This is a genomic window from Paenisporosarcina sp. HGH0030 (genome assembly GCF_000411295.1).
Classification (GTDB): Bacteria; Bacillota; Bacilli; order Bacillales_A; family Planococcaceae; genus Paenisporosarcina.
Genome location: NZ_KE150421.1, coordinates 122,607 through 180,277, shown reverse-complemented (window position 1 = coordinate 180,277; position 57,671 = coordinate 122,607). Strand labels below are relative to the sequence as shown.

At 36.5% G+C, this 57,671-nt stretch carries 55 protein-coding genes (2 of these 55 cut by a window edge); 6 read left to right on the top strand and 49 right to left on the bottom strand.

Translation table 11 applies throughout. The features are described 5' to 3' along the window. The 16 genes from dnaI to citZ form a co-directional block, all read right to left on the bottom strand. Positions 1–553: the 5' portion of a primosomal protein DnaI gene (gene dnaI / locus HMPREF1210_RS00905; protein ID WP_016426703.1), read on the bottom strand. Its footprint begins 389 nt before the window's first position; only the first 553 of its 942 coding nucleotides appear in the window; it begins with the start codon at positions 551–553; its stop codon lies beyond the left edge, outside the window. Further along, complete coding sequence (locus tag HMPREF1210_RS00900; protein WP_016426702.1) at positions 540–1,934, bottom strand: replication initiation and membrane attachment family protein; 1,395 nt, start codon at positions 1,932–1,934, stop codon at positions 540–542. Before HMPREF1210_RS00900 ends, dnaI begins: the two co-directional genes overlap by 14 nt. A gap of 21 nt (positions 1,935–1,955) precedes the next feature. Beyond that, positions 1,956–2,426, bottom strand: coding sequence for a transcriptional regulator NrdR (gene nrdR, locus HMPREF1210_RS00895; RefSeq protein ID WP_016426701.1), 471 nt, complete (start codon positions 2,424–2,426; stop codon positions 1,956–1,958). Positions 2,427–2,538: 112 nt separating this feature from the next. Then, positions 2,539–2,922 carry an adenosylmethionine decarboxylase gene (gene speD, locus HMPREF1210_RS00890; RefSeq protein WP_016426700.1) on the bottom strand — a complete coding sequence of 128 codons (384 nt, stop codon included), beginning with the start codon at positions 2,920–2,922 and terminating at the stop codon, positions 2,539–2,541. Between the two features lie 223 nt (positions 2,923–3,145). Beyond that, entirely contained in the window at positions 3,146–4,168 is a 1,023-nt protein-coding gene (locus HMPREF1210_RS00885; protein ID WP_016426699.1) for a glyceraldehyde-3-phosphate dehydrogenase, read from the bottom strand. Between the two features lie 126 nt (positions 4,169–4,294). Continuing rightward, complete coding sequence (coaE, locus tag HMPREF1210_RS00880; RefSeq protein ID WP_016426698.1) at positions 4,295–4,885, bottom strand: dephospho-CoA kinase; 591 nt, start codon at positions 4,883–4,885, stop codon at positions 4,295–4,297. 15 nt (positions 4,886–4,900) lie between these two features. Beyond that, entirely contained in the window at positions 4,901–5,773 is an 873-nt protein-coding gene (gene mutM / locus HMPREF1210_RS00875; RefSeq protein WP_016426697.1) for a bifunctional DNA-formamidopyrimidine glycosylase/DNA-(apurinic or apyrimidinic site) lyase, read from the bottom strand. Between the two features lie 15 nt (positions 5,774–5,788). Beyond that, entirely contained in the window at positions 5,789–8,416 is a 2,628-nt protein-coding gene (polA, locus tag HMPREF1210_RS00870; protein WP_016426696.1) for a DNA polymerase I, read from the bottom strand. A gap of 143 nt (positions 8,417–8,559) precedes the next feature. Next, positions 8,560–9,543: a protease modulator HflC gene (gene hflC / locus HMPREF1210_RS00865; RefSeq protein ID WP_016426695.1), complete on the bottom strand. Its 984-nt coding sequence runs from the start codon at positions 9,541–9,543 to the stop codon at positions 8,560–8,562. After that, the gene (hflK, locus tag HMPREF1210_RS00860) at positions 9,543–10,502 is read right to left on the bottom strand and encodes an FtsH protease activity modulator HflK (protein ID WP_016426694.1); all 960 of its coding nucleotides are present in this window, start codon (positions 10,500–10,502) and stop codon (positions 9,543–9,545) included. Before hflK ends, hflC begins: the two co-directional genes overlap by 1 nt. 260 nt (positions 10,503–10,762) lie before the next feature. Further along, positions 10,763–12,301: a two-component system histidine kinase PnpS gene (gene pnpS / locus HMPREF1210_RS00855; protein ID WP_016426693.1), complete on the bottom strand. Its 1,539-nt coding sequence runs from the start codon at positions 12,299–12,301 to the stop codon at positions 10,763–10,765. After that, a complete protein-coding gene (locus HMPREF1210_RS00850) occupies positions 12,298–13,011 on the bottom strand; it encodes a response regulator transcription factor (RefSeq protein WP_016426692.1) in 714 nt (237 codons plus the stop codon). The genes pnpS and HMPREF1210_RS00850 overlap by 4 nt, the downstream gene beginning before the upstream one ends. A 54-nt stretch (positions 13,012–13,065) precedes the next feature. After that, on the bottom strand, positions 13,066–13,542 hold the full coding sequence (locus tag HMPREF1210_RS00845; protein ID WP_016426691.1) for a MaoC/PaaZ C-terminal domain-containing protein: 477 nt from the start codon (positions 13,540–13,542) through the stop codon (positions 13,066–13,068). Between the two features lie 110 nt (positions 13,543–13,652). Further along, entirely contained in the window at positions 13,653–14,591 is a 939-nt protein-coding gene (mdh, locus tag HMPREF1210_RS00840; protein WP_016426690.1) for a malate dehydrogenase, read from the bottom strand. A 219-nt stretch (positions 14,592–14,810) separates the two neighbouring features. Beyond that, a complete protein-coding gene (gene icd / locus HMPREF1210_RS00835) occupies positions 14,811–16,079 on the bottom strand; it encodes an NADP-dependent isocitrate dehydrogenase (protein ID WP_016426689.1) in 1,269 nt (422 codons plus the stop codon). Positions 16,080–16,213: 134 nt separating this feature from the next. Further along, the gene (citZ, locus tag HMPREF1210_RS00830; RefSeq protein WP_016426688.1) at positions 16,214–17,329 is read right to left on the bottom strand and encodes a citrate synthase; all 1,116 of its coding nucleotides are present in this window, start codon (positions 17,327–17,329) and stop codon (positions 16,214–16,216) included. 262 nt (positions 17,330–17,591) lie between these two features. Between citZ and HMPREF1210_RS00825 the strand changes: the two genes are divergently transcribed. Continuing rightward, positions 17,592–18,551, top strand: a complete 960-nt coding sequence (locus HMPREF1210_RS00825; RefSeq protein WP_016426687.1) for an AI-2E family transporter — start codon at positions 17,592–17,594, stop codon at positions 18,549–18,551. Here the strand turns inward: HMPREF1210_RS00825 and HMPREF1210_RS00820 are convergent. The 8 genes from HMPREF1210_RS00820 to HMPREF1210_RS00785 all read right to left on the bottom strand — a co-directional run bounded on the left by HMPREF1210_RS00820 (position 18,538) and on the right by HMPREF1210_RS00785 (position 28,648). Continuing rightward, positions 18,538–18,921, bottom strand: coding sequence for an FxsA family protein (locus HMPREF1210_RS00820; RefSeq protein WP_016426686.1), 384 nt, complete (start codon positions 18,919–18,921; stop codon positions 18,538–18,540). The genes HMPREF1210_RS00825 and HMPREF1210_RS00820 overlap by 14 nt on opposite strands. A 194-nt stretch (positions 18,922–19,115) precedes the next feature. Continuing rightward, positions 19,116–20,879, bottom strand: a complete 1,764-nt coding sequence (pyk, locus tag HMPREF1210_RS00815) for a pyruvate kinase (RefSeq protein WP_016426685.1) — start codon at positions 20,877–20,879, stop codon at positions 19,116–19,118. Positions 20,880–20,900: 21 nt separating this feature from the next. Further along, positions 20,901–21,860, bottom strand: coding sequence for a 6-phosphofructokinase (pfkA, locus tag HMPREF1210_RS00810; protein ID WP_016426684.1), 960 nt, complete (start codon positions 21,858–21,860; stop codon positions 20,901–20,903). A 95-nt stretch (positions 21,861–21,955) separates the two neighbouring features. Next, entirely contained in the window at positions 21,956–22,909 is a 954-nt protein-coding gene (accA, locus tag HMPREF1210_RS00805; protein WP_016426683.1) for an acetyl-CoA carboxylase carboxyl transferase subunit alpha, read from the bottom strand. Between the two features lies 1 nt (position 22,910). Next, entirely contained in the window at positions 22,911–23,771 is an 861-nt protein-coding gene (gene accD, locus HMPREF1210_RS00800; RefSeq protein WP_016426682.1) for an acetyl-CoA carboxylase, carboxyltransferase subunit beta, read from the bottom strand. After that, positions 23,768–24,415: a FadR/GntR family transcriptional regulator gene (locus tag HMPREF1210_RS00795; protein WP_016426681.1), complete on the bottom strand. Its 648-nt coding sequence runs from the start codon at positions 24,413–24,415 to the stop codon at positions 23,768–23,770. The genes accD and HMPREF1210_RS00795 overlap by 4 nt, the downstream gene beginning before the upstream one ends. A 196-nt stretch (positions 24,416–24,611) precedes the next feature. Further along, complete coding sequence (gene dnaE, locus HMPREF1210_RS00790; RefSeq protein WP_016426680.1) at positions 24,612–27,692, bottom strand: DNA polymerase III subunit alpha; 3,081 nt, start codon at positions 27,690–27,692, stop codon at positions 24,612–24,614. A gap of 20 nt (positions 27,693–27,712) precedes the next feature. After that, positions 27,713–28,648, bottom strand: a complete 936-nt coding sequence (locus tag HMPREF1210_RS00785; protein WP_016426679.1) for a bifunctional oligoribonuclease/PAP phosphatase NrnA — start codon at positions 28,646–28,648, stop codon at positions 27,713–27,715. A gap of 94 nt (positions 28,649–28,742) precedes the next feature. Between HMPREF1210_RS00785 and HMPREF1210_RS00780 the strand changes: the two genes are divergently transcribed. Next, a complete protein-coding gene (locus HMPREF1210_RS00780) occupies positions 28,743–29,051 on the top strand; it encodes a YtpI family protein (RefSeq protein WP_016426678.1) in 309 nt (102 codons plus the stop codon). Between the two features lie 45 nt (positions 29,052–29,096). Here HMPREF1210_RS00780 and HMPREF1210_RS00775 read toward each other — a convergent pair whose 3' ends face one another. Both HMPREF1210_RS00775 and HMPREF1210_RS00770 read right to left on the bottom strand, forming a co-directional pair. After that, positions 29,097–30,404 (bottom strand): DRTGG domain-containing protein, encoded by a 1,308-nt coding sequence (locus tag HMPREF1210_RS00775; protein WP_016426677.1) that lies wholly within the window; start codon positions 30,402–30,404, stop codon positions 29,097–29,099. Between the two features lie 106 nt (positions 30,405–30,510). Continuing rightward, the gene (locus tag HMPREF1210_RS00770) at positions 30,511–31,191 is read right to left on the bottom strand and encodes a metal-dependent hydrolase (RefSeq protein ID WP_016426676.1); all 681 of its coding nucleotides are present in this window, start codon (positions 31,189–31,191) and stop codon (positions 30,511–30,513) included. 107 nt (positions 31,192–31,298) lie between these two features. Here HMPREF1210_RS00770 and HMPREF1210_RS00765 point away from each other — a divergent pair, with 107 nt between their 5' ends. After that, positions 31,299–32,399 (top strand): Xaa-Pro peptidase family protein, encoded by a 1,101-nt coding sequence (locus tag HMPREF1210_RS00765; RefSeq protein WP_016426675.1) that lies wholly within the window; start codon positions 31,299–31,301, stop codon positions 32,397–32,399. 365 nt (positions 32,400–32,764) lie between these two features. Here HMPREF1210_RS00765 and ald read toward each other — a convergent pair whose 3' ends face one another. Then, positions 32,765–33,883: an alanine dehydrogenase gene (ald, locus tag HMPREF1210_RS00760; protein WP_016426674.1), complete on the bottom strand. Its 1,119-nt coding sequence runs from the start codon at positions 33,881–33,883 to the stop codon at positions 32,765–32,767. Positions 33,884–34,065: 182 nt separating this feature from the next. Between ald and HMPREF1210_RS18465 the strand changes: the two genes are divergently transcribed. Further along, positions 34,066–34,194: a hypothetical protein gene (locus HMPREF1210_RS18465; RefSeq protein ID WP_255349279.1), complete on the top strand. Its 129-nt coding sequence runs from the start codon at positions 34,066–34,068 to the stop codon at positions 34,192–34,194. 249 nt (positions 34,195–34,443) lie between these two features. Further along, positions 34,444–34,893, top strand: a complete 450-nt coding sequence (locus tag HMPREF1210_RS00755) for a universal stress protein (RefSeq protein ID WP_016426673.1) — start codon at positions 34,444–34,446, stop codon at positions 34,891–34,893. A gap of 869 nt (positions 34,894–35,762) precedes the next feature. On the opposite strand, the gene HMPREF1210_RS00750 is transcribed toward HMPREF1210_RS00755, so the two are convergent. From HMPREF1210_RS00750 to HMPREF1210_RS00700, 11 genes are all read right to left on the bottom strand, one after another. Next, entirely contained in the window at positions 35,763–36,845 is a 1,083-nt protein-coding gene (locus HMPREF1210_RS00750; RefSeq protein ID WP_196930487.1) for a hypothetical protein, read from the bottom strand. Next, the gene (locus tag HMPREF1210_RS00745) at positions 36,838–37,461 is read right to left on the bottom strand and encodes a hypothetical protein (RefSeq protein WP_016426670.1); all 624 of its coding nucleotides are present in this window, start codon (positions 37,459–37,461) and stop codon (positions 36,838–36,840) included. Before HMPREF1210_RS00745 ends, HMPREF1210_RS00750 begins: the two co-directional genes overlap by 8 nt. Positions 37,462–37,491: 30 nt before the next feature. Further along, positions 37,492–38,553, bottom strand: a complete 1,062-nt coding sequence (locus HMPREF1210_RS00740) for a hypothetical protein (protein ID WP_016426669.1) — start codon at positions 38,551–38,553, stop codon at positions 37,492–37,494. 220 nt (positions 38,554–38,773) lie between these two features. After that, positions 38,774–39,856, bottom strand: coding sequence for an HNH endonuclease (locus HMPREF1210_RS17215; protein WP_016426668.1), 1,083 nt, complete (start codon positions 39,854–39,856; stop codon positions 38,774–38,776). A 445-nt stretch (positions 39,857–40,301) separates the two neighbouring features. After that, positions 40,302–40,880: a hypothetical protein gene (locus tag HMPREF1210_RS00730; protein ID WP_016426667.1), complete on the bottom strand. Its 579-nt coding sequence runs from the start codon at positions 40,878–40,880 to the stop codon at positions 40,302–40,304. Between the two features lie 215 nt (positions 40,881–41,095). Then, entirely contained in the window at positions 41,096–41,890 is a 795-nt protein-coding gene (locus tag HMPREF1210_RS00725; protein WP_016426666.1) for a hypothetical protein, read from the bottom strand. Between the two features lie 136 nt (positions 41,891–42,026). Further along, positions 42,027–42,992: a hypothetical protein gene (locus HMPREF1210_RS00720; protein WP_016426665.1), complete on the bottom strand. Its 966-nt coding sequence runs from the start codon at positions 42,990–42,992 to the stop codon at positions 42,027–42,029. Between the two features lie 46 nt (positions 42,993–43,038). After that, positions 43,039–44,511, bottom strand: a complete 1,473-nt coding sequence (locus tag HMPREF1210_RS00715; RefSeq protein ID WP_016426664.1) for a hypothetical protein — start codon at positions 44,509–44,511, stop codon at positions 43,039–43,041. Between the two features lie 344 nt (positions 44,512–44,855). Next, positions 44,856–45,482, bottom strand: coding sequence for a recombinase family protein (locus HMPREF1210_RS00710; protein WP_016426663.1), 627 nt, complete (start codon positions 45,480–45,482; stop codon positions 44,856–44,858). A gap of 308 nt (positions 45,483–45,790) precedes the next feature. Next, positions 45,791–46,231 carry a hypothetical protein gene (locus tag HMPREF1210_RS00705; protein ID WP_016426662.1) on the bottom strand — a complete coding sequence of 147 codons (441 nt, stop codon included), beginning with the start codon at positions 46,229–46,231 and terminating at the stop codon, positions 45,791–45,793. 62 nt (positions 46,232–46,293) lie between these two features. Then, the gene (locus HMPREF1210_RS00700; RefSeq protein ID WP_016426661.1) at positions 46,294–46,623 is read right to left on the bottom strand and encodes a nucleoside triphosphate pyrophosphohydrolase; all 330 of its coding nucleotides are present in this window, start codon (positions 46,621–46,623) and stop codon (positions 46,294–46,296) included. 141 nt (positions 46,624–46,764) lie between these two features. Between HMPREF1210_RS00700 and HMPREF1210_RS00695 the strand changes: the two genes are divergently transcribed. After that, a complete protein-coding gene (locus tag HMPREF1210_RS00695; RefSeq protein ID WP_016426660.1) occupies positions 46,765–47,790 on the top strand; it encodes an HNH endonuclease domain-containing protein in 1,026 nt (341 codons plus the stop codon). 221 nt (positions 47,791–48,011) lie between these two features. Here the strand turns inward: HMPREF1210_RS00695 and HMPREF1210_RS00690 are convergent, their stop codons facing one another. The 11 genes from HMPREF1210_RS00690 to HMPREF1210_RS00640 all read right to left on the bottom strand — a co-directional run. Then, a complete protein-coding gene (locus tag HMPREF1210_RS00690) occupies positions 48,012–49,757 on the bottom strand; it encodes a DUF262 domain-containing protein (protein WP_016426659.1) in 1,746 nt (581 codons plus the stop codon). Between the two features lie 182 nt (positions 49,758–49,939). Continuing rightward, positions 49,940–50,173 (bottom strand): hypothetical protein, encoded by a 234-nt coding sequence (locus HMPREF1210_RS00685; protein WP_016426658.1) that lies wholly within the window; start codon positions 50,171–50,173, stop codon positions 49,940–49,942. Positions 50,174–50,793: 620 nt separating this feature from the next. Then, a complete protein-coding gene (locus tag HMPREF1210_RS00680) occupies positions 50,794–51,768 on the bottom strand; it encodes a hypothetical protein (RefSeq protein ID WP_016426657.1) in 975 nt (324 codons plus the stop codon). A 275-nt stretch (positions 51,769–52,043) separates the two neighbouring features. After that, complete coding sequence (locus HMPREF1210_RS17210; protein ID WP_016426656.1) at positions 52,044–52,664, bottom strand: GIY-YIG nuclease family protein; 621 nt, start codon at positions 52,662–52,664, stop codon at positions 52,044–52,046. Between the two features lie 600 nt (positions 52,665–53,264). After that, a complete protein-coding gene (locus HMPREF1210_RS00670; RefSeq protein ID WP_147640273.1) occupies positions 53,265–53,549 on the bottom strand; it encodes a hypothetical protein in 285 nt (94 codons plus the stop codon). After that, entirely contained in the window at positions 53,528–53,713 is a 186-nt protein-coding gene (locus HMPREF1210_RS00665) for a hypothetical protein (RefSeq protein WP_016426653.1), read from the bottom strand. The genes HMPREF1210_RS00670 and HMPREF1210_RS00665 overlap by 22 nt, the downstream gene beginning before the upstream one ends. Positions 53,714–53,777: 64 nt before the next feature. Beyond that, entirely contained in the window at positions 53,778–54,155 is a 378-nt protein-coding gene (locus tag HMPREF1210_RS00660) for a PH domain-containing protein (protein WP_016426652.1), read from the bottom strand. A 69-nt stretch (positions 54,156–54,224) separates the two neighbouring features. Beyond that, positions 54,225–54,473: a hypothetical protein gene (locus HMPREF1210_RS00655; protein WP_016426651.1), complete on the bottom strand. Its 249-nt coding sequence runs from the start codon at positions 54,471–54,473 to the stop codon at positions 54,225–54,227. 103 nt (positions 54,474–54,576) lie between these two features. Then, positions 54,577–55,224, bottom strand: coding sequence for a hypothetical protein (locus HMPREF1210_RS00650; protein WP_016426650.1), 648 nt, complete (start codon positions 55,222–55,224; stop codon positions 54,577–54,579). 297 nt (positions 55,225–55,521) lie between these two features. After that, positions 55,522–56,535, bottom strand: a complete 1,014-nt coding sequence (locus HMPREF1210_RS00645; protein ID WP_016426649.1) for a tyrosine-type recombinase/integrase — start codon at positions 56,533–56,535, stop codon at positions 55,522–55,524. Between the two features lie 126 nt (positions 56,536–56,661). Continuing rightward, positions 56,662–57,671, bottom strand: partial view of an acetate/propionate family kinase gene (locus HMPREF1210_RS00640; protein ID WP_016426648.1) — the 3' portion only. The gene runs 190 nt beyond the window's last position; 1,010 of the gene's 1,200 nt are visible here — the last part of the coding sequence; the start codon falls outside the window, past its right edge — the gene reads right to left on this strand; the stop codon is at positions 56,662–56,664.

Here is a 57,671-nt window from a genome sequence, read left to right as displayed (position 1 = left end):
TTGCCATGGCGCCTAATACATAGGATTTACCAACGCCAAATTCGCCAAAGATATAAAAGCCTTTTGAAGGTAAATTCCCTGTCGTTTTGACTTCTTCCATAAATGCATTTGCTGCCGTACCAAGATTCACACGGGTATTATGATCGTATGTAACGGTCGCAAGTGTTGCCTGCAACACATCCTTTGGCATATGCATGCTCGAAATCATTGCAGACACTTGACGACGTTCATCTTCAATCGTTTTTTGTCTGCATCTTGCATAATCAAGGTCTATAGATCCGCGGACTATTGTCAATTTCGGCACGTAGCCTTTCATGACATTCTGGCAGCTGGCCACATTTTCACAGGTTTCACAGTCATGATTTTGAGAAGTATATTCATATAGTTTCCCGAGTCCACGATCAACCATATCTTTGTTGACAAGCTCTGCATTCTCCGATAAAAACGCTTGAACTCCACGATCTTCAAGAATTTCATTTTTCATTTTTTCATAACGCTTCGAAAATTCAGGTGCATTCACGACGCGTTTTAACGTTTCACTAATTGGTTCCATTCGTTTTCGCCTGCCCCTCTGTTACACCGAGTTTTTCAAGCAATTGCTGTTTTTTTGCTTCCCAATCTTCTGTCACTTCATTTTCAACCGTTTTTTTCGTTGAACGATTTTCTTTCGCTTTATAGAACCATTCCGGCACTTTTTCATCGCGCACATTTTTTCGCTTATATGAAGTTGTCTTTGATGAATTTTGCCAATCCATATACTGGTCATGTTCTTTTCGTGAAATTTCAATTGCCTGTTCGCATGTCGAAATGTTTTCACGTTGCCAGTGCGCTGCAATTTTGTGCACATAATTTTTGTTCAGTTTCATTTTCGCTCGGATTAGAACGAATTGTAATAAGACATTGACGACTGCGGGTGGAAAACCATATTTAAATATAAGTTCATTGGCTAAATCAACTTCTACAGGCAAAGGCTCCTTACCGTTCGATAAATCTCTTAACACTTCCAGTGGTGGCGTTTCTTCGAGATATTTAATAAGTGATTGATCTTTGGAAAGTTTCACTTCCTGAGAAACCACTTCACGCTGCACACCAGCCTTAGGCATCAACCTTGGAGGTTTAGAAGAAATAGAGAGCTTGTAATAATCAGCTGCTGTTTTTTTCAAACGTTCTTCCGTAATGCGATTTTGATCATCAATAGCCATCATCAACACTTTTTGCATATCGATTGCATTTAACGAGTATAGAAAAGCTACTTTTGCAATCAGTTCCTTTACAGATAAAGTTAATACACTGGAAGGAATCATGACTTCAGATAACCCTGATTTCAATAAATCAAAATCAAAATCCATCGAATAGAATGGAATCTTCTTCGGCCGTTCGGAAGTTTGCTCTATTTGCCCTGGTTCAAATATATGCCCCAGTTTATTGTAATCATGGTTGCTTTTAAAAACGTCCTGCAGGTCACGCGATACATTCTCATACCCGTTTAAGTTTGGTTGCTTTTTAACGAAGCGCTCTCTTATACGTATATACGCTTTTTCGTGTATGACGCTATATAAAGATGTGGCCAAAATCGGTTCACTGAAGAACGAAGCTGCATCCAGGGGTGCTACTACCTCATAAATGAACAGACGTTTATCGTCAGCATCTTTTTTCCACGTTTTCATCAGTCCAATGGCTTCGAGTGACACACGGGCATCAAATATTTTCTTTAACGACATATTCAACACATCCATTAAATAATAGTGTGTCAATTGTTCAGTTGTTTCGCACTCTGATTCTGCCCATAATGTACAATACAAACTCATCGCATCTGAACCAATGATAGGTTTATACAACATCGTCACAAGCTGGCGATCCTTGTCCGTCAGTATATTGGGCATTTGGATGATGAAGCTATCTACCGGCTGAAGTTCTTTAAATAATAGTTGCACGCAACATCGTCCTCCTGTCCCTTATTTTTTGTCTTCTGGACTTTTCTTCAACAAGTCTTTTAATTCATCTATAAACACATTAATGTCTTTAAATTGTCGATATACGGACGCAAAGCGCACGTATGCTACTTCATCGATGGTTGCCAGACGATCCATGACCATTTCGCCAACATCCTCTGACTTCACTTCGGAATTGCCGATTCGACGTAAATCTTTCTCAATTGAGAATACGACATTTTCAAGAGATTCTAGCGTTACAGGGCGTTTTTCACATGCGCGAATCAGGCCTCTCAATACTTTTTCGTGGCTGAATTCTTCGCGTGACCCACCTTTTTTCACTACGATCAACGGCATTTCTTCTACTTTTTCGAAAGTAGTAAAACGAAAACCACAATCTTCACATTCTCTTCTTCTGCGGATCGCTTTATTATCGTCTACCGGTCGTGAATCCACGACCCGCGTTCCATTAAATTGGCAAGCTGGACATCTCATAGTTTTATCTCCTGAATTTCGTCATTCGTTTAGTGTTCCTATTATATCAAAAAAAGTCCATTAAAATCGAAAAAGCAGAGGAATTTCTCCCTCTGCCTACTCAGTTTAGTTGTTATGCATGTGCTGTTACGCGCGCTTTACCCGCAATAACAGGACCCATTCCACGTGGAATTTCTGTCATTTCACGAGTCTGAGATCCAAGTGCATCAGCAATATATTTAGCAGCAATTGTTGGATCTAAATCGCCGCATGTATATACATCAATACTTGCGTAACCGTGTTCTGGGAAGCTGTGAATAGTTAAGTGTGATTCAGAAATGATCACGACTCCACTTACACCTTGTGGTGCAAATTTGTGGAATGCTACTTCACGTACTTCTGCTCCTGATTTAAGTGCTGCCTCTACAAACGTACGCTCGATGTATGTTTCATCGTTCAATTTGTCAAATTCGCACTCCCATAGTTCTGCGATAACATGACGCCCCATTGTTTCCATGGTTCGTTTCCCCCTTTGATAAGTTTTTTATAGTTTGTTGAATCATCAAAGTCGACTACCACGGGGGAAAGTTAGTCCAGAGAGGTCCTAACCCTTTAAGCAGTCAGTTGGTACAATAAAAGTACACGATTCACATTATATGTTGTAATCTCACACAATGCAAGTGTTCGAGAAAAAAATAATTCCTCCCTACTTTTGAAAGCATGTAGGGAGGAATATTTTATTAGGCAATTACTGTGTCTTTCAGTGCTGCGCCTACTTTTTTCGTCAAATCTACTACACGTGCTGAGTAGCCCCATTCATTATCATACCAAGCGAGAACTTTTACCTTACGTGTTCCCATTACCATTGTCGTTAAACCGTCAATGATCGCTGAATGTGGGTTTGAATTGAAGTCAATCGACACAAGTGGTTCTACAGTTAATCCAAGTACCCCTTTCATTGAACCTTTTGAAGCTTCAATAAAGGCTGCATTTACTTCTTCTGCCGTCACATCAGTTTGTAAATCTACAACAAGATCCACTAATGACACATTTGGAGTTGGTACGCGAAGAGACAAACCATGAAGTTTTCCTTTCAATTCAGGTAAAACCAATGCCAATGCTTTCGCTGCTCCTGTAGATGTCGGGATGATGGACTGAGCACATGCACGGGCACGACGTAAATCTTTATGTGGATTATCTAAGTTCTTTTGATCATTTGTATACGCATGGATAGTCGTCATAAGACCGTTTTCGATACCAAACGTGTCATTTAGTACTTTCGCAACTGGCGCTAGACAGTTTGTTGTACAGCTGGCATTTGAAATGATGTCATGTTTTTCAATATTCAATTGATTATCATTTACACCCATAACGATTGTTATGTCTTCATTTTTACCAGGAGCAGTCAAAATTACTTTCTTAGCTCCAGCTTGTAAATGCAATGCCGCTTTTTCGCGGTCATTAAATTTTCCAGTTGCCTCGATAACGATATCAATGTTCATTTCTTTCCATGGTAACTTCAATGGGTCACGGTCACTTACAAGTTGAACTCGCTTACCATTTACAATTAAAGCGCTTTCTTCTATGACAATGTCACCAGAAAACGTTCCATGATTTGTGTCATACTTAATCAAATGTGCTAACGTTTCAGCAGGATAACTTGCATTAATTGCCACCACGTTTAAATCATCTTGAAGAATTGCCTGGCGAAATACCATACGACCAATACGGCCAAATCCATTAATAGCGATAGAAGCTGACATAAAAAATCCTCCTACAAGTATGTTATACTGTTAATCTTTTACCTGAAATTAGTATAACACATTTTGAACTAAGTTAAACACTTTGTTGGCAATGTAGAAATGTTCTATTTTTCAGAAAGTGGGACATTATACGTCCCACTCAGCTAGTATACGCTCTAATTGTACTTTTGATTGTTCGATTGACCCATTATTATAAATGACCGCATCGGCACCTTTTTCTTTTTCGGAAAGTGGTAATTGGGACTGAATTCTTGCCTTAGCTTCTTCCTCAGACAACGAATTACGCTGCATCAATCTCTGTAGCTGTATCTCTTCCTTTACGGAGACAACCAGTATTTTATCAACAAAATGTTGGAGTCGACTTTCAAAAAGAAGCGGGATATCCATAATCAACGTTTCTTCCCCACTCTCAAAAAGTTCATCTCTTTGGCGCAGCATTTCTGCACGAATGGCTGGATGCATCAAATCGTTGAGCTGTTTCCTTTTTGCTGGATCATGAAAAATGAGCTGCCCCAGTGCTTCTCGGTTTAATGTGCCATCCTCATTCATTACCTCTTTGCCAAATATGCATTCAATGTCTGACAATGTTACGGTACCAGGTTCTACGACTACTCGGGCTACAAGATCCGCATCAATAATGGGATAGCCTTTTTCTTTCAACATTGCTGAAATTGTACTTTTTCCGCTCGCAATACTTCCTGTTAATCCAATAATCATCTATTGTCCATCCTTCTATCGTTGACACGAAGGACAATACCAAGAGTTTCGTCCTCCGAGTACAACTTGTTTTGTAGAAATCAAGCAATCAGGGCATTGTTTCTTACCATACATGGACAAGCGATTTTGCATGCCCCCTGCTTCCCCATTGATATTCCGATAATCTGAAATGGAGCTTCCACCTGCAGATATGCTTTCGTTCAACACATCGACAATCGTTTGAAAAAGGAGAATAAGTCTTTTTTGACTAATACGCTTCACTTTTCTGCCCGGATGTATATGCATTCGAAATAAAGCTTCAGTGGCATAGATGTTTCCACATCCAGAAATAACTTGTCCATCCATGATTGTTTCTTTTATGGACTTATTTTGATACTTAGAGAGCGAGGACATATCAATAAAATGATTTAATGCGGACTCCGCAAATGGTTCGGGTGCCATTAACAATAATGGAGGAAATTGATCTTCTGAATCCAATAAACGCATTTCGCCGAATCTCCGAATGTCTGCATATACCAAAAGCATGCCGTCATCTAATGTTAATACGACATGAATATGTTTTCTGAACTTATCTTCTGTGATGTCTGCAGTTTCCTGGACATAAAACCATGCACCGGTCATTCCCAAATGATTCACTAACAGTAAATCTTGTTGATCTTTAAGTAAGTGAAAATAAATATATTTAGACCTTCTTACGATCTGAGTGATTTGAGCATTTTCGAGTGCTTGCTTGAAGTGTTTAAGCTCTGAGCCTTTAACAATTGCTTGTTTTCCAGCCTGTCTTGAAACCTCTAGAACGTCTGATAATTTTACAGATTCAATGGTCTTCCCAGTAGCTACCGGTTTGAGGGAGTTGACGACTCCCTCTACTTCAGGTAATTCAGGCATGATGATTTTGCCCCCTTACTTCGTATCGTACCAAGTCGGACCATATGCATAATCCACTTTAAGTGGCACTTTTAATTCAATAGCGTGTTCCATTACTTCAGGTACGATTTTTTCTAAAATCGCAATTTCTTCTTGAGGTGCTTCAAAAATCAATTCATCGTGCACTTGAAGAAGCATTTTCGCTTGCAAGTTTTCTTTCTCTAAACGATCAGCCATATCAATCATTGCTTTTTTGATTATATCCGCAGCACTTCCCTGGATCGGCGTATTCATCGCCGTACGCTCAGCAAAGCCACGTAAGTTAAAGTTTGAGCTAGTAATATCCGGTAAGTACCTTCTTCTATTTAAAATGGTCGTGACAAATCCCTTTTGCTTCGCTTCCCGTACAATTTCATCCATGTAAGTTTTCACACCTGGGAAACTTTCCAGGTAACGCTCGATAAACTCAGCCGCTTCTTTACGGGAAATCGATAAGCTTTGAGAAAGTCCGTAGTCACTTATTCCGTAAACAATACCGAAGTTTACTGCTTTAGCTGCGCGACGCATATCTGACGTCACGGCATCTGCTTCAACATGGAAAATATCCATTGCGGTTTTAGTATGAATGTCCAGGTCATTTCGGAAAGCTTCAATCAGCTCTTCGTCATCAGACATATGTGCTAATACGCGTAACTCAATTTGAGAGTAATCAGCCGCAAATAAAATCCAATCTGGTTGGGATGGGACAAATGCCTTTCTGATTTTCCGGCCTTCTTCCAATCGCACCGGAATGTTCTGTAAGTTTGGATTCGTAGAACTCAAACGACCTGTTTGCGTCAATGCTTGCTGGTATCTCGTATGAATTTTGCCGTCGTCCTTGTGAATTTCTTTCAACAATCCTTCAATATACGTCGACTGCAATTTGCCCAACTGACGATACAAAAGGATATGGGAAATGACTTCATGCTTCCCTTCCAATTTCTCTAAAACGTCTGCGGCCGTTGAGTATCCTGTCTTCGTTTTTTTAAGAGGTGGAAGCCCAAGTTTTTCAAACAAGATTACACCTAGTTGTTTCGGTGAATTAATATTGAAGTTTTCACCTGCTGCATGATAAATGGTTTGTTCAATCTCCGTCAACTTCCCGGCTAAATCCTCACCAATATCCACCAGTGTTTGACGATTGACATTCACACCATCTGACTCCATCTTCCCGAGGATTGTAGCTAATGGTAACTCCAAATCATGATAAAGTTCATATTGCTCGTTTTCTTTCAGCTTATCATCCATTACTTTACGCAGTTTCCATACAGCCATTGCTTTTCTGACTACATGTTCTCCTAGTTCGGCGTCGCTAGGAACTGATTTCTTAGCACCTTTGCCATACACTTGTTCATTCGTTAATACTTCACTGTAGCCAAACTCCCGTGATAACACAGCTACATCATCAGATGTAATACCTGGATTCACAATATAGGCAGCAAGGACAAAGTCGAATTCAACACCATCGAGCAGTACCCCATTGCGATGGAAAGCTGCAAGTGCCGCTTTGGAATCTACCAATTGTTTCTTTTTCGACTCATCAGCCAGCCACGTACGGAATGATTCACATGCAAACGCGTCCTCAACTTTCATAAAAAACGCATTTTTGTCATCAACAAGTGCGACACCTAACATATCAGCTGTATGATACTGCTCGTCATACAATTCCAGATGAACAGCCATTTCTTCTGAAAGTTGCTCTGTCGTAATTTCTGATAAGTGCATGAAGGAAATATCTGCTTTCGTTTCTTCCACTTGTGAATAAGTTGTTTTTTCTAACAGAGATTTGAAGGCCAGCTCCTGCCAAATTTTAATGACCTCATCCATATCGGGACCATTATAGGACAAATCTTCTAAAGAAATAGTGATTGGAGCTTGTGTTTCAATGGTTGCCAACACTTTACTCATTTTTGCCTGCTCTTCATTGGCCACTAGTTTTTCTTTTAATTTTGCTCCTTTGACACTCTCAAGACCTTCGTACACACCATCAACCGAGTGATGTTCAAGTAATAGTTTGATTGCTGTCTTTTCACCGACACCAGGAACTCCTGGAATATTATCTGATGCGTCCCCCATTAATCCTTTCATATCAATAATTTGATTAGGGGTTAAGCCATATTTTTCTAGTATGTGCTCAGGTGTATACTTCTCGATATCTGTCATGCCTTTACGTGTGATATAGACAGTCGTCGAGTCCGAAGAAAGCTGTGTAAGGTCTTTATCACCCGAAACAATAATCACTTCTTCTCCCTTTGCTTCAGCCTGTTTGCTCAACGTCCCGATTATGTCATCCGCTTCATACATCGGAAGCTCATATTGCGGGATTTGATATGCGCTTAATAGTTTTCGCAAATATGGAAACTGTTCCGAAAGCTCTGGTGGTGTTTTTTGACGGCCACCCTTATACTCACCGAAAGTCGTGTGCCTAAACGTGGTTTTCCCTGCATCAAATGCCACAAGCATATGTGTTGGTTGTTCTTCATCCAATATTTTTTGTAGCATCATTGTAAAACCATATACTGAATTTGTGTGGATCCCATGTTCATTCGTCAGTAATGGGAGCGCGAAAAATGCTCGATACGCTAAGCTATTTCCATCTAATAATAAAACTTTATTTTTGCTCACAGATTTTCCACTCCTCTACGTAAAAAAACGTCATCTTCCTTCATATTACCATGTTGGCAAGATGAAAGGAAAATGACGTCCTTTGAAATAAACAGTGTTATTGGTTTTTCAAATACAGCTTATGAAATGTCACTCCTAATAATCTATTCCAAGTAACCTGAAAGAATTTTTGCATAAGGAGAATCCGATGGCAAAATAATCATTGTATCATCACCAATTGTTTTCTTGTAGGATTCTAATGTTCGATATAAAGCATAAAATTCAGGGTCTTTCGAGAAAGATTGATTATAAATCTTGGCCGCTTCCGATTCACCTTCAGCTGCAATGATGGATGCTTCTTTTTGGGCAATTGCAACCATTTCCTGTACTTTGCGATCTGTAGATGCTTCAATTGTGCGCTTATCTGCATCCCCCTCAGACAGGTACTTCTGTGCTATGGATTGGCGTTCGGAAATCATGCGTGTATAAACGGATTGTTCGTTTTCTGGTGGGAGGTCCGTACGCTTCATTCGGACATCAATTACTTCTACTCCGTAATCATCGTCTTTCAGAAGCTCATTTACGCGTGCAGTCACGCGGTCATTCAAGCTTCCTCTCGAAGTGTTTTCATCATTGATGATTTCATCATAGTTCAGCTGTCCAAGTTCTGTCCGTACGACAGAGTATATAAACTCTTCCATTCGCGCTTCTGCATTCAACAAAGTTCCTGCACTCGTTATCATGGCTTTAGGATCGCTAATTCGCCATACAGCGTAGTTATCAATGATAATTCGCTTTTTATCCTTAGTATTGATTTCCGCTTCCGAAACGTTATACGTCATCTGATAACGCGGTAAAGTAGAGACACTTTGGACAAACGGGATTTTCATATAAATTCCAGGCTCAAATCGAATATCCACCACTTCACCAAATTGGCGAACAACACGGTACTCATTTTCTTTAACAACATATATATTAGCGAGCAGGATAATTAGAACGGCAAATACGACGGTTAATGTAATAATGGTCTTCATATGTTTTTTTAAATTTATAGGCTCTCGTGTTTTTGTTATTTTATTTTTATTATTGAATTGTTCATTGAACTTTTGTTCCAGGCTTGCGAATGGGTTCGGTTTGTTCGTGTCCATTATTTGCCGCCTCCCTGCTCAGTTGTAACTGGTGGAACTTGTGTAGGTTGTTGTAATGGCAAGTACTTCACCGTTTCACCTGAATCATTCATGATGTAAATTTGAGCATTCGGCAAGACCGACTCCAATGTCTCAATGACTAATCGTTGTCTTGTGATTTCCTGATTGTTTCGATACTCTGCATAAAGTTTATTGAAGACAGCCACTTCTCCTGTTGCCTGCTGAATACGTGCTGTACGTTGGCCTTCAGCACGGGACTTAATGGCAGCAATCTCACCAATTGCTTCACTTTCACGCTGATTTTGATATTTCTTCGCTTCATTTGTTTTCGTGTTTTTCGTTTCACGCGCATCGGTTACGGCTGTAAAAGCAGAACGGACCTCTGCATTCGGCAATTCTACATCTTGTAGTTTTACACCTAAAATGGAAATACCAATATCATATTTTTCGATAAGCGTAGCAAGTAAGTCCCTCGTTTGAGCTTCAATATCTGCTTTTCCTGATGTTAAAGCTTCATCAATCATCGAACTCCCGATGATTGAACGGATAGATGCTGAAGTGGCATCATGCAAAATTTCCTGTGGGGCTTCTGAATTAAATAAATACTTTCCAGGGTCTGTGATTTTCCACTGTACAACCAAGTCAGTTAATACAATGTTTTCATCCCCTGTAATCATTTTTGTTTCGTTATCGTATGAATCAATTTCTCCATCTTCTGATTGCTTGTAGCCGAATCGCAGACTGAATGTCTCCTTCGATAGAATTTCTACTTTTTGCATGGGCCATGGCAATTTAAAATGCAATCCAGAATCTAGTATTGGCTCCTCTGCTTTCCCAAAAGTTATGACGACCGCTTGCTCCGATTCATCCACTGTATACCATGTAGTAAATATGGCAATAAGTGCAATGATTCCAGCCAAAGCCAAAGATGCAGTCGTTAAAATGCGCTTAACACTCATCTATGTATCCCTCTTTTCTTTTCACTCATTATTTCTACGATTAGATCAATATAAAGTTTCATAAAGTTTACTTTCATTGGTTCAGGACCCTCGATCCCAATCACCCATTCGAGACGAAATGAACAATTTATTACACATGAAAAAAGAACCCTTGAAATAGGGTTCTTTTTCCTGCCAAATGCGGTAATAGGGGGTTTCATAAATATCTTAACAAAGCATTATGAATCCACTGTGTAGAGCTTGTAAAGAACTTGTTAAGTTTATTGTTTTTTCGGAATGAGAATCTTAAATTGCGTACCTACTCCAGGTTCGCTTTCAACAAAAATTCGTCCATGATGAGCCTCGATTAGATGCTTGACTATAGCTAGTCCCAAACCGGTACCACCAGAATTTCGACTTCTCGCACGATCAATTCGATAAAAACGCTCAAAGATACGTGGGATTTCTTTTTTATCCATCCCCATCCCTTCATCTCGAATGACAATGATTCCATGAGTTTCACTTTCATGAAGGGATAAATGAACAGTTGTATTTTCCGGCGAATAAGTAATGGCATTTGTCAGTAAATTCATAACCACTTGAATCAAACGGTTCATGTCCCCATCCACAATGACCTCATGGTTTATGTTTGAGATAAACGTCATTTGTTTCTCATCAAGACGAGGACTTGTCATCTCAGCAGCACGCCTCATGACTTCACGTAAGTTCGTTTGAGCAAACTCTACGGAGAACCCATGTTGCTCAATTTTCGAAAGTTCCAATAGGTCTTGAATTAACATTTGCAGACGATTGCTTTCTTTATGGATGATTTCCAAAAAAGAAAGTAACGTCTTTTTGTCATTCATGGCCCCATCCAATAACGTTTCCGAAAAACCTTTAATCGATGTAATCGGTGTTCGCAGTTCGTGGGAAACGTTCGCCACGAAATCTTTCCTGATTTGCTCAAGACGCACAAGATCGGAAATGTCATGCATGACGATAACAACACCTAGCCATCGACCATGTTCACCGATAACTGGGGCACCATAAACTTCCATATGGCGTATTTCCTGCTGGATGACGATTGCCATTTGCTTACGTGAAGAAGATTCCATTAAAAAGACGTAGTCGATGAACTTTTTCAATTCATCAGGTAAGTCCACTCTTTTAAAAAGTTCATCCTGAACATCTTGTGCGCTGAATTCAAACTGATCAACAAAAGTCTTGTTGACAATACTGATTTGACCTTCCCGGTCGATCATCATTAAGGCACTGCCCATATTTTCAATAAGTGTTTTTAATCGTTCCTTTTCCATTTCTCGTACTTTGAACAATTCCTGCAAATTCCTTGCCAGGATATTGATGGAAGTGCCGAGCTGCGCCGTGGTTGCAAAGTCGTCTTCGTATGCCCTCGCCCGATAATTGCCTTTGGCAAGCTCAATGGCAACTTCGGTCACATTATCAATTGGTTGTGCGTAGCGTTTCGTCAATCGATACGCAAATATAATGGCAATGACAAATGCTCCTAGCAAGACTATCACTATGGTTTTCCAAAGTTGTTGCCGAGTATCAATAAAGTCACTGCTAATACGGTCACTTGAGAGCACGTCCGTAATTTCCGCTTTTTGTGAGTCATTGATCTCACCATTTGATTGTTCAATAATCCGTGAAATTTCCTCTACTTTTTCAATCGAATTGCTTCGAACAGATTCCTCCACGTAAACAGGAAAAAGCTGACTGATGATAATACCCAAGCCAGCTAAAATCGAACCTACCAAAAGTGTAAATGACATGACGATTTTTCCGTGGAGGGATTTCATACCGTTTTTGGCTCCTCAAATTTATACCCCAGTCCCCTAATCGTTTTAATAAATATAGGTTTACGGCTATTGTCTTCAATTTTATCCCGTAAATGACTGATGTGAACGTCAACGATGCGAGTGTCGCCTGCAAAATCATAATTCCAGACGGCACTTAACAATTGGTCACGTGTCAGCACTCGATTTTTGTTTTCCATCAGATATACAAGCAGTTCAAATTCTTTCGGAGTAAAGTCCAAAGTATCCTCACTTAAAAATACTTCAAAACGTTCGGGATACACACGTAATGGACCAAATTCAAAACCTTGGTCATTTCCTTTTTGCGACGTTTCATCAACTGACGCAGTAAATCTCCTTAAGACTGCTTTGACACGTGCGGTTACTTCTCTCGGACTAAATGGTTTGGTCATATAGTCATCCGCACCCAATTCAAGACCCAGCACTTTATCAAACTCATCATCTTTAGCTGTTAGCATGATGATGGGCGTATTGATTTTTTGAAGGCGCAAGGCTTTGCAAACTTCCATGCCATCCATTTTGGGCAACATAAGATCAAGTATAATTAAATCTGGTTTTTTTTCTAAAACAGCATCATAACCTTCTTGGCCATCACTCGCCGTCTCAACAACAAAACCTGCTTGTTCCAAATTATATTGAAGTAAAGTTGCGATTGAACTTTCATCATCTACTACGAGAATTTTCTTTGACATGTTTTTGGCCTCCACCTTCGATTTAAAACCCCCATCTTAAACCGAAAGAGCTCTCTAGAAATTATCCATTGATTGTGCTGTTAATTTGTTTTCCAAACGTGGAGGGGTAGAAGTAATTTTGCCTTCAATCACTGTCTCACCCTCTTCATTTGTTGCAGTTACTTCAATTTCAACTAAGTTTTTTTCGACATTCACAGAAATCACTTGAAGTAAGAAATCAATTGTTGCGTAATGGTATACCGGTTTTGGAAAAGTTAAATGCTGTTCCACGATGTGTGATCCTGGACCAGGCAAATACTTTGAAACGGCTGATGTAACAATGCCCGTCAGCATAATAGCAGGTACTATCGGTTTTTCAAAAACCGTTTGTGAAGCGAAATCATGTTGAATATACAATGGGTTTCCATCGTTCGTTAATCCTAAATATAATAGTAAATCTTTATCTTCGATCTTTTCAGTCAGCTTTAATTTTTCTCCAACTGACATTTCTTCTACTTTTCTGCCGAGTTTACGTTTTTTCCCCAATAACATGTGATGTCCCCCTCTGTTCCTGTTATCTCTACATTAACATAGTATCAATACCTACCAAAAAAATCGAGCGGGGAAATCCCGCTCGATTCTTATTTGAAGCTTTTCGTTAATTACACAAGAATATCCATAACGTTACGTACTGAAGCAGCTGATTTTTCCAATTCAGCTTTTTCAGATTCTGTTAAATCAAGTTCGATAATCTGTTCAATACCACCAGCACCTAAAATTGTCGGAACGCCAAGGTAAATACCTTCTAAACCATATTCGCCTTCCAGGTAAGCTATTGATGGCAATACACGACGTTGATCTTTTAGGATTGCCTCAGCCATTTCAACTATAGAAGCAGCGGGTGCATAGTATGCAGAACCGTTTCCAAGAAGGTTGACGATTTCTGCTCCACCTTTACGCGTGCGTTCCACTATTTCAGCCAAACGATCTGCAGGAATCAATGTTTCCAATGGAATTCCTCCAGCATATGAGTAGCGTACCAATGGTACCATATCGTCACCGTGGCCACCCAAAACGAAACCTGTGATGTCTTTAACGGACATGTTTAAATCCTGAGCAACGAAAGTACGGAAACGTGCTGAATCGAGTACTCCAGATTGGCCAATAACGCGCTCTTTAGGGAAACCAGATTCTTTGTATACAGTGTAAGTCATTGCATCAACTGGATTAGTTAATACAATAATCGTTGTGTTTGGAGAATGTTTAATGATTTCACCCGTAACAATCTTCATGACTTTTTGGTTTGTTTGGACCAAATCGTCACGGCTCATACCAGGCTTACGAGCAATTCCAGCGGTGATGATAACGATATCTGAGTCTTTCGTATCTTCATAGCTAGAAGTGCCGATAATGTTTGCATCAAATCCTTGAACAGGACCAGCTTCCAACATATCTAACGCTTTCCCTTTAGTTGGGTTTTCCATTTGTGGAATATCAACTATTACAACGTCTCCTAGTTCTTTTTGAGCTAATAGGAATGCCGTTGTCGCACCTGTAAATCCAGAACCGATTACTGAAATCTTTTTACGTTTCAATGTCATCAGAAAACTCTCCTTTTGTATAAAGCTCTTTTAAATGAAACTAATGATTAAAAATCAACAGTAATATATAACAAAGCTTTGTATAAAAAAGAGGGCCTAGGCCCTCTTTCTAAAAATAGTGTTTTACTATGCAATTGATTGAGTGAAGTCGCTAATCGTGATGTCTAGCTCCGAAGCTCAGCTCGCACCCAAGCTTGAGTAGGCTTCTACACTTTTCTCTTAAAGATTTTTGATTAATTCGTCAGCGAACTCAGAACATTTAACTTCAGTTGCACCATCCATTAAACGAGCGAAGTCGTAAGTTACAACTTTAGAAGAAATTGTTTTTTCCATAGAGTCCATAACTAATTTAGCCGCTTCATTCCAGCCAAGGTGTTCAAGCATTAATACACCTGAAAGGATAACTGAAGATGGGTTTACTTTATCAAGACCAGCGTATTTAGGAGCTGTACCATGAGTCGCTTCGAAAATAGCATGACCTGTCAAATAGTTAATGTTTGCTCCTGGAGCGATACCGATACCACCAACTTGTGCAGCTAGTGCATCAGAAATGTAGTCACCGTTCAAGTTCATTGTTGCAACAACATCAAATTCGCTTGGACGAGTCAAGATTTGTTGTAGGAAGATATCAGCGATTGAATCTTTCACAAGAATTTTACCAGCAGCTAATGCTTCTTCTTGTGCTTTGTTCGCAGCTTCTGTACCTTGATCAGCTTTAATTTGATCGTATTGATTCCAAGTGAATGTTTTGTCAGCAAATTCTTGTTCTGCCACTTCATAGCCCCAAGTTTTGAAAGCTCCTTCAGTGAACTTCATGATGTTCCCTTTGTGAACAAGTGTTAATGACTCGCGGCCTTCTTTGATGATGTAGTTTAATGCAGCACGCACCAAACGTTTAGTTCCTTCTTCAGACACTGGTTTGATCCCGATACCAGAAGTTTCAGGGAAACGGATGTTTTTAGTACCCATTTCATTTTGTAAGAATTCGATGATTTTTTTCACTTCATCAGAACCTTTAGCAAACTCGATACCTGCATAGATATCTTCAGTGTTTTCACGGAAAATAACCATATCTGTATCTTCAGGACGTTTAACCGGTGAAGGTACTCCGTCGAAGTAACGAACTGGACGTAGGCAAGTATATAAATCCAATTCTTGACGCAAAGCAACGTTTAAAGAACGAATACCGCCGCCAACTGGAGTCGTAAGAGGTCCTTTGATTGCGATTAAGTATTCACGGATTACGTCTAAAGTTTCTTCTGGCAACCATTCACCCGTTTTGTCGAATGCTTTTTGTCCAGCTAATACTTCTTTCCAGACGATTGATTTTTCACCGTTATAAGCTTTTTCTACCGCTGCTTCTAATACACGCTCTGAAGCTGCCCAGATATCAGGACCGATTCCGTCACCTTCGATATAAGGAATGATTGGATTGTTAGGTACGTTTAAAACGCCATTTTCAACTGTAATTTTGCCACCGTTTGTCATAATAATTTTCCTCCTATAGGCATAATCAATCATAGGGCTAGCACTTTTTAAGGAAGTGCAGAAAGTAACATGAATGTCATTTTCTGAACGTCGCTCTTTAAAGTACAGCCCTTCATATGTGTAATTTTAAAAAATTAACGCTCGTTCACTGGTACATATTTTTGCATACCAGGTCCTGTATATTCAGCACGTGGACGGATTAGACGGTTATTAGAATATTGTTCTAAAATGTGAGCTAACCAGCCAGAAACACGTGATACAGCAAAAATTGGTGTAAATAAGTCATGATCGATATTCAATGAATGATAAACAGAAGCTGAATAGAAATCAACATTTGGTGGAAGATTTTTTTGACCTGTTACAATATCGTCAATTTTAATTGACATGTCGTACCATTTCTCTTCTCCACGTAGTTTTGTTAATTTTTGAGACATTTCACGTAAGTGTTTCGCACGTGGATCACCTTTGCGGTATACGCGGTGACCGAAGCCCATGATTTTTTCTTTGTTAGCAAGCTTCTCGTTGATATATGAATCAACATTTTCAACTGACCCAATTTCCATCAACATTTTCATTACTTGCTCGTTCGCTCCACCGTGTAGAGGTCCTTTAAGAGCACCAAGTGCTGCAACAACACCTGAATAAACATCTGAAAGTGTCGCTACACAAACGCGAGCTGTAAATGTTGAAGCATTCAACTCATGGTCAGCATGTAATACTAAAGCTTTGTTGAAAGCTTCTTCTTCGATTGCTTCAGGGATTTCGCCATTAAGCATGTATAGGAAGTTAGCAGCAAAACTTAAGTCGCTCTTAGGTGCGATTGGTTCTTGTCCTTTTCGAACGCGAGCAAATGCAGATACTAAAGTAGACATCTTAGCTTGAAGCTGAATTGCTTTCAAGTAGTTAGCTTCTTCAGACATATCTTCAGCTTTTTCATCATACAATCCAAGCATAGATACAGCTGTACGAAGAGCCGTCATTGGGTGAACTTTATCAATTGGATACGTTTTGAAATGGTTCAATACCTCTTGAGGTACTGCCATATTATCCGCAAGTTGTTGTTTCAATTCAGCTAATTCTTCAACTTTTGGCAGGCGTTTGTGCCATAGCAAGTAGATTACTTCTTCAAAACTTGCGTGATCTGCCAAGTCATCAATATCATAGCCAACGTATGTAAGTGTGTCATCAATGATTGAACTGATAGCGGATTGAGTAGCTACCACTCCTTCAAGACCTTTTGTTGATGTCATGTATATCGCTCCTTCTTGTTTTTAAAATCCATCATTCCACACAAAAAAACGCAGAATGATGGCTCATCTGCTCAATATGAACCTTTTATTTATATGGCTTACATTGACATTATAATCAATTTTGACGTCTTTGTGAATGAAAACGCTCGATTTTCGATAACTTTCGCAAAATTCATGATATCTTGTCACAAAGCAGAAATATTCTGTCTAAACGATATAAATAAACATAACAGCTATACACACTGCATTTGGAGGTGGAAAAGTGTATGAAAACATAGTTGCATTCATGAAAAAATGGTTTCCGGTTGCATTCATTTTACTTATTACCTGGCTGATTTATCCTGTTACCATTGCCATATTACTCGCTTATTTTCTACACCCAATTGTGAAGTGGATACATAAAATTACCCATTTACCCCGCTGGATAACCGTATTGTTATTCGAAAGTGCCTTGCTTGGATCAATTATTTTGGGTTTTACTTTGATGGTAAGAGAACTCCTTGAAATACTTTATCCTTTTAGATTTCACTTGGAAGAATTACAGTTGTTGATGAAGGAGAACAAAACGAATTGGCAATCAGTCCTTGAAGCCCTATCCATGGTCAGTGAAAACTTACTTAAAAAAATATCATTATTTATTCAGCATCTGCCGGCACAATTTGTGGAAACCTTTGTCTTTTTAGTAGCCTTGTTTTTTGCCTTGCAGGAATCTTTGAAATCAAGAACCTGGTTCTTCATCTATATCCCATCCAAGACGAGACTGACAATTAAGCCATTATTTTTAAAAGCAACCAAGCTTTTCGAGAAATTTACGATTGTGGAAATTAAGTTATTCCTGATGACGTTCGTTCAATTAATGGTCGGGTTTTATGTACTTAAATTCTCGTCTCCTATTGGACTGGCTTTCCTGATTTCTTTTGCTGATTTAATGCCCTTTTTAGGGACAGGCATTATATTAATCCCGATGGCTGTTTTCTTCATTTTAACGAAGCAAACGACCCTCGGGATTATCATTCTCTTGCTCTATGCATTTATTTTATTGACACGTCAATTACTCGAGTCTTACTTGTGGGCAAACACCATGCACATTAGAGCTGTGCATGTATTTTTCATCAGCGCATGTTCTTTGTTGCTGTTCGGCATACCCGGGATATTACTAAGCCCTTTCTTATTGCTTGCAGCCGTTCATTTCAGTAAACATCATTGGTTTACATCACAATGATTTGTCCTTTTTTCATTTTCGACTTAATCCATTTATAAACAATTGGTTTAAATAACTGTCTGGTCGGAGAAAACAAAAATAAAAATCCAAATAGATCTGTCACAAATCCTGGAGATAATAATAAAAGACCACCTGCAAACACGAACAAAGCATTTACCATGGCATCTCCTGGAGCTTGAAAATTCTTCATCTGAACTTGGACATCCCTGATTGCTTTCAATCCTTGCTTTTTAGCCAGGAATGCTCCGAGTATTCCCGTGCCGAGAATAATCATGATGGTAGGTATCAATCCAAATGTCTTACCGGACCACAATAAAATCCCAATTTCCAGTGCAGGAACTACGATAAAGATTAATGCCAACCATTTCATTTCGAACATCCCCTTATTTCATTTCTTTTTTCTGCCGATTACTTAAGATTTGATTTGTGATTATTATTAAAGGTCTGTTAAATGTTGTTGATATTCCGGAAAAACATCGTTTCATAAAGCTTCAACTTTTAATTTCTTACGATTCACTTTAAAAAAATTGCCCCAACACTCCAGTGTTGAGGCTTTTTTTATAATTACAGGACACTACTCGCATGCCCATGATAGATGACACCTGATTCAGCGTCCATCGTGACATCCTGACCGTTTACAATTAATTTAGTGGCATCTTTGACCCCTACAATTACCGGAATCCCAAGACTTAGACCCACTACTGCCGCATGACTTGTCAAGCCACCTTCTTCCGTAATAAGTCCAGCACATTTATTAATGGCCGGCATCATATCACGATCTGAACCAATGGTGACGATAATCGAATCGGTTGTATCAATATTTGCTAAGTCATCCGCATTATTCGCAACAACCGTATGTCCGAATGTAACAGATTTACCAATTCCTTGTCCTTTAGCCACAATATCACCAATTACATGAACTTTCATCAAGTTTGTTGTTCCTGCTTCACCGACTGGTACACCTGCCGTAATGATAACAAGGTCACCATGTTTTACGTAATTATGTTTTAAACTTTCTTCCACTGAAAGATCCAGAATCTCGTCAGTTGAACCTACTTTTTCACCAACAATCGGATAAACGCCCCACACAAGAGTCAATTTACGTGATGGTCGTTCAGTAGAAGTTACAGCAATGATTGATGCACCTTGACGATACTTCGAAATCATTTTCGCTGTATGGCCACTTTCAGTAGGTGCAATAATTGCTTTTGCTTTTAAGTTTATGGATGTATGGGCAACTGCTTGACCGATTGCATCCGTCATTGTGACATCTTTGCTTTTACTCTTTGCAGAAACAATTGCACGATAGTCCAATGCATCTTCCGTACGGATAGCGATTTTATCCATGGTCTTGACGGACTCAACCGGATACATTCCTGCTGCAGTTTCACCCGATAGCATGATTGCATCTGTTCCATCAAAGATTGCGTTTGCTACATCACTCGCTTCCGCACGAGTCGGGCGGGGATTACGTTGCATGGAATCCAACATCTGTGTTGCTGTAATGACTGGTTTACCCGCTTCATTACATTTACCAATTAAGCTTTTTTGAACCAAAGGCACTTCTTCGGCAGGAATTTCAACGCCTAAATCTCCGCGAGCAACCATTAGTCCGTCCGATACCAACAGGATGTCATCAATATTATCGACGCCTTCCTGGTTCTCGATTTTCGGGATGATCTGAATATGCCCACCTTCATTGTTCTCAAGCAATTCGCGAATTTCCATGACATCTTTTGCACGACGCACAAATGATGCAGCAATGAAATCAACGTCTTGTTCAATACCAAATAATATATCTTGAGCATCTTTGTCAGTTATTCCTGGCAGTTGTACAGAAACACCTGGTACGTTAACGCCTTTTTTATTTTTCAACGTTCCGGCATTATACACAACAGTATGAATCAAGCCTTCAGTTTGATCTACACTAGAAACGCGAAGTTCAATTAATCCATCATCGAGTAAGATGACAGAGCCTTCACTTACATCTTCAATTAAGCGGTCATAGGTGATAGAAAACATGTCTTTTGTCCCTAACACTTCAGTCATTGAAATCGCTAAAGATTGACCTGATTCCAATTCGATCGCATCGTTTTCCATTTGATGCGTGCGAATTTCAGGGCCTTTTGTATCCAAAAGAATACCGACGATTTTCCCGGTTTTCTTTGACGCTTCACGAATACGCTTAATACGTTCTCCGTGTTCTTCATGATTTCCATGTGAAAAGTTCAAGCGAGCGACGTTCATCCCTGCTTCGATTAATTTTTCAAGCATTTCAGGTGATTCACTGGCTGGTCCGATTGTACATACGATTTTTGTTTTTCTCATTGTTGTATCCTCTCCATTACACTAAATGGCTAATTCTTTTGATAGTTTATACATAGTTAAATCTGCTTCATGCTTTCCGTCGAAAGCCTCAGTCATAGAATAGTCTACCACTTGATGATTACGCATGCCAATGGCAAGTCCTCCGGCACCTTCCATCAACTTTTCAACAGCCCGAGCTCCGAAAAGACTGGCTAATACGCGGTCCCGTGCAGTCGGAGAGCCTCCTCGCTGAATATGCCCGAGGACAGAAACCCGAGTTTCTATCTGCGCATGCTCTTTCAATAAATCGGCAAATTCATTGGCATTCATGACACCTTCTGAGACAATAATAATGCTATGTTTTTTTCCGCGTTCATGTCCACTGCGAAGGCGGGAAAGTATATCTTCTAGATCAAACGGTTCTTCCGGAATCACGATTGTTTCAGCCCCACCGGCTAAACCTGCCCACAAAGCCAAATCACCCGCATCCCGGCCCATCACTTCTATAATGAAAGTACGCTCATGAGAAGTTGCCGTGTCGCGAATTTTATCTATTGCTTCAATCACCGTATTGAGTGCTGTATCAAAACCTATTGTGAAATCCGTACCCGGAATGTCGTTATCGATGGTGCCAGGCACACCGATGCATGGAAATCCTTGGGATGTTAAAGCCATTGCTCCGCGATAAGAACCATCTCCACCAATCACAACAAGACCTTCAATGCCATGTTTCTTCATTTGGTCGATGGCTTTCAATTGTCCTTCTTCGGTTATAAACTCGAGACAACGGGCAGAATGCAATTTCGTTCCGCCTCTTTGAATAATATCCCCAACTGAACCCAAGTCCAACTGTACTATCTTGCCATCAATTAGACCTTGATAACCATTATAGACACCCATGACTTCCATATCATGATAAATTGCTTTTCTGACAACTGCACGCAAGGCTGCATTCATTCCTGGTGCATCGCCACCACTTGTTAAAACACCGATTCTTTTCAATTGGATGTTCCTCCTTTGCCAAACCATATATTCACATTAACATGTTTGAACGCTCATTGTCAGTGAAAAAAAATAAGGATGCGATATACGCATCCTCATTCAGCAAATTCCCCGATGGATTTGAATTTCTCATAACGATTATCGACCAATTCTTCTTTACTCAGTTTGCTGAGTGAATCTATTGAACGTTGAAGTGCTTCTTTCATATAGATGGCTTGTTGCTTTGGATCACGATGTGCGCCACCAACTGCTTCTTGAATGATTTCATCAACAATGCCCATTTGTTTTAAATCGGGTGCCGTGATTTTCATTGCTTCCGCCGCTTGTTTAGCCAGAGCAGAATCTTTCCATAAAATCGATGCTGCCCCTTCAGGCGAAATAACAGAGTAAGTAGAGTTTTCGAGCATATGAACGTGGTTTGCAACTCCTAAAGCCAATGCACCGCCACTTCCACCTTCTCCAATCACTACACTTATGACAGGCACTTTTAGCCCGGCCATCTCGAGAAGATTTCTTGCAATCGCTTCGCTTTGTCCGCGCTCTTCTGCAGCTTTTCCGGGATAAGCTCCTTTTGTATCAATAAAACAAATAATGGGCCGATTGAACTTCTCTGCTTGCTTCATCAATCGTAATGCTTTCCGATAACCTTCCGGGTGCGGCATTCCAAAATTGCGGCGGATATTCTCTTTCGTATCTTTGCCCCGTTGATGCCCGATTACAGTAATCGGGCATCCATTAAACGCTGCAATGCCTCCGACAATGGCTTCATCATCTCCGTACGAACGGTCTCCGTGAAGTTCAATAAAGTCCGTGAAAATTTCACGAATATAATCCAATGTCGTTGGACGTTCTGGATGTCTTGCGACTTGAACACGGTCCCACGGTTGCATGTTGTCATAAATATCTGTTTCCAGTTTTTGAAGGCGATCTTCTAATTGCTGAATTTCTGTCGATAAATCAACTTCAGCATTTGAAGTGAATTCTTTTAACTCACTGATTTTATCACGTAATTGAATAACGGGTTCTTCAAAAGGAAGAGTCTTTACCATATTAGTTGCCTCCTTTCGAATGAAGCTTCACTAGTGTAGATACGGTTTCTTTCATCGAAGAACGATGGACCACTGCATCCAATTGTCCATGTGCCAATAAAAACTCAGCCGTCTGGAAATTTTCAGGTAGTTTTTCCCGTACAGTTTGTTCAATAACACGTCGGCCTGCAAATCCAATCAAAGCTTTAGGTTCAGCTAAATTGATGTCCCCAATCGACGCAAAACTTGCAGATACCCCACCCGTTGTAGGATGTGTCAGGATGGAAATAAATAGTTGTCCTTTTTCGCTATGTCGATTTAGCGCCACGCTTGTTTTCGCCATTTGCATAAGCGAAAGTACGCCTTCTTGCATGCGGGCTCCACCGCTGGCTGTGAAAATAATAAAAGGCACTTCTTGCTTCGTTGCTTCTTCAATAGCTCGGGTGATTTTTTCACCCACTACAGATCCCATCGAACCCATGCGGAAATGCGCATCCATAATAGCTACAACGATTTTACGTCCGTTCAACATTCCTGTACCAGTCAAGACAGCTTCGTTCAATCCTGTTTTCTCACTATCCGACTTAATTTTATCCGTGTACCCTGGGAATTTAAGTGGATTGACTGTTGCCAAATGATCGTCCATGGATACAAACGTTTCTTCATCCAAGAAAATTGCTACACGTTCATGAGCCGTCATTTTGTAATGATGATCACAAGCTGGACAAACTTTTTTATTTTTGATTATGTCTTTCGTCAACCCGATATGTTTACATTCCGGACATTTTGTCATTAAACCTTCTGGAACATCTGTTTTTGATGCATTTGAAGGAATCGTTACATATTTATTTTTACGATTTCTTGAAAATATATCACGAATCATGTGGTTTCTCTCCCTTGTGTTAACCATCTTGTCCAAGCAGTATATGAGCGAATCGCTTCATCAATTTTCCCATCTATAATGGCTGTCAATAATTGTTGAATGTAATTATTTTCTTCAATTTCAGAGTGTCCTTGGTATGGTTCTTCTCCATATTGCTTCAAAAGAAACCACATTTTCAGTGACAATCGATTATTACTTGAAATGAGTATTTCCCGAATCATATCCTCGCGCACAATGGTTCCTACTTCTTGCAGTTGTTTGAGTAAACTCGCCCATACCGGCAGTTTATTCAGAATAGGAGATCCTGCGACTATGCGGATGGCTTCTTTTTCGTGTATTTCACGCGTAACATGAATATCCTCAATGGATTTCGAATCTTGCAAAATAAACGTCGACAAGACTTCAACTAATTTGTGCTTTCGAAAATCTGTCAGAAAAGTACCTTCTCCACGTTTAGTTTCAATTAATCCTAATAGCTCCAGACTGCGCAGTGCTTCTCGAACGGTCGATCTCCCTACTTGAAGTCGTTCCGCCAATTCACGTTCAGATGGAAGTTTCCCCCCAGGTCGTATGTTTTCCGATTGAATAAGAAGTCGAAGTTCACGAACGATTTGCAAATACATTTTTGTCGTTTGATTTGTCATAAAACGCCCTCGACCTTCCATAATTTTCAAAGTGGTCTGACCACTCAATGAACCTATCATACAAAAAAATTGTCATCCATGCAATGGCAAATTCAAAAATCACATTCCGGAATAATCAAAATGTTTAAGCATGAGTGATTTAGAAAAATCTACAGAATAAACGCAAAAAACGACCTAAAGGATTAACGTTAGGTCGTCATTTCGACAGCGTTTGCATATTTTTCACAATGATTTGTGGCTTACCTTGCCGCCATTCCACAGTGCCTTCGATTTCTAAAACATGCTGTTCTTTAATGACAAGATTGTGAGAAGCATAGTCTTTCGGAAATACCGTACATGAAATATCTGACGTCTCATCCTGCACGGTTACAAATGCCATAGACTCACCTTTTTTGGTGCGAATTCTACGGATTTCTTCAATCATGCCGACAATGACCACCGCCCGACCATTACGTGCATATTTGATTTCTTGAATTGGAGTTGCATTAATGGTCATTTCTTTTTTCAATCTTTCTACCGGGTGATTGGACATATACAATCCAAGCGTTTCCCTTTCAAACTGAAGTTTCAGCATTTCCGGCATGTCCGAGTTTTTCACATACTTGGGCTTTCCGAATGTCGTGACGTCTCCATCAAATAAATCCTGTTCTGCTTTCGGTCTGACGAGTTCCGCGTATTGTACTGCCGCATCAAGAGTTGCAAGCAGTGTCGCTCGATCTTGACCGAAGCCATCAAGAGCACCCGCTTTAATTAAAGGCTCTATTTGTTTACGTGAAAACTGCTCTGCCGATAAACTGACGGCAAGTTCGAAAATGTCTTGCCACAGTGGATGCGCTTGTTTTCGTTTTTGCAACAAGTCCCGTAAAAAGATATTGGAAACTCCTTTAACTGCAGACAATCCAAATCGAATCGCACCATTTTCTACTTGGAACGTCAACCCGCTTCTATGTATGGACGGAGGAAGTAAGGCAATATTATGCTGTTTGACTTCTTGAATCAGGCGCATGATTTTTTCATGGTTACCCATTGATGCTGTCAATAACGATGCGTAAAAGTAAGCAGGATATTGAACTTTTAAATAGGCCATCTGATAGGAAATCATGCTATAGGCTACTGCATGACTTTTCGGAAATCCATAATCTGCAAATCTGACAATCAGATCATACACTTCATTTGCTTCTCGCTCAGTAAATTGATTTTTCTGTGCCCGTTCTACAAACTGTTGGCGCTGCTCATCCAATACTTGTCGATTTTTCTTACTTACTGCACGTCTTAAAATATCGGATTCGCCAAATGTAAATCCAGCCATTTTAGAAGAAATTTGCATGATCTGTTCCTGGTAAACAATTACGCCATGCGTTTCTTTCAATATTGGCTCAAGCATCGGGTGGACATATGTCGTCTTCTCTTCCCGGTGTTTTCTGCGTTTATACGTTGGAATATTATCCATTGGACCTGGACGATACAGGGCGTTGACTGCCACAATATCCAGGAAATGAGTCGGCCGGATATCACGGAGGGCTTGTCTCATTCCATCTGATTCCAATTGGAAAACCCCGGTCGTATCCCCCTGTTGAAGGAGCTTGAACGTTCCTTCGTGATGAAGCGGGATTTTTTCGAAATCAAGCCACTTATGTTGATCGAACCAGATCATGGTACGGATTCTCTCTAAAATGGTTAAGTTTCTTAATCCGAGAAAATCCATTTTAAGCAACCCACTCTGTTCCACTTCTTTCATTGGCCATTGGGTTAAATAAATGCCGTCTTGTCCTGCTTCAATCGGCAGTAGCTCTACCAATGGAACAGGTGATAAGACAACTCCTGCCGCATGAGTTGATGCGTTTCTAGGCAAGCCTTCGAGCTCCTTAACGGTGTCAAACCATTTTTGATGTGTACGGTCCATGTCAATCCATTTTTTCAGGTTTTCAGCGCTGTTCACTGCCTCTTCAAATGAAATGCCGGGTTTATTCGGCAGTTGTTTGGATATCATCTCTAGAACAGAACTATCAAATCCAAAGACACGTGCCACGTCTCTAGCAGCTGCTTTTGCCGACAAAGTTCCATATGTTACAATTTGGGCCACGTGGGTATGTCCATATTTTTCAGCAACATACTGGATGACTTCATGTCTTCGGTGATCGGCAAAATCGATATCAATGTCCGGCATTGTGATTCGTTCAGGATTCAGGAAACGTTCAAATAATAAGCCGAATTGAAGAGGATCGACGTGTGTAATAAATAACGAATACGCAACGAGGGAACTAGCAGAAGATCCACGACCGGGACCAGTCAATATTTGATTGTTTTTCGCATACTCCATAAAGTCTGCCACAATTAAAAAATAATCTGCATAGCCCATTTGATTAATTACATTCAGTTCCATTTCGAGACGCTCTTTATATGACTCATCAAATGTTGCCAAGCGCTGACTAAGGCCGGTCATACATTTTTCACGCAAAACATCATGTGTCGACACATTTTCAGGTACCGGGAATTTTGGCATATGGTATTGATCAGTGACAATTTCAACAAAACAGCTTTTTAGTAGTCGTTCTGCTTCTTCCAGCCACTCTGGCTGATCGGCAAACCATTCAATCCATTGTTCTCGAGTTGGCAAATAGTGATGCTCGTGCTTTGGTTTCACTCGCTGTGCGTCACTAAGCTTCACACCGTTCGCAATGGCTTGAGCCACTTCATACGCAAAGGCATCACTTTGAGAAACATAATTTGCCTGATGAGTTGCAATTAATGGGATTTGTCTTTCGATACAATTTCCAACCATTTCATTTTCACTTTCAGCAATACGTCCACCTGGTCGTTCTATTCCAACCAGCAGACCAGAACCTAAGCAATCCTTTAAGGCATCCAATATGGATTCAACTGTTTCTAGCACTGCGATTTTGGAAAGCGGTACAACTACAAAACAGTCTTCTTTATAAGCACGGAGCCATTTTAATGGCAGTGCAGAAAGTGCTTTGACTTCTAGTGCGCTACTGATTTTCAATAAGTTCTGATAGCCCAGGTTGGTCTTGGCATACAGTTGGACTTCAACAAGTGTCTCGTCAGTCAGTTCAATAAGACAAGTTAAACCGATTACTGGATGTAAACCGGCTTTCTTGACAGCTTGATAAAACGGCATCACACCATATAACCGTCTATTGGTAATGGCTACCGAAGTCGCCTGTTGTTTTTGAAGGAAAGGAATCAATGCTTCCAAGCGAATCGTGCTATTAAGTAAATCTGCAGATGTCCCTACTTGTGGATACACTGGGTACATTGGTCCTTCCCCCTTTCAACTTACTCACATAATTTGTTTAGTTTAGCAATTACTTCATCAGCATCTTTCCAGGAATAGATTGATGCTCCTGCAGCAAGCGGATGCCCACCGCCACCATACTGCTTGGCCAATTCATTGATTATAGGACCTTTAGAGCGAAGTCGCACTCGAATTTGATCCTCTTCTTCGATGAATATTATCCACGCTTTAATTCCTTTTACGTTGCCAAGAGAACCGACAAGTAACGATGTTTCGCTTGCAGTCACACCGAATTCTTTCAACGTTTCAAGCGGTAGTTTAACGTAAGCCGCCCCGTTGTCATTCATGACGAAGTGCTGGTAAATATGACCTTGTAAATGCAATAGATTACGTTCCACTTCGTACATGCCATTAAATAATTCAGTACGATCAAAATTATATTTGATTAATTCGCCTGCCGTGTCAAAAGTCTTTTGACTTGTACTTGAGAACATAAATCGTCCGGTATCTCCGACGATTCCTGCAAATAGAACACGTGCGGCTGCATCAGACATTTGCCAATTTGCACTAGTCTTGCCTTCTTCGTAAAGATCATAAATCATTTCACTTGCAGAACTTGCTTGCGTATTGACCCATAATAAATCACCGTAGGCATCATCATTCGGGTGATGATCGATTTTGATTAGAAAAGCACCCGATAGGTATCGTTGATCATCAATTCGTTCTGTATTTGCTGTATCTGTTACGATAATAAGTGCACCTTCAAATTGGGCATCACTCACTTGGTCAGGCTCGGCAAGAAAGCTTAATGTTTCATCATGTTCCCCTGTAACATACACCTTCTTGTCAGGGTAACTTGCTTTGAGAATTTCTTTTAAGCCAACTGAAGATCCGTAAGCATCGGGATCTGGTCTAACGTGCCGATGAATAATGATTGTTTCGTAAGCCGATATTGTGTCAATGATTTGACGTTTCATGATTTTCCCTCCGACCTTTCGTGAATACCATTCGCAATTCTGTAAAAATGTCGATACAATAATGACAGTTTCATTTAATAACAGGAGGTTTACGATGATAAATGCTGTATTTATATTTCTGATTGTAATTTCATTTGCGTTTTATTTTTATTTTAAAACGAAGCAATTTCGCAGTGAGTTACCGATTGCCAAAAAGTGGTATTCGAATCGTGCTTTAATAGCACTTGGTAGCTTGTTATTTTTCTTTGGTCTTAACCAATTATTCTTATTTCCCACAACATTAACGTATGTTATCTCAGGGTTATTTATTGTTATTGGTTTGTTCACCATGGTTAATTATTATCGTGTGGCCAAACATTACGGTCAATTTGTAGAAGAAGAATTTAATTTGAACAAAAAGTGATGCTGTCCAGCATCACTTTTTTTATTGCCATTCTGAGGTTTGACCCTATCTTTCAAGCAACTGGAACATCATCATAGCCTTCCCGACTAAAAGAGTACCATGGAACACATCAAACTCCATTTTCACAAACTTCCGACTCATGTCCAATATTCGAGGACGTACCGTCAACACACTATCCATCTGAACAGGTTTGATAAAATAAATCGTCATGTTCTCAGCTACACTATCTCCACGTTTTCTGTTTTTCATCGCGTAATTACCCGCTTCAGCCAACAGGGTGGTAAATGCCCCATATGAAATGGCCCCAAATTGATTCGTCATTTGCGGCGTCACGGTAAACTCGACTGCGAGTTCATCTTCTTGAAGGACTTTCATTTGATTTTTGACAATATCATCAATCGTTTCACCATGTTGCGGCTGTCGTTGCGCCAGCTGCAATGCTTTTAAGACATCCTGGCGACTGATAACCCCTTCGAGAATGCCGGAATCATTGACCACCGGCATTAAGTCGATGCCTTCCCAAATCATCCGATGCCCAGCAGTAGCAACACTCGTTTTCATCGTGACTGTGATTGGATTTTTTGTCATGACTTTTTCGATGGATTCACCATAATTTTTCCCTATAACGTCTCTTGCTGTAACGATGCCAACATTTTTTTGATTGGCATCCACCACTGGAAAGCCTCCATGCCTTGTTTGTGCATTTTTGTTATGATACGCTTTCACGTCGTCGGTTACACGCAAGAAATCGGTTTCCTGAAACGGCACATAAATATCTTCAATGAATAAAATTTCTTTTTTAATTAATTGATCATAAATGGCACGATTAATCATCGTGGCAACTGTAAATGTGTCATAGCTTGTGGAGATAATCGGCAATTCTAATTCGTCCGCCACTTTTTTCAAAGACTCCGAGGCTTCAAATCCACCCGTTATCAATACAGCCGCTCCTGCTTTCAAAGCAGTAAAATGAGCTTTCGCCCGGTTTCCGACGATTAGTAGACTGCCTGCATCGGTGTATCGCATCATGTCCTCTAATTGCATCGCACCAATAACAAACTTGGTCAGCGTTTTATGCAGACCATTCTTTCCACCCAATACTTGGCCATCCACAATATTTACAACTTCCGCAAAAGTCAGACGTTCGATATTTTCTTTCTTTTTCTTTTCAATACGAATAGTCCCAACCCGCTCAATCGTGCTGACATAACGCTGAGTTTCAGCTTCTTTGATAGCACGATAAGCAGTACCTTCACTCACCTGAAGTTCTTTTGCTATTCGTCTGACTGAGATTTTTTCTCCCACGGGTAAAGACTCAATATATTGTAATATTTGTTCGTGTTTTGTAGCCATGAATTCACCTATTTCCCAAACAATCGTTCTGTTCATAGTGTATCACAAAGCCGTCTTTTTAATTAAATAAAAAAACACAGGAAGTCAGTGACTTCCGTGTTTTGGATTACAATTCTACTCCGTCCCCAGCATTCAGGATATGGACCATGGCATCTTTGACAGCTGCCTTAAAGTGTTGAGGATCTTGTTTGATTGGCGGGAACGTATTAAAGTGAATCGGCACGACAGCTTTTGGTTTCAATAACTCGACCGCATAGGCTGCGTCATCAATACCCATCGTGAAGTTGTCGCCTATTGGTAAAAATGCCAAGTCAATAGGATGTCTTTCACCAATCAATTTCATATCACCAAATAATGCAGTATCTCCTGCATGGTAGATCGTTTTCCCTTCAGCCATAAATAAAATTCCTGCTGGCATTCCGGTATAAATAATTTCTTGATTTTCCGTTTCATAGGATGACCCATGGAATGCCTGAGTAAATTTAACTTTCCCGAATTCAAATTGTCTTGCTCCTCCAATATGCATTGCATGTGTTTTCACACCTTGCCAAGACAAATACTCTGCAAGTTCAAATGGAGCAACAACCAACGTGTCATTCGCTTTTGCAATCGCTACCGCATCCCCTACATGATCGTTATGACCGTGCGTCAATAAAATGACATTTGGCTTTTCATTTTCTGCTATTAAATCAGTCAAGTCATTTCCTGTAATAAATGGGTCAATCAATATCGTATAATCACCAGTTTTTATTTTGACAACTGAATGTCCGTGAAATGATACATACATAAGCTTGAACCTCCTTTATTTTGCTATTTAATAAGTATACGATAAAAATGTCGAATCTCCTTTTTTTTGATATGCTAGAGGAGAGAAAGTTATAAAGGAGTGCTTATATGAGCAAAATCAATCAAATCTCTTCGTATTTAAAACAAAATAATATAGACGCTGCATTTATTACGACACCCGACAACGTTTTTTACGTATCGGGTTTCCACAGCAATCCCCATGAACGTTTGTTGGGTGTTGTGGTATTCCAAAATGCAGAACCGTTGATGATTTGTCCTAAAATGGAAGTGCCTGACGCAAAAGCAGCAGGTTGGTCTTTTGATACTGTAGGCCATCAGGATACAGACAATCCTTGGCAACTATTAAAAGAAGCCATCGAAAAGAAAGGAATCACAATCTCCCAACTTGCCATTGAAAAATCGCATATGACGGTTGAACGCTTGGAAGCACTTCAGGAACTGTTCCCTCAAGCATCGTTTGCGCGATTGGACGACCAGTTGAATGCCATGCGAGTGGTCAAGGATGAAAAAGAATTGGAAATCTTACGTCAAGCAGCAGCTTATGCAGATTATGCAATCGAAGTGGGTGTCAGCGAAATTGCTGAAGGCAAAACGGAGCTTGAAATTCTGACAGCGATTGAACTGGCAATGAAGAAAAAAGGAATTTCCCATATGTCATTTGATACGATGGTATTGAGTGGTCCAAAAACCGCGTCACCACACGGTAAACCAGGTGACCGTAAAATTCAAAAAGGTGATTTCGTCCTGTTTGATTTAGGCGTCATTTACAAAGGATACTGTTCAGATATTACCCGTACGGTATCGTTCGGCGAGCCATCTGACGCTCAAAAAGAAGTGTATGAAACTGTAAGAAAAGCAGAGCAAGATGCAGTGGATGCTGTAAAACCGGGTGTTCGTGCGATGGATTTAGATAAGATTGCACGTGACGTGATTACGGAAGCAGGATACGGTGAATTCTTTACCCATCGCCTCGGACATGGTCTAGGAATTTCTGTACATGAATTCCCTTCTGTAACAGGAAATAATGAAATGGAATTGATCGAAGGCATGGTCTTCACAATTGAACCTGGAATCTATGATCCGAATATTACGGGCGTTCGTATAGAAGATGATGTTGTTGTCACTAAAGATGGCGTCGAAGTCCTTACGAAGTATCCGAAAGAATTGGTTATCATTCCGACAGCATAAATACTTATATAAAACATAAAAGACCTGTATCGCGTTTGGAGCGATACAGGTCTTTTATGTTTTAAATCAAGAAACAACTATATAGATGTGTTGCAATAAATCATTATTATCAAAGGCTCTGTAAACTATATTGTTGATTTCTGTTCCAATTTGGACGAATGGCCAATATCTTTCCGACGAGTAACCGGGGGAGCACATGATTTCGCCGCCTTCCATGAGCATCACTGCGACGAGTAATCGCAGGAGCACAATAGTCTCGGCCATCACACTAGGAAAGAGTAGCTGTTTTGCGGAATATCAACAGTAACAATTAACATAGCCTACAAAAAACCCCTTCTCACTTTGCAGCTAAAAGGGGCTTCATCTTATTTATTTAATAGTTGTTCAACGGCAACGTATGGAAGTCCTTGTGCGTCAGCAACTGCTTGATAAGTTACATGTCCTTCAAGAGTATTAATACCCTTTAGAAGCGCACTGTTATCTAAACTAGCTTGTACATAACCTTTGTTGGCAATTTGAACAGCATAAGGAACTGTTACATTCGTCAATGCCATTGTCGATGTACGTGGAACTGCACCCGGCATATTCGCAACTGCGTAATGAACTACACCATGTTTTTCATAAGTTGGTTGGTCATGCGTTGTAATACGGTCAGAGCTTTCAAAAATTCCGCCTTGGTCAATAGCAATGTCGACTACAACTGAACCAGGTTTCATTGATTTGATCATTTCTTCTGTTACAAGTTTCGGAGCTTTTGCCCCAGGAATTAATACAGCACCAATTACAAGATCAGAATCTTTAACTGATTCCGCAATGTTGAATGGATTTGAGATTAATGTTTGAACATCACGACCGAATAAGTCTTCCAGCTGGCGAAGGCGATCTGGACTTAAATCGATGATTGTCACATCTGCGCCCATTCCTATAGCTACACGTGCAGCGTTTGTTCCTGCAATACCGCCACCGATGATTGTTACTTTACCACGGGATACACCAGGTACTCCACCTAGTAAAATTCCCATTCCACCATGGATTTTCTCTAAGAATTGTGCACCAATTTGAGTGGACATGCGACCAGCCACTTCACTCATTGGTGTTAACAATGGCAATGAGTTGTTTGGAAGTTGAACAGTTTCGTATGCAATTCCAACTACTTTATTATCGACCAAAGCTTGAGTCAATTCAGGTTCAGGTGCTAAATGTAAGTAAGTGAACAAGATTAACCCTTCACGGAAGTAACCATATTCAGAAGCGATTGGTTCTTTTACTTTCATGACCATATCTTGAGACCAAGCTTCTGTTGCGGTTGCAACAATTGTTGCCCCTGCATCTGAGTAAGCTTCATCTGTAAATCCAGAACCAAGTCCAGCTCCTGCTTCGATAAATACTTCATGACCGAAAACAGATAAGTTAACAACACCTGCAGGCGTCATTGCTACGCGGTTTTCATTATTTTTTATTTCTGTTGGCACTCCAATTCTCATTGAAAAACCCTCCTAAGTCATTTATGTAAAATGAGTAATGTTAATAAGTCGAATGAATCGACATTTTTAAAACTGATGAAAGCAAATCCATTCTATCAGATATAATTGAAATTTGCTTCAAAAACATTTCAATTATATATTATTGGACTAATCAGAAAAAATGAAGATGGTGTAAAAAGAATATGGTAAGAATAAATACTGGCAATTTTGAACAATATGGACTTGAGGTTGTCCCATCTTCCCACAAATTATCGACATGGAAAGAGTACGCAATTATTACGTTTGCCTTTTCGGTCAATGCAGGTCTTTAGTGGCTTATACAAAGTAAACTCGGCAGCCATTTTTACCTTTTCATCGATGAGCTTTGCCTACTTGCTCATTCCTATAGAACTCTTACCTGGCATGGTTTTTGTAATAAGTTCCATTGTCTATCTTGTTCTAAATACATCTTTCGTCACAAAATAGACGATTCTTGTCGAAGATCTTTCGTTAAAAAGCAGGAATTACACCTCCTTTAAAGAACTATATTAACGACAGACAAATTTGAAGGAGGATTTGACATGACACTTTCATACAATCACATCTTAGTTGCAGTGGATGGTTCCAAAGAAGCGGAATGGGCTTTCAAAAAATCAATTGGAGTTGCACAACGCAATAACGCCACACTGAATCTCGTTAATGTTATTGATACACGCTCATTTGCTGCAATCGAAGCTTATGACCGATCCATCGCAGACCGTGCACAATCATTTGCGGAAGAACTACTAGGCAATTATAAGAAGCAAGCAGAAGCGGCTGGCGTGACAAAAGTAAATGTGTTTGTTGATTACGGTTCTCCTAAAACATTGATCGCAAGAGAAGTCGCAGCCAAAGTGGAAGCAGACCTTATCATTTGTGGAGCGACTGGCTTGAGCACAGTTGAACGTTTCCTAATCGGCAGCGTTTCTGGACATATCGTTCGGGCAGCAAAATGTGACGTACTCGTCGTTCGTACTGAAGATCATGATTAACCAATAAAACCCAAAGGCTCTTTGCAGGAGTCTTTGGGTTTTTTGAATTATTGATTTGAGATTGTGAAAAATTTATCAATCAAACTGAGTAGTTTATCAATCAGAATCGAACATTTATCGATCATCTTGAGGATTTATCGCTCGCACCTCAACATTTTTCAATCAAACTCGTCTCAAACACTAGTCTCCTTGGTTATGAGATGAGACGAAACCTCACCGGAGCCTAAAATTTAAAATAATTCAAAACTATATACCTCTTAATTCCTCTGTCTCATTCCGTATAAAGTCTTTTATCACAGTTGATTTCTTCTTATTTCGAGATATAGAGCAAAACAGCGGAGACTCCAGCGGGAAAAGCGAAGTGTCGCAAGCCCGCGGAAAGCGCAGCTGTTTTGCGGAATATCGATATTCACATGCAACCTAGTAAGTGTCAGCATTACTTTGCTTCGCTCTTTCCGTTGTTCGGTTAAGGTGCCTCGAAGTGTAGCCCTTCAATGCATCGTAGGTCCTGATTTTGCTTTCTTGAAATGCCTATCTAGTAGTCAACGATAGGTAACGACTTTTTCAGTTTAGCGTGTCAAAAACCTTGTAAACCAGACAATCTCACTGTATCCCTTGCAATCATTACTTCTTCGTTCGTCGGGATTGTGAAAACCAAAACTATATATCTAAACCTTGCTATATCAATGTTTTTCTTATGTTCTTTAGCCAAATATAGCAGCTCGGTCATGATTTCTCAAGTGTTTCCTTCTATTTATAAGGAGTTACCTACTCCCCAACAAAATAAGACAAATGAACAAAAGGACACCCTCAAATGAATGAGAGTGTCGATTTTAGATATTAATATTTGCTAAATAATTATTAGCTATTTAACTTAATGTGTAATCAATAAATTCTTTATCATGATTTTCTATATCCTTGTAATCATTATCTTTTGTGATTAATTTCAAGTCCATTTTATTTTTCACCTTAACTATTAGACCGTCATCATTTTTTTCGGCTTTTAGTTTTAATAAAGAAATTAGATTATTATTTTTGTCATAGAACTTTAAAATACCAACTGATTGCTCATTAATAGGACTATTCTTAAAGGATGTCTGAGTAATAATATGTGAAAAACTTTCTCCTACTCTACCCAAATCTTTTAAAACTCCAAATATCCTAAGAGAAGTCTCCTTACTATCTTGTTTATATAAAATTGCAACAAATCTTATATTCGATAGTTTAAGAGGAAAATATATACTTAATTCCCGTTCTTGAGAATCATTCGGTGGATTTTTAATTAAAGATAAGGAAGGTGATATTTTAAAAAAAAGCTCTTGTATATCCCCTTTATTTTTAATAATACTCTCAATATCAGACATTTTAATTTCATTTAATAAATAACCTTTTCCTAAGGGGTCTTTATTAAATCTAATAAGATTAAGGATGATGGAAATTGAAATTAGTAAAAATGAAAATAATACCCAAATTACCACAAGTATAGTATTTATTACTTGAACATTCTTAATCTCAAAAGATGAAGGGAAATCAAAATTAGAATAAAAACCAATTATTGTTCCCCATGTGATTATTAATACACTAGACACTATAACAAAAATCCAATAAATAATATTAATTAAAAAATCTCTTGTTATGTATAATTTATATTCGCTCATACATTGAATTATTTCATCTAAAGATAAAGCATAAGGATGCAAAAGTTGTTGTTTAATTTTGGAAGCTCTTAAAAGTTTATTTTCATATGAAAATGCTATAAATAATGTCATAAATCCAAGTAAAGACATTATTCCTCCAAAAATCCAGCTTACCATTTCAATAGAGTTTTTTATTGAATCGGATAATGGTTCACTGGATTTTATTAATGATTGAATTCCTTCAAACCAAAACAAAAATCCTATTATAAATACAAACGGGAACAATAACAAAAAGGTAGACAACCATTTATACAATATATCTCACTATCCTTTTACATACATCAATAATAAGTTGATGTTCATCTGTATTAAAAAAAGAGACAACCGAATTTGAATCTATTACAAAATAAACACTGTTACCTTCATAATAAACTACTAAAGCCTCGGTATATTGTAAAACATCCTTCATTTCTTTTTCGTTTATTTCTTTAATAGGAATATTTATATAAGAATTATTCACTCGACCTGTTGAACGCTTAGAAACATCAATACTCGTTAATTTGAATCCTTGTTCAGATTGTGGGTTAAGAAAATAATCTTTATAATTTCTGAATGTATCTACCTTGTTTAAGGATATATGAAAATTCGTTACTAATTTAGCTATTGCGTATGCAATTTGACTTTCTGACCCACCAAATATACATATCACTTTGTTTTTTTCATAAACATAAAAAATTATTTTCTTCTTGGTTGAGGCAATGATTTTATCTTTAACTTTAATAGAATCTATCCATTCAACACTTGCTTCTAATATATTGTTTTGATAAAATCCATAATTAATCACACAAAAATTATCCTCTTGATTTCTAATATGTTCCCAATCTAAATTTCCTTCATAAAGGTAAAAAACACAGTCTCTATGCAATAGCAATTCTTATCACCTACTTTTGTTAGAGATTGTTTAGCTTGCTGTTTGTATAAAATTCTCATATATTGGTTTAAGTTTTTGTCGAGTTTTATTAATATCTTTTACGCCGTTTTCACATAAAAGGATATATTCCGTTTGTAATTTTTCCATAACCTCTTGTTTAAGAGAATCCGAATTATTGTCCATGACGACAATTTTTAGTTTATCGTATTTTTTCCCTTTTAAAGAAAACTGTATACTTACTTTTGACCCGTTATATATTGAAGTGGTTTTGAAAGAAACGATGTCATTTCCCAAAGTTATATATTTACAGGCTTCATCTGAATTAATAATATCATTACCATGAATAGTAACTCCCTTTACTCCGCCACTTTGATGCCTATTGCTGATGCTAAATTTAACATCATCAAAGCTTGAGCTTAAACCAGACGATGGTAACCGATTAAAAATATAGTCGAAAATAAGCATTGTTTTTTCACTAGCACTATCTGAATGATGAGCATTAAAAATACCCATGGTGTATGGAATTACTGGAATACCAATTCTTGTTACCAGAAATTTTTCAATAATTTCTTCGATATTGTCATCACCAGCCTCAATAGAAGCTACTTTGTTTTTTTCATCCAATATCACTTTATTATGATAAACTGCTGATAATGTCCCTAAATCTTGGATACCTGTTTTCCATGCAGTTTCATACTCTTTAACCGTAAGATTTAAATGTATATTTTCATCTATTAAGTTAATATCCATAACAACTACTTCATATCCTCCTCCAGGATATGACTTTAAAAAGTCTTTGTTAATTTCCTCAATACTTTTGTCTTTCATTTTTCCTAAATGGGAAAATTTATACGTATATGCTGGCAAACCTCTTTTTCTTCTCATTACTGACATTTCTGTTAACTCAACAATATCTTGGTCACTAAGACTCTTTTTTAAAGATAAAAATACATCTTTTAAATCTGCTTTACTCTTTTGTTTTTTGTTTATTCTCCATCCTACCTTTTTCTCTTTTATATAATTAATTACTTGTTCTTTATTTAATTTATTAAAAGCTCTTTCAATTACACTATCTCTATTAATATTTTGCATTATATCAACCCCATTTCATGTAGCATATACAAATAATAACATTTAACTGCATGAATCGACTATTTTTTTTAATAATTAAGATTTTAAAGCTTTTATAAAATGGTTGGTTCCTTTACACACTCGTTTTATTATAAAAGTATCTCTAAAGTAACAAGTGGAAGGTTTCTACTACAGTAGGTTGCTTGAATAATTTCATTTTCTTCATATGGTTTGATAAATATCAAAAGCTCGGCAATTTGTTTCTTTTATTGTTTAATATCTCCTTTAATTCATCAATTGTTAAGACATTATCTTTTTTTCTATGTATCATTCTGTGACAATTCGAACAAACAGGAACTAGGTCTTTTTCTGGGTTTATAATTGTTTCCTCCACCAAAGTGCTTAATAAACTGACATGATGCACTTCAATAAAGCCTTTCCCACGTTCTCCATAAATCTCTTCAAAATTAAATCCACAAGCAAAACAATTTAAACCATGAATTTCAATTGCTTTTTTTCTATTTTCTGGGTTTCTTTCATATCTCTTGCCATAATAAAAATTAACAGCACCATCCTTATAGTAACTATCATCTTCAGCTTTTTCAGAATCAATATCAGAGTTAAGAATATCATTTAACGTTCCGTTAATTTCTTTATTAAGTCTATATAGACTCTGAGTCACAATGGAAAAGTCTTGTTCTTGATGTTCTAATCTTTTAATTGCTTGTTCTATACTATAGTCTTTAAAAATACCTTTATGAATATCTCTTAGCCCTATAAAATGTAGAATATTCATTGACTCATGCCCTGTTCGTACCTCAACTGGTATCATTAGTACATTTTCATCTAACCCTCGATGGGACATTGAATTGAAAAGATATTCATATACAATTGAATCTTTTTTTTCTTCGCTATAAAAGTTATACTCTCTTGCACGACTTGAAAACACAAGCTTGGGTAGTTTAATCTTACCCGCAGTTATAAGCTCTTCATCTTCATTCATTCTTACATTTTTATAACCATATTGCATTAATCTTTCTTTTGCAGTCTGTCTTTCTTCTTTACTAAAAAGTGTACTATATTCAACTTTAAGAACTAATGCTTCCACAGTTAAATCTAATCTCTTTTTATCCCATAGAACGCTAAAACCTGTTGAAGGTTGATTACTATTTATCAATTTCTTTGCAACGATTAGCCCGTTTTGTTTGGTAAGCATTTGTAAAAAGGCAGTTGGAGTGTAGTTGATTTTTTTTGCTTCCTTATAGATGTTTAGCATGTCACTATGAAATTGATTTGCTAATTCATCATGATTATTATTAGACATTTTATATCTCCCCTTAAATAAATGAATTCTTTTTCTCTGAAATTGCAACGATTCCACTACTAACCAATTAGTTCATCACGTTTCCAACTTGAATAACTTATGTCCTTTTATCAAACCTCTTTTTTGGATTTATTAAGTCTGGATATAATCTTTTTTAACACAACTTGCAGGTACGGTATAGCTATAGCTTTTTCCCATATCTTATACAGCCCATTTTGGTCAAAAGCATGCCCCACCTACCACTTAGCATTTTAATAATTAAAAAAGCACCCTATTGGATGCAATCATTAAATTACTCCATTAAGGTGTTCATATTCATCCAAATACATAAATTCAAGAAATGGATACTCTTCCTGTGGTAAGCCTAAATTATTATTAGCCTTTAATGAGTTTGGTAGTAATTTGTGTTATATACTACTTGAAATTATAATAGAGGGAACCACAATTACGTAACCGCCTTTAATTCCGTTTCTTGTTCAAATTCAATTTTTGATATCCGTGTTTTTGCTTCCTCTATTATTTCATCATTAATACTCATTAGTTTTAAAAGTCTATTGAACAGTGACATGTTTTTCTCTCTATATTGAGAATAACTTCTAAATAAATGTAACAAGTAATTATCTACGTTTCCATAATATTTCACATTTTTATAAAAGGTACCAACTGATTGTGGATATTCTCCTAGTTCTACTTTTATTTCACCTAATTTATTCCAATAATCCTTTTTTGTTTTACAGGAACTAAACAAATTTATCCACTTTTCCCCATAGGTATCTTGTATATACTGATTTAATTCATTTATGTATTTATCGATTTGCTTTTTAAATTTTGTTGTAATTATCAACTTTGCTTTCGAAATGAAATATCCATCTTCGTCAATAACATATTTCTCTATACATTCCTTACAATCAAGAATATAGTTTACTCTTGTCCTTGACCAATCGTCCATCTCACTTATATATGTATATGTTCCAAATCCACATTTACATGGATAAGTATTTTTGGTCATTAAATCCCAACTCAATATTAAGCACTCCTTTTTTTGTTACTTATTTATTGTACTTTTAACCCAGCATTTAATCATTTCAATATTTGTTGGTTTTTTTTGAATATAATCATTCCAACCAATTATTTTTATTGGCTTGTTAAGTTTTTTTCCTAAGAGATTATTAACTTCTATATAATAACTTCAACCCTAGCTGTAATTGACTACAGTCCTGCTCTTTTGCTCTTAACATATCACCCATTCTTATTTTTGTTGCTGTTAATAGAATTATCTATTTCTACTGTTTTTTTATAAAGCTCATTTTTTTCAATAAAAGAAAACTTTGTGCATTGATTGATTATTGAATCATTTCCCAATAAATATGTGTTTTTGTCTATTGGATGAAATAAATACCAAGTTGCATCATCAATCTTTATGCTTAATATCTTTACTGATTGATTTCTTAATCCTAAGAACCTACTAGTAGCTTTGATTATAGTAAAATATGTAAAGATAATAATTAGAAAGTATATAAAAGCAACCGCAATTAAAACTCCTAATTTTTCATTGTTTGTTAAAGAAACGTTAAAACTCGCTGAATAGATTTGCGTTCCTACATAATATGATGATAATAAGAAAAAGCTCATAAAATGTAAAAGAAATAATATGTAAAAAAATATTTGCCATTTTCTTTGAAAGTTTTTAACTAAATCTATAACATTTTTTCCTTGTAAATCCAAAATTAGAATCCAAAAAAAGATTCCTACAATTATAATCGCTGAAATAATTGCTATCTCTGGATGATAAATATCATCATCAGAAAAAAAGGTAACAGTTAATAATAAAAGGACAATGACATATAATAAAATTTCACTAATGACTTTTATGCCACTAACATAAATCCTTTTTTCCTTAGTGGATAATCTCATTTCTATCGTACTCGATGAAATTAAAGTTATAGGATTGTTTTTTAAAACATAAACTATAATGGTTACAATTAACCCTGGTATTCCCACTTTAGTTAGAATTTCTTTAATTAATTCAAACATTGTTTTCCTCGTTACTTTCTTATTTAATTAATAATTTAAACGTATGTTAAGAATTTGCATAATCTCTATATATTTTTGGTTTGTTAATATCTGATACTTATAACCTTCTCCTCGTTATTAATAGTCTTTGTAAAATCTATGAGTGATGTTTTCTATGCCAATCGAAGTATCCCATAGTATTAATGTTCCAATATGAACATTTTAAACCATTAACTTTATTTAAATATTTGTTAAGTGTGTCTGTTGATTCTTTATTTGTCAGAGATATTTCACCATCCAAAATTGCTATATAACCCCTTTCATATAATTCATCACATCCTAACTTGCACATTGGCATAACAATATTTTGATAATCTAATTTTTCTTCATTAGAACATAAATAGCGTTTTTTTATATGAGACGCTACCAAAAATCCAACAGGCAAAGTTTCAGAGCAAATGCCACATGTCCCATATTTATTGTTATTAAATAAGTATTTTCTCAAAAAAGATTGTTCTGTTCTTTTTTTACTTTTCCCTTCAGAATCAAGTGGCTTGAGTGGGTCTAAATATAAAATCGATTCTTTATATTCTTCAGAGCTAACTGAAGGATTATATATATCGCTTTCAAGCTTAAATGCATTAAAAAACAATCTACTTCTCTTTTCATTAAGAACATCAAAACCCATTACCGCTTTATTAACTGAATACCCTATTATTTTATTCATTTCAACAACTGGTATATCGAGAGTTTTTATCTCATCTAATAAATAAATATATTCCCAGGTAACTCCATCTTCTTTCCAACCCCAGAGTTCTTCGGCTAGTATAGAGCTATGCAATTTATGGGTTACAATACCAGAAGCAAAAATCCTCATTTCAGCTGTAAAAATAGCAACATCACCAACTAGTATCTTCTCCCATTTATTTTTATTGATATCCTTTTTACCTTGAGTAACACCCCAAATAGGTACTAATCCATTCTTATAATAGGCACTAATAGTTTCAGTTTCTTTTACGTTTAAGTATTTACTAAAAGCTGAAAAAGGAACTGGATTTTTAATAGTATTTTCAAAATTCTTTTTTCCTGCTCCGCCCGAAGGCTGAAGTATTAAATGGGTCATTCTAAAACTCTCCATTCCACTACTTTTGTAATTGCTTTAATGTCGTTTATCCTAACTTTACCTTTCTAAGTCTATCCGTTAATATTTTTTCAATTGAATCATAGTCGTTTACTTTTTTATAATTAAGCATACTAATTAAATCTTCATCAACCAATGGAATAATTATGCCTCTATCATCATTTGACGTATCCCTACATCTAGTTAGAAATAAATCTATATTATCTATTTCTCTGCAGAGTAAAATTCCAAATTTACCAGTGTTCCAAGAAAATCTACCTGCTAATTGGTCTAACTCAGGGTTTCTTGGGTCGCTAGAATAATTTTTACATTCTATAAAAATATAAGAAGAGGGAGTCTTATGAATAGAATGTAGTGAGTGGAAAAAACCGTAATTTGCAGAATTATCAAATGTAATATCTATTCTCTTTCTACCTTCATGAATTGCTTGCTCAACTTGTGGCGATGTTAAAACGGGATAAAATAAAAGGCTCATAATACCAATCGATAATCTATGATATTCCGTTGCATTGTCTCTTCCCCTTGGAGTATTCTCCAACTTCTCTATTAGATAATTTATTACATCTTCCACAACCTCACTTCCTTGTTGAATTTCACTAAATTGTTCATGAGTAAGAGGTTTCATGTTGTTCATATTCCGTACTTCTCTTTTAAAGTCTCTAAAAACAGAGGGATGCTCTTCAGTAAATTTCCTTAGAGTTTCTTTATTTTCTGTATGACCTTCTTCTCTTAAACTTTTTTTTGTTACAAATCTTATCTCTTGACTAGTTTTTTTATTCTTTCTGGTTTGAACTAAATGACTATTTAGACTTAAGTGCTTGGACTGCAAAAAATTTAGTACAAAATGCTGATTAAATGTTTGAGGAGTGTATTCTTTGCTATAGGAAACGATGCCTTTAGGAACTAATAAAATTTTTTCACCATTTACCACAAGCATATTTGTATAATCAGATTGCCATTTTTTCGTAGCTCTATTCCAAAAAAAACCACTTGGAACATTTGAAGTAAGTGGAATACCCCATAACTCACATTGTTTCTGTGTGTATTCAATTAAATGTTTTTTAATTATATTTGTACTCATATCGGAAAGTTTATCTCTTCCAAAACCTTCAACAAAAATAACACAGTCTTCTAAATCTTCAACAAGTCCCGTTTCAACAGCCTTACTATCGACTAAACTTTCAAAAATAGAAATGGTGTCCCCCTCACCTACTCCTTTGCCTTGAGGTGAACCTTTTGATAAACCTAGTCGTGTTTCGTTAGGTTCGGTCAAAAAATCAAACAATACTTTTGCATCTTTTTGTCTACTCTCATTTATTAAATTTATTACATGCTGAAAAAAATTCCTTAAGGTTCTTAAAGCATCAATTGACCATCTATCATTCTTTGTAGACAAAAAAGCTGGGTCAATAAACAGTGGAGTATCTGATTCAATATCAATGTCCACGAAATCTAGTTCTTGTTGAGTTTTTTCTAAATTATATATTTCACTTATTTTCATTTTTTCTCCACTCTCTTTCATTTATCTTTTTATTTCATGTATTATAGTACCATTTTACCATGAAAAATGGTGCTTATGCTTTATATATAATTCTGAATAAAATAATAAAGGAGCAGTCACAACGACTACCCCTTCAATCCTTCACGTTCTTACAATCTGTTTGTTTTAATTACTACAACATCGGATTAACAGTCAGAGTGCGGGGACGCTACAACTACAGCTTATTCCCATATCTATTACAATCAATTTGGTCAAATCATACCCCCTCCTATTTCTACTTTCATTGTATATATCCTGACATTGTTATTATGAATAGAAAACAAAAAGCACCCTTAATTGGATGCCTACAATGTTTTCTCATATTCTCCAATGATTTTGTAAAAAGAGTTCTTCTTAAGTTCCAACATGGTCATAAATTCAACCCCTGTAATCTCTTTATTCTTCCACTTTGAAAAGTTACTTTCCAGTTTTTGTTTTTGTTCCTTACTTAAAGTGCTTAAATTTAAATTAGGTCTACCTAAATGTTTTCCATTTGCTTTTGCCACTGCTATTCCTTCAGCTTGACGTTGCAAGATATTTTCACGTTCTCGCTCACTTACAAAAGCTAATACTTGAAGAACCAAGTCACTCACAAAAGTACCCAATGTATCTTTGTGTTGTGTAGTATCTAATAAAGGCATGTCTAATACTTTTATATCCGCCTTGATGTTTTGGGTAATATCTTCCCACTCTTTCTTTATTTCTTTTGAGTTTCTTCCAAATCTATCAATGGATTTTATGTAAAGTAAGTCACCTTTACGTAAACATTGTTTTAAAGCTTGATATTGCGGTCTATTGAAGTCTTTCCCGCTTTCCTTATCAGTAAATATATCTCTTTCATCAATGCCTAGTTCCTTAATTTCTTTTAATTGCCTAGCTTCGTTTTGGTCTTTACTTGAAACTCTTATGTAACCGAATATCTTTTTATTCATTATTACACCGCTCCCTTTGGTTATCCATAATTTAATTATAACCAAAGTGTTTATAAATGTATATCTCATTTAAAAACGTTTATAAAACATTTCAACATTCTTTACAAACGACATTTATGGTGTATTCTTATTGTCTTTAAAGATATACCTTTAAAAACAATTCTATTTAATCTCAAATTAAAAAACCTCACCTTAATCTAGATGCGGTTTTATTAAGTAAATTTTATATATTCTAATAATTTTTTCAGTCGTCCACCAGTCTTTATACCCTTATAGTTTATAAATTAGAATCGTTCTCAATTTAATGTTTACCATTTAAGCTCAAAAATCATAGTCCTAATATCCGCTTCAAATCTCCGAATATTCCAGTCTTGGGAAGACTTCTCACTTATTCGATAACTCTCCTCTACAACTTTTAATGGAGTAAGAATCACTTTAATAACCCCCATCTGGTCAATAACAAAGGCAAAGTATTTCTCACAATCAAAATTTTCACAAGTTTTTCTTACTTTCTCAATATGCTTAGTTGGGTTATTCATGGTAATTCCATAATCAGATTTACCTTCTTTCCTACTTCTACTCTTAACTGAGATTCCTATTCTTTTTCCATCTTTACTTGCTATAATATCGACACCTATATGTCTTACATGTATACATTCATACCCATTTTTAGACAACCAATAAAGTAGTAAATGCTCAGCAAAATCGCCAGTAATATGAGCATGATTTGAACTATATTCCAACTGCATTATAGTTACCCCCAAAAACTCTTTATTTCTTCAAACTACTTATCAGATATTTCCTGAGAAACTCAATTTTCTTTTTCAATAACCTTTTCTAGAAAAATTCTCTTTTCAAAACCGCCACGCTCTTCTTTTTTGTCGAACTTAATATTTTGCACCTTTTCCATATCAAGATTAAAAACTTTTGCCATACCATCAACTACTTCTAATATATCCGCTAATTCTTCTTCAATTGGTGTCTCCATAAACTCCTCTAGTTCTTCAATTAACTTTTTATATAGTAGTTCTTTAACTTCTTGCTCTCTAGCAACATAGGTAATTGGGTGTTTTCCATTCTCTAGAATAATTTCTGGTATCTTGTCTCTTACCAATTTGTTATAGACCTTTTCACCTTTCAAAATCCATTCTCCCCTATCTTTTATGTAAATGTAAATCTTGTTCTAACTGATTTTTAGTGTTATTTTCAACCTATTACAATCTTATCACAATTTTAATAATTTTCGGATATGCAATTACACTGTACAAAAGGAGATTTTTCTGTGAATGATTTTATAATCAAATCACCCTCAATAGACGCATATTTTCGAGGTATTATCTTATTTGGGGCAAACACAGCTAGTTATAAGTTTGCACTTGCTAAAGCACTAATTGATTTAACCAAACAGAATAAGGACTTTGTAAGTGAGAGAGATTTGGCATTAGTTTTTCTGAATTATATGAATGAGCATATTCAAAATGGTACTCCACAAATCACTTCAAACTCTAGTAAATATTTTGATGCGTTTGCATCCTATAACAAGCAACACGTTTCTTTAGATGAGATGGTCAGTCTAACCTTAAGTAACCCCTTTAAAAATGTGATTGACCGCTTCCATACAATAAATTCACAGCAATCACCTACTACTTTTTATGAACGAACACAGAAAAACGGGATTAAAGGAATTGTCATAACTGATAATATTTTTAAACTTCAAGAAATGAATCATTTAGAAAATATAATTGAGGAGATTGAGGGTCGTTGGAGACTTGTTGAAGTGGCATGGTCTTTAAAAATGAACCCAAGTCTTTTGAATGTTAAGTATGATGTATCAAATAAATCTTTATTTATTGCGGGGAACAACTCATATAAAAGAATAGATATTACCTCTTCACGTTCAGCTTTAAATGGATATCAAAAAGGAAAGTGTTTTTATTGTGTTAGAGATATAAGCATTAATAAGCATCACCCAGAACTTACCGATGTTGACCACTTTATTCCACATCTTTTACAACCTTCCTTAAACCATAATTTAGATGGAGTCTGGAATTTGGTGTTAAGTTGCACTACCTGTAATCGTGGAGAGAACGGAAAGTTCACCCTACTTCCTATTCTAGAGTATTTGGAAAAATTGTATGAGAGGAATGAATACTTTATTATGAGCCATCACCCATTAAGGGAGACACTAATTAATCAACTCGGAAAAAATTCTTATCAAAGAAAACAATTTTTAAACGAAGTATACAATTTGGCTCTTACCCAATTACTGTTTACATGGAAACCAACCGAGACTTTCATTATGAAGTAGTTGTATATAGAGTTAAGAATCGATTCCTCGATTTTTCAAACAACAAACCCCATAATCAAAATATGGGGTTTGTTGTTTACATTGAGTTTCAGTCTTGAATAATAGCATTTTAATCTTTATCTCTCCAATCTTTTGGGATTAACAATCAACTGTTATGTAACATAATTAAACATTTTCTATAAAAAAAGACAGTTGCAAAGGATATACAACTGTCTTTTCTTTTAATTAATTAATATTCTTGTCAGCTTTTCTCTGATTAATTTTTCTCTTTTTGCCATGAAATCTTCGAAGTTCACTAAACTCAAATCAACGTTTGGTATTAAGTGTTTTTCTCTATACATATCCCGTTCTTTGTCATTTAGACAGATAATATTTAGCCACTCGTCGAATTTTTTATCCGACTTCTCTAAATTAGGAATACCCTCTATTAACTGTAAATTACCTACATAATCATAGTTCTCTACAGCATATTCTATTGTATCTTGACTTACGCCTTCCCTCTTAAGCTTAGTACGTGACTTTAATATGCTTTTAGGGAAGATATGGTCTTGATGAAAATTATTTTTATAGTCAAGGTTAGGATATAGCAAAGATAAAATTGGAAAAGCATATCTATTTCCATACTTTGTCCATAATAGATTTTCTACTTCTTCCTCAGTGAACTTTAGGGTTTTATTTGTTACTTTTAAATTTTGTTTTACTAACACATAAGGGAAAGTATTTAAGTTGTTTTTAATAATTTCCCTTATCGGTTTTAAAACATTGTCTGGTTGTCCGCCAAATATCCTTTTTAATAAAGCTACTATGGTGAACCTATGAATGTCTTTTCTTTCTTGAATATACTTATAAGATTCAACAAAATTATGAGGATTTCCCTTTTTATATAAATAATATGAGATTGGTATAATCACGTAATTTGCAGTTAGAGTTTTATGGTTAAAACCATAACTAGCTACAAGTTGAACTGCAAGCCGAATTGCCTGTGCTATTTCATCCCATTCTGTTTCAATTTTACCCATCGTATCAGAATCAAAGTTATCAACTTTAAAGGCAATATCATTAAAATCGCACAGAACCAAACAAGTCTTAAGTACCAAATCTTTATCAAAATCAAAATAGTCTCCAGTGCTGTTTATTTCATCAACAAAAGAGGTAATCGTCTTTCTTGCATCTCTCTGTTTCCATTGTGCAGTTGCAATTGACAATAATAAATCTGAATAGCTTAGTTGTGTTCCACCACTATTTACTCTTATAAATATATTCAAAACTTTATCAAGCGATTGTGACCTTTCAAGATAGTAATTAATACTTGGTGTAACATGTATTGCTTTGTAAAGGTCAAATAAGGTTTTGTTAGCATATCGTGCTTTTTCTTTTTCTACTGTATTTAATTCATTTTGGTATATGTAATCGTTTATTTCAAATTGTTCACTAAAGTTCAAAATGTCTCCTACTTTAAACCAAAAGGATTCTTCATCTCTTATTAGTGCTTCTTTCTCAGTAAGAAATTTAAAATCATATAACATGTCAATTTCTTCTGACGGCTTTAATAGATTTAGATATAAGTTACGGGTTGGATATGCAGAATCATTTCCCACTCTTTTGCGTGGCAATTTATAAGCATAAGTCCCTTTTAAACCGATATATAAAGATGTTAGACGTTGTTGCCCATCTAGAATAGCAATTATATCTTCTTCTCCATTAATATTAGCTTCAAGGTTATGCGTGTTTTCACGTTCGTGATAGTTCCTTAAAAACTCATAAAATTTGAATTTATTGATATTTTCTTTATTTACATACCACAGCAAAAATGCTCCAACAGGATAGCCCCTTAACAGTGAATCAAATAAAGTTTCAATCTGTTCAGTATCCCATACAAATTCCCTCTGGATAGATGGAAGTAAATATTTCTTACGATGTATATCATTAACTACTTCGTTAATAGTAAGTGGTCTTTCAAATGCCATTTTAAAGCTCCTCAAAATAAGACTTATATTGTATTACTTCGTTTTAAAATCTACATTAACCGCTTAATTTCATGTATAAAATTCCTTCTTTTAATTCTTCCGTCTGTATTATTTCATAAAAAGTCTTTATTCTCTGGTTGGTTTAAAGGCATAGATTTCAAGAAAAAGACAGGGTTTCCCTGTCACATAATTTCACCTTCAAGTTTTAGTTTTATATAGTTTCTCTCTATGGCCGTTTTCACGTAAGCGGGTACTTCTTCTGTTGACTTAACATATGTCTGCCAAAACCCATCGTTTTTAATAACTATGCTGTACTTTGTTAAATCCTTTTTGAAATAAAGAAACATGTCATTCTTTTCAAGTGTAACTTCCCATAAACCATTTTTAGATTGCCAAATAACATCAGTTAAAATCATTTGCTTTCCCCCTGTTTTTGATTGATTTTAGTATTTTGTAAATCATTAGAAGGGTTTTCTCATCAGCATCATATACTTCTACCATTTTATATAAAGGTCATTTTTCCCAATAAAAGAAACCTATTTGCATTGACTAATTTTAGAATCATTTTCATTTCCCAATATAATTTTCTTTATCTATGGGTACCCTTGGTTTTTGATTGTTCGAGTATTAATTTTACCATTATTTTCTACTCAGTAAATACTGTCGGTAAAATAATATAATAATTAAACACTTATAAGTGATACTTTAGATTCTTCATCCAAATACTTACAGATTCCGATAATACAAGGAACTAGAAACCAAGCTTTTTAAGGCACTTTACATGTATTAAAAATTTTAACAAAGGTTGGATATAAACGAGTATTAAGCAGTTATAAATGTAGTTAAAACTACACTTTTATACACCAAAAAAGACTCCATAAACATATGGAGTCTTGATTAATTTAGTTTGCTTGCTCATTTTTATAAAGGTTATGTATTTGTACTAGATTATCAAGATGTTATAAAAGGTTTCTTATCTTCTATTATTATAGAAACATACTCTATTATATATATTATTAGTATGTATACGTAACCTTTATTGAATCCATAATGGCGTATTTTCGATTTCTTTCATAAGTGCTAATTTCTTTTCGTACTGTTCTATGTATATTACATCTCTCTTTTGAAAATCTGTCGGTGTTTGATTGAAAAGATACTCTTCCTCCACAACTTGATATACGCTTGCCCCTGTTTCAATATTCCCCTTATTAACTACGAATGTAGCAGGATAACATATTATTAAGTTGTATGCTTTTAGATTGTTTAAAGCGGTATTAATAGTTGTGTGTCTAATTCCTGTTACTGATTTCATTCGGTCTAAAGACACCTCAATGCTTCCATCGTTCATTCCACAACGACTATTAAGATAAGCATAGATGTAAAAAGCGGTTGCTCCTAGATTGTCGTTAGTCATACATTCGATAAACACATCCATTGGTACTGCATGTGAATTACCCCACTCATAGAATGTACCTTCAATCTCTTCTTCATTAACTATCCTTTTATCTAAACCGAAAATTGGGTACTTAATTTGTTTTCTCTTAGTATTCAAATTGACACCCACTGCTTTCATTTCATCTATGTCTCTGCTATCTCGCTTCGCCAACCATTCCTCATACTTTACGAATCCCCAAAAATCTCCATTCTCCCACACATATTCATATGATGCTTCTTTAAAATTAACTGTTTTAGTAATTCCTAAGCGGTCTAACACGCCACCCTTTTTAAAGATGTAGTTGTATCGCTTTTCTATCGGTGAAAGACCAATAATTTCTTTTATACTACTTACATCTGTTACTTCAAATGGAAGATTATACTTTGCGTATTTATAAAACCAAGCAGTTATAAAGACATAAGCATAGGCGTATGCAACATGCGGTGCTTTTGCAACATTCAATTCCTCATCCTGCGAAAGGATTTCAAATATGTCATTTGGAATCCCTACTTTCTGTTGGTACTTACTATCAAACTCTAATAAATATCTCAACTCTTTTTTAGTGTACTTTGCCATTGTATTTTTATTCCCCTCTAAATGTCTTACCTATTCTTGTGCAATCCTGTCGCTTCATATACTCCTTTCCCTGATGTTTTACTACTACTCATAATAGAATCAACTACTGTTAATATTTTATAATTTCACTTGATATCATCCCTTTTTAGTTTTTTCACTAGTGGAGAAAACTGTCAAGTTGCAAAGTTTTCCGTTTCTCTCCAAACATTCAAATTGGAATCAGTTTCCCCCGTAATCTTCTTATACGATACCTCTATATGTATTGAAAAATTTTTCTATAAAGCTTTTTCTCTAATCACTTTTAATTTATTATGGTTGAATTTCGAATTATATCCTTTCGTAAATGCTTTGCAATTTATTATCCATATATCCTCAGCATCTCTTAATGTTTTCTCATCATCCCAATGTTGTATTACCTTCCATGTAAAAGCATTGAATCCATATTCCCTTATTGCTTGTGAAATGTGTGTCTTATAGTTAGCATTATTTTCACTATAAGCATGTGATTTATGTTCACTAATTCTTCTTGCTAGTGCCCTTGTTGTGCTTCCTACATAGCTTTCATTGGTAACAATATTAGTTGCAAGATAAATAGTACAAGTATCGGTTTTGTAAAAGTCGTCCGCATAAGTTCTACTCCTTTTTTTCGTAGCGTTAATGATTGCACTTATTTTTACTTCGTGCCACGCAATCCGTTCTGGACGCTCATCCCCTAAAATATAGTAGACACCTTTTCCAAAACCTGCTCTTTCAACGCTTTCGTAATGTTGTAGCATAGTTCTAATGAGTGGATTTTCAATATCTTTATTTGTTAGAGTCTTATTTTTCTTGAAATGCCTCTTACAAATATCATTTCCATAATGTTCAACTGCTTCAATCCTAGTAATTGTTTTCATAGTTACGCACACCTACCTTATCCTTCAATTTTATTGCTCCTTCTTCTTCTAGATATTGTTCAATTTTGATTAATAGAATCATGCTCATCTAATACCTCCACATAAATTTTTTCTCCCTTTTTTATTAATCTATTGACAAACGATATTGACACCATGTACAATTAAATTATAATTGATATAACTGTATACATAATGACAAAAATAGATTTTATAATTATACTATTAATTTTCACTATTGTCAACAACTCTTTATTTATATATGCAAAAAAAGACTACTTTCATGAACATGATAGTAGTCTTTTTTATGTAGCTCTTCCGTTACAAAACATTCAGAGGTATTTTTATCCTGTATGTTGTTATCCTTGTTTTGAGCAGCTATATCATTCAATAGTAATATATCCGTTTCATTTGTAGTTCTTCTTTCTTCAAACTATTGCAAATTATGCTCATTCTAAACCAAAATTCCTCAATATAGGTACTGAATGGTCTTTAGCGTAGTACCCTGCTCCATTGCAAAAAGGACTTCCCATGTTGCAGAAAAGTCCTATCTATTTAACTGTAGGTAATACCCGACTTATTGTCAGCTATGAGCACCATTTCTTAATTCAGTTTGTTGCTGTTTTCTTCAAAGACACCAAGCACTTCATCAACATCTATACCAAGCATGATATCCGCTTCTGACTTGGTTATCTCATTCCATAGGAGTCCATCATAATCCATAAGGAATGCAGGGTGTTTAGTAGCCAACTGTATAAGTAAATCCGCAACAGAATCAGCCTTGATTATCATGCCACTGTCAGTTTCAAACTTAGATACATCGTCAATTATGTAGTTCTTACCTCTATCAATTGTGTAGTATGCCATTACTTTTCCACCGCCTTCCAAGTCTCATCAAACTCCCATTTAGCATCCATTGAAGAGAATTTGATTGTAAGTTGTTTCTTGCATGATGGGCAGTAACTTATGAATTTATCTTTTATTGGAGACTTACCTTCTGACTCAACATTGTATGGCTGACCACAACTGCATTTATAATGATATTTAGTCATTGTTCTTCACCTCCATATTGATATGATAATTCTACCATTTTATGAGATGTCTGTAGTATAAAGGTTATTTAAACATCTGTGTCAAAACGTCATTGGCAAAGCGTTCAGCTAACCCTACACCCATCTTAAGTTCATATGTCTTATGAGTAGTAGTAACCTCTATTTCATCACTTGCATAGCCATAGTCACATGAAACTTCTACAATGTGATTGAATGGGATTGATACGACTACCTTCTTCTTATTGGTTAGTTTAACATCCACAAAGAATAACCGTTTGTTTGTGATACATGCAAAGTCTAGTAGCAGACCATAACACTGTAGTGCTTCTTCACCTTCAATCAATAGCTTCTGAGCGTTCTCACCATGAATAGTGTTCATACCTTCTAATGCTTTGTCCATGTTACCTATATTAGCTATGTTCTCTTTTAGCTTCACAAACATATTCCATCATCATCCTATTCCTGCGTCAGTAGTTTGGAAGTATCCTCCTAATTACTTTAGTAAGTATCATTAATTAATTTTGCACATTCTAGTCAAAAACCCACGCTCTCTTATTCGTTTCACAGCTGTATCTCTAGTATTCATTAATAACACTTCAGATTCTTTCCACGACTTATCCAATATAACTATTAACCATTTCCCATCGGTACATTCACCTAGATAAGCTCGAAGGAATCCAATTGCGAGTCCATCTTCTCTTTTCGAAGATGACCAAACCTTTTGTATTTTGTGCTTGTTCATGAGTGCATCAGAAATCATAATCAACACTCACCCGCTTCTCTTACATGTCTTAAATAACAAAAACAGTTAGGTTTATACCCCAACTATTTTTTAACGAATCATATTCATTACATTCATTTTATTACGATGTTTTAACTTCATGTATATTCTTTTGACCTTCACTTCTCTTGATAATAACTTCCATCATTTTGAACCAATTTAATGCTTCTTCATATTTTGAGGGATATGGATAGAAATTAGTGGGAGTAGGTTTATCGAACTCCTCTATTACCATTTTTAAATACGGTGTCTCTAAATCGTCTAATGTCGCTAATAATTGAATCTTCTTCACTTCTCGTTTTTGCTTCTGTTTACCACTTAGTCCCCCTATGAGAGCACCTACGCCTCCAGCCAACATCCCACCTACAAGAGCACCACCCAATTGACTTCCTCTAGATGTAACAATAAGAGATTCTTCATCCTCCATTAATTCAACTTGAATAATATCATTATAGCTAATTTTCTTTATTAGATTTTTTGTTTCAAGATTTGCCGTATCATGTTTTGGGAATTCTATATACCAAATATTCTGATTTATAGAATCGTGGATTAGTACATTATTGAAATGGTTACTATTATGTCTCTTGTCAACATTAATTTCATTTTCCTTAATTATTTCTTCTACTCTCAATTTTCTTTTATCATCCCATCCACTTTCAAGTTGCCCAATAAAAAACACTCCGATTACACAAAAAATAAATACTGCTCCTAAGATAAAAAGTAATTCCATTTCCCCACTCCTTTAATACTGTTTTAATTTCAATCTAACACACTATCTCAAGGAAATATATACAATAAAAGTAAATTTAATTTGATATTTTTAATTATTCAAAAATTTTCCCACTGACCGATATCATACATTATCTCTCTAAATATCTATTCTTTTTTTCACACGTAAAAAACCTGTTTGTTGAGGAGATTTGAGTGCATTTTTTAAACGCTCACACGTGTGAGTTAATTAACAAGATGGTTGGCTGTAACACAATAATTTTGTTTTAATGTTCCTTATCCTAAACAGAGGTAAGATTTAAGTGTAGGTTTTTCTTTTAGTTTTAATTGTAGTTTTTTCATTTATCATTTTTAATGGGTTGAATAGTTCATGTTGGGTCTTTATAGTTTCATCCAGCATGTGAGAATAAATCATAGTCGTTTCAATTTGTGCATGTCCTAGTATTTTTTGTAAGGCTCTTACACTTCCACCATTCGCTAAAAACAAGGTACTAGCCGTGTGACGAAATAAATGTGGATATACCCTTGTTTTAATATTTGTACGTCCTATAACCTCTTTTAAATGCTTTCTGAAAGCGTCTGGTCTTAAAGTTGTACCATGATTACTGACAAAAATGTATTCACTGTAAAAATCCTCTGTTTCCAAATTTAAATCCTCAATCATTCTAACCACTTTACGAGAAATTGGCACGTGACGAAATCGACCATTTTTTGTTTCATTAAAAGTAACTACTCCATTTAAATAATCCACATGAGCTTTTTTCAAGTTACATATCTCATCTATTCTTCCAAATGTGTCTAACATAACATTGCACACAACATAGTCACGAAAATCTGCATACCAAGTTTTATCAAAAGCCTTGAAGATTGTTTTGACTTGCTCAATCGTCAGAACTTCTATTTGCTTTGTCTGCTGTTTAATTTTAGTCAACGGAGAAAATGGGTTATTTTCTAATGAGCCGTCTCGTACAAGAGTTTCAAATGCCGCTTTTGCTAATCTTAGATACGAATTAGCCGATGTAACAGTTACACCCTTCTTCTTATTCGTTCGAAAACGTGCATTGAGAAATTGTGTTTTTTCTTCTAGTTGCCATTTGATGAAGTTTCTTGCGTCTTCAGTAGTAACATTAGATATAAGCTTTCTGTGCATAAAGAATCGGTCAAAGTCATTGAACAGTTTGTGATAATTCTCAATTGTATTATCCGCTTTTCCTTCAACGGCTTTAATGTTTATTACAATTTCTCTTGCACGTTGGAATGACAAACCCGAAACTTGTTTAACTACTTGTGTTTTCCTCTTTCGCGGAGCCATAAAAAATAACCTTCCTTCACGTTGGATTAGAACATGAAGAAAGGTCAATATCAGCACAGTTTAAATAAAATTTCGGTTATGGTTTCACATCGAAGTCTAATGTAACGACTTTTTCAGTTTAGCGTGTCAAAAACCTTGTAAACCAGACAATCTCACTGTATCCCTTGCAATCATTACTTCTTCGTTCGTCGGGATGACAATAACTTTTACCGGGGAATGTGGGAAGCTGATAAATGCTTCTTTTCCGCGAATTTTGTTCAAGTCTGGATCCATGTAGACGCCCATGAATTGAAGACCCGCTAATACTTTTGCACGGATTATTTCACTGTTTTCTCCGATGCCTGCCGTGAAAATGATGGCGTCGACTCCATTCATGCGTGCTGCGTAGGAACCGATATATTTATGAATGCGGTTTGCAAACACGTCGAGAGCCAATTGAGCACGCGGATTATTTTTCGAAGCTTCCATTTCTATGTCGCGCAAATCACTTGAAAATCCTGATACACCAAGCATTCCAGACTTTTTGTTCAAGACATCCAATACTTCTTCTGCACTTTTTTCGGTCTTTTCCATCAAGAAAGGAATAAGCGCTGGATCCAGATTTCCTGAACGGGTCCCCATCGTGACACCCGCTAAAGGTGTGAACCCCATTGATGTATCAATTGAGCGTCCCCCATCGATTGCCGCGATACTGGCTCCGTTACCTAAATGACAGGATATCAGTCGAATGGTCTCTACTGGACGATTTAGCAATTCTGCAGCTCGTCCTGTTACATATTTGTGCGAAGTTCCGTGAAAACCATATTTCCTGATGCCGTATTTCTTATAGTAATCGTAAGGAATTGAATATAAAAAAGAACTTTCCGGCATGGTCTGATGAAATGCTGTATCAAAAACTGCCACGGCAGGCACATGTGGTAATGCTTTTTTAAATTCGATGATACCTGCAATGTTTGCAGGATTATGGAGTGGTGCCAAATCCGATAGTCTTTCAAATGCTATAAGGGCTTCATCATCAATTAATACGGAATCGCTATACTCTTCACCACCATGTACCAATCGATGTCCGATGCCGTCGATATCCTGTAGAGAATTCACTGCTTTCTGTTCTATCAGATGGTGCAGGAGTAATTGAA

What these genes read in the sequence shown, in the direction of transcription:
- nrdR (WP_016426701.1), bottom strand. Translation starts at nt 2,426, where the DNA reads ATGAGATGTCCAGCTTGCCAATTTAATGGAACGCGGGTCGTGGATTCA.
- speD (WP_016426700.1), bottom strand. Translation starts at nt 2,922, where the DNA reads ATGGAAACAATGGGGCGTCATGTTATCGCAGAACTATGGGAGTGCGAA.
- HMPREF1210_RS00885 (WP_016426699.1), bottom strand. Translation starts at nt 4,168, where the DNA reads ATGTCAGCTTCTATCGCTATTAATGGATTTGGCCGTATTGGTCGTATG.
- coaE (WP_016426698.1), bottom strand. Translation starts at nt 4,885, where the DNA reads ATGATTATTGGATTAACAGGAAGTATTGCGAGCGGAAAAAGTACAATT.
- mutM (WP_016426697.1), bottom strand. Translation starts at nt 5,773, where the DNA reads ATGCCTGAATTACCTGAAGTAGAGGGAGTCGTCAACTCCCTCAAACCG.
- hflC (WP_016426695.1), bottom strand. Translation starts at nt 9,543, where the DNA reads ATGGACACGAACAAACCGAACCCATTCGCAAGCCTGGAACAAAAGTTC.
- hflK (WP_016426694.1), bottom strand. Translation starts at nt 10,502, where the DNA reads ATGAGTGTTAAGCGCATTTTAACGACTGCATCTTTGGCTTTGGCTGGA.
- pnpS (WP_016426693.1), bottom strand. Translation starts at nt 12,301, where the DNA reads ATGAAATCCCTCCACGGAAAAATCGTCATGTCATTTACACTTTTGGTA.
- HMPREF1210_RS00850 (WP_016426692.1), bottom strand. Translation starts at nt 13,011, where the DNA reads ATGTCAAAGAAAATTCTCGTAGTAGATGATGAAAGTTCAATCGCAACT.
- HMPREF1210_RS00845 (WP_016426691.1), bottom strand. Translation starts at nt 13,542, where the DNA reads ATGTTATTGGGGAAAAAACGTAAACTCGGCAGAAAAGTAGAAGAAATG.
- mdh (WP_016426690.1), bottom strand. Translation starts at nt 14,591, where the DNA reads ATGACATTGAAACGTAAAAAGATTTCAGTAATCGGTTCTGGATTTACA.
- icd (WP_016426689.1), bottom strand. Translation starts at nt 16,079, where the DNA reads ATGACAAACGGTGGCAAAATTACAGTTGAAAATGGCGTTTTAAACGTA.
- citZ (WP_016426688.1), bottom strand. Translation starts at nt 17,329, where the DNA reads ATGACATCAACAAAAGGTCTTGAAGGAGTGGTAGCTACTCAATCCGCT.
- HMPREF1210_RS00820 (WP_016426686.1), bottom strand. Translation starts at nt 18,921, where the DNA reads ATGAAATGGTTGGCATTAATCTTTATCGTAGTTCCTGCACTGGAAATT.
- pyk (WP_016426685.1), bottom strand. Translation starts at nt 20,879, where the DNA reads ATGAGAAAAACAAAAATCGTATGTACAATCGGACCAGCCAGTGAATCA.
- accA (WP_016426683.1), bottom strand. Translation starts at nt 22,909, where the DNA reads ATGGTAAAGACTCTTCCTTTTGAAGAACCCGTTATTCAATTACGTGAT.
- accD (WP_016426682.1), bottom strand. Translation starts at nt 23,771, where the DNA reads ATGATTCGTGATATATTTTCAAGAAATCGTAAAAATAAATATGTAACG.
- HMPREF1210_RS00795 (WP_016426681.1), bottom strand. Translation starts at nt 24,415, where the DNA reads ATGACAAATCAAACGACAAAAATGTATTTGCAAATCGTTCGTGAACTT.
- dnaE (WP_016426680.1), bottom strand. Translation starts at nt 27,692, where the DNA reads ATGTACCCAGTGTATCCACAAGTAGGGACATCTGCAGATTTACTTAAT.
- HMPREF1210_RS00785 (WP_016426679.1), bottom strand. Translation starts at nt 28,648, where the DNA reads ATGAAACGTCAAATCATTGACACAATATCGGCTTACGAAACAATCATT.
- HMPREF1210_RS00780 (WP_016426678.1), top strand. Translation starts at nt 28,743, where the DNA reads ATGATAAATGCTGTATTTATATTTCTGATTGTAATTTCATTTGCGTTT.
- HMPREF1210_RS00775 (WP_016426677.1), bottom strand. Translation starts at nt 30,404, where the DNA reads ATGGCTACAAAACACGAACAAATATTACAATATATTGAGTCTTTACCC.
- HMPREF1210_RS00770 (WP_016426676.1), bottom strand. Translation starts at nt 31,191, where the DNA reads ATGTATGTATCATTTCACGGACATTCAGTTGTCAAAATAAAAACTGGT.
- HMPREF1210_RS00765 (WP_016426675.1), top strand. Translation starts at nt 31,299, where the DNA reads ATGAGCAAAATCAATCAAATCTCTTCGTATTTAAAACAAAATAATATA.
- ald (WP_016426674.1), bottom strand. Translation starts at nt 33,883, where the DNA reads ATGAGAATTGGAGTGCCAACAGAAATAAAAAATAATGAAAACCGCGTA.
- HMPREF1210_RS18465 (WP_255349279.1), top strand. Translation starts at nt 34,066, where the DNA reads ATGGTAAGAATAAATACTGGCAATTTTGAACAATATGGACTTGAGGTT.
- HMPREF1210_RS00755 (WP_016426673.1), top strand. Translation starts at nt 34,444, where the DNA reads ATGACACTTTCATACAATCACATCTTAGTTGCAGTGGATGGTTCCAAA.
- HMPREF1210_RS00740 (WP_016426669.1), bottom strand. Translation starts at nt 38,553, where the DNA reads ATGCAAAATATTAATAGAGATAGTGTAATTGAAAGAGCTTTTAATAAA.
- HMPREF1210_RS17215 (WP_016426668.1), bottom strand. Translation starts at nt 39,856, where the DNA reads ATGTCTAATAATAATCATGATGAATTAGCAAATCAATTTCATAGTGAC.
- HMPREF1210_RS00725 (WP_016426666.1), bottom strand. Translation starts at nt 41,890, where the DNA reads ATGTTTGAATTAATTAAAGAAATTCTAACTAAAGTGGGAATACCAGGG.
- HMPREF1210_RS00720 (WP_016426665.1), bottom strand. Translation starts at nt 42,992, where the DNA reads ATGACCCATTTAATACTTCAGCCTTCGGGCGGAGCAGGAAAAAAGAAT.
- HMPREF1210_RS00715 (WP_016426664.1), bottom strand. Translation starts at nt 44,511, where the DNA reads ATGAAAATAAGTGAAATATATAATTTAGAAAAAACTCAACAAGAACTA.
- HMPREF1210_RS00710 (WP_016426663.1), bottom strand. Translation starts at nt 45,482, where the DNA reads ATGAATAAAAAGATATTCGGTTACATAAGAGTTTCAAGTAAAGACCAA.
- HMPREF1210_RS00705 (WP_016426662.1), bottom strand. Translation starts at nt 46,231, where the DNA reads ATGCAGTTGGAATATAGTTCAAATCATGCTCATATTACTGGCGATTTT.
- HMPREF1210_RS00690 (WP_016426659.1), bottom strand. Translation starts at nt 49,757, where the DNA reads ATGGCATTTGAAAGACCACTTACTATTAACGAAGTAGTTAATGATATA.
- HMPREF1210_RS00685 (WP_016426658.1), bottom strand. Translation starts at nt 50,173, where the DNA reads ATGATTTTAACTGATGTTATTTGGCAATCTAAAAATGGTTTATGGGAA.
- HMPREF1210_RS00680 (WP_016426657.1), bottom strand. Translation starts at nt 51,768, where the DNA reads ATGGCAAAGTACACTAAAAAAGAGTTGAGATATTTATTAGAGTTTGAT.
- HMPREF1210_RS17210 (WP_016426656.1), bottom strand. Translation starts at nt 52,664, where the DNA reads ATGAAAACAATTACTAGGATTGAAGCAGTTGAACATTATGGAAATGAT.
- HMPREF1210_RS00665 (WP_016426653.1), bottom strand. Translation starts at nt 53,713, where the DNA reads ATGACTAAATATCATTATAAATGCAGTTGTGGTCAGCCATACAATGTT.
- HMPREF1210_RS00660 (WP_016426652.1), bottom strand. Translation starts at nt 54,155, where the DNA reads ATGTTTGTGAAGCTAAAAGAGAACATAGCTAATATAGGTAACATGGAC.
- HMPREF1210_RS00655 (WP_016426651.1), bottom strand. Translation starts at nt 54,473, where the DNA reads ATGATTTCTGATGCACTCATGAACAAGCACAAAATACAAAAGGTTTGG.
- HMPREF1210_RS00650 (WP_016426650.1), bottom strand. Translation starts at nt 55,224, where the DNA reads ATGGAATTACTTTTTATCTTAGGAGCAGTATTTATTTTTTGTGTAATC.
- HMPREF1210_RS00645 (WP_016426649.1), bottom strand. Translation starts at nt 56,535, where the DNA reads ATGGCTCCGCGAAAGAGGAAAACACAAGTAGTTAAACAAGTTTCGGGT.